The sequence below is a fragment of the Ochrobactrum sp. C6C9 genome (assembly GCF_022627935.1).
GTDB lineage: Bacteria > Pseudomonadota > Alphaproteobacteria > Rhizobiales > Rhizobiaceae > Brucella > Brucella teleogrylli.
In genome coordinates this window covers 1-57,000 of the sequence record NZ_JABXGB010000001.1, presented here as the reverse complement: position 1 = coordinate 57,000, position 57,000 = coordinate 1, and the positions used below count along the sequence as shown (strand labels likewise).

Here is a 57,000-nt window from a genome sequence, read left to right as displayed (position 1 = left end):
GAAGAGAGATTCCGCGATGTCATTCAGGCTTATCAATTGCTCAAGCAGGCAGGTTTTTGCTAGAGCATGAAGGATTGGCCAGTCTTGAACTGGCCGGTTTTTGATTGATCAAGTCGAGCTGTGGCTCAAGCCGCATTTATGCGATGCCAGATGTTTTCATCTGGCTGCAAAATGCTTTGACGGACATTCTCCTGCCGTGCTGGAAGGCGCGGATTCAAGCATGGATGCCCGCAACGAACGACGGAAGGGGCATACCACCGGCTTGCCGGTCATCATGCCCCGGATGATACTTGGATGTCGCGGCCGGACAGTCCTGCCGCCCTGGAGGCATGATGAACAAGGTTGAGCGGGATATAGCCAATTTGCCGGATACGACGGTTTCGGTGCGCGATGTGTTCGGTATAGATTCCGACATGAAAGTACCGGCCTATGCGGCGGGCGACTCCTATGTGCCGGAGCGTGATCCGGATTATCTTTTCGACCGTCAGACGACGCTCGCGATCCTGGCCGGTTTTGCCTATAACCGCCGCGTGATGGTCTCCGGCTATCACGGCACGGGTAAATCGACCCATATCGAGCAGGTTGCGGCGCGCCTGAACTGGCCTTGTGTCCGCGTCAATCTCGACAGCCATGTCAGCCGTATCGATCTCGTCGGCAAGGACGCCATCGTCGTCAAGGACGGCGTGCAGGTCACCGAATTCAAGGATGGCATCCTGCCCTGGGCCTACCAGCACAATGTCGCGCTGGTCTTTGACGAATATGATGCCGGTCGCCCGGACGTGATGTTCGTAATCCAGCGCGTGCTGGAAACCTCCGGTCGCCTGACCTTGCTCGACCAGAGCCGCGTTATTCATCCGCACCCTGCTTTCCGCCTGTTCGCGACCGCCAACACGGTCGGTCTTGGCGACACGACCGGCCTTTATCATGGCACGCAGCAGATCAATCAGGCGCAGATGGACCGCTGGTCCATCGTGACGACGCTGAACTATCTGCCGCATGACAATGAAGTGGCAATCGTTCTGGCCAAGGCCAAGCATTTCCAGAATGCGGAAGGCCGCGAGATCGTCAACAAGATGGTTCGCGTCGCCGACATGACCCGTCAGGCTTTCATCAATGGTGATCTTTCAACCGTGATGAGCCCGCGTACCGTCATTACCTGGGCAGAAAACGCGGCGATCTTCGGCAATGATATCGGCTTTGCCTTCCGCCTGACCTTCCTCAACAAGTGCGATGAACTGGAACGCGCGACGGTGGCTGAGTTCTATCAGCGCGCCTTCGGTGCGGAACTGCCGGAATCGGCGGCCAATATCGTTCTGGCCTGATGCTGTCTCCCGAAGCGGAAACCGTTTCGGGGCAGACAAGCGTGAGCAAAATTGACGATGCCTGTCGCCGCCATGGCGGCAGGGCCTTGATTTGATGGGAAGCAGGATAGGCATATGTCAGGCCAGATGTCAGGAATGGGCGACAATTCGCGCGAGCGCAAGCCGGGGCCAGTGGACTCCGAGCCGTTCAAGCGCGCGATCACCGCTTGCATGCGCGCTATTTCCGGCGAGAACGAGCTGGAAGTGGCGTTCAGCAATGATCGCCCCGCTCTGACGGCCAACCGCGCCCGACTGCCCGATCTTCCGAAGCGCCCGACCGCGCACGACATTGCCGTGACCCGTGGCCTTGGCGACTCGATGGCGCTGCGTCAGGCGCGCCACAATCCCCGCATTCATGCGCAGCTCGCGCCGGAAGGCAAACAGGCCCGCGCCATTTATGATGCTGTCGAGCAGGCCCGTGTCGAGGCCATCGGCGCGCGTGCCATGGCAGGCGTTGCCGATAATCTGGCGACCATGCTGGCCGACAAATATGCCAAGGCGAATTTCTCCGCGGTTACGGACAAGGAAGACGCCCCGCTTGAAGAAGCGGTGTCGCTCTTATTGCGCGAAAAGCTGACCGGACGGGCCGCACCTGCGGAAGCGGGCGAAGTACTGGAGCTGTGGCGGGACTGGATCGAGCAGAAGGCTGGCGGCGATCTGGCGCGTCTTGGTGAAAATCTCGACGATCAGCAGGCTTTTGCGCGCACGGTGCGCGATATGCTCGCTTCCATGGACATGGCTGAAGAGCTGTCGCAGGAAGAGCCGAGCGACGATCAGGAACAGAACGAAGAACAGACGCCGGATTCTGACGAGAACGAAGAAGGCGGCGATGAAAGCCAGGAAGGTTCCGATTCCGCTGAAAGCGAAGAGTCGGATAGTTCCAGCGAAGAAGGCGAGCAGGGCGAGATGGATGCCGCCGATGCATCCGCCGACGATATGGACGACAGCGAGGATATCGACGCGGAAACGCCGGGCGATACGCGCCGTCCCAATCAGCCTTTCGCCAATTTCGCCGAGCAGATCGACTACAAGGTTTTCACGCGCGAATTCGACGAAGAGGTCGAGGCGACCGATCTGTGCGATGAGGCCGAGCTGGACCGTCTGCGCGGGTTTCTCGACAAGCAGCTGGCCAATCTGCAGGGCGTGGTGGGCCGTCTCGCCAATCGCCTCCAGCGCCGCCTGATGGCGCAGCAGAGCCGCTCCTGGGATTTCGATCTGGAAGAGGGCTATCTCGACTCGGCGCGCCTCGTGCGTATCGTGGTCGATCCGACCCAGCCGCTTTCCTACAAGATGGAGCGGGATACGGATTTCCGCGACACGGTGGTGACGCTGGTGCTGGACAATTCCGGCTCCATGCGCGGTCGCCCGATCACGGTTGCGGCCACCTGCGCCGATATTCTGGCCCGCACGCTGGAACGTTGCGGCGTCAAGGTTGAGATTCTTGGTTTCACCACCAAGGCTTGGAAGGGCGGTCAGTCGCGCGAGGCCTGGCTGTCGCGTGGCAAGCCTGCCAATCCGGGTCGCCTCAACGATCTGCGCCACATCGTCTATAAGAGCGCTGACGCGCCATGGCGTCGCGCACGGCGCAATCTGGGCCTGATGATGCGCGAAGGGCTCCTCAAGGAAAATATCGACGGTGAAGCGCTGATATGGGCGCATCAGCGCCTGTTGGGTCGCCCCGAGCAGCGCAAGATCCTGATGATGATCTCGGATGGTGCGCCGGTGGATGATTCCACGCTGTCGGTCAATCCAGGCAATTATCTGGAACGGCATCTGCGCGCGGTGATCGAAGAGATCGAAACGCGTTCGCCGGTCGAGCTGATCGCCATCGGTATCGGCCACGACGTGACACGCTATTATCGTCGCGCTGTAACGATTGTCGATGCGGAAGAGCTGGCAGGCGCAATGACCGAGCAGCTTGCATCCCTGTTCGAAGAGCAGGGCGCGGCATCCGCCGGAAAAGGCAAACGCCGGGCTGGCGGAAGAAGATAAAAAAGGGGCTTTAAAGCCCCTTTTTTTCTCGCCTTATTCTGCGGTCGCGCGACCGGCTGCATACAGAGCCGGGGCGAATATGGCGAGGATTGCGCCATAGGGAATCAGCATCAGCGTTCCCATGATGACCTTCACGAAGAAATCACCGAAGGCGAGCGACGCCCAGAGCGGGACGCCCAGGCCGAGGAACGAGGCTGGTTCCGTCAGTGACGAATCAGGCATGCCGGTCAGCCTGTCGATCCATGCAAAGCCCGCCGCAAAAGCGATCGAGAAGAACAGGATCGTGTCCAGCACCGAGCCGAACATGGCGGCTGCGAAGGGTGCTTTCCACCAGGTCTTGCGGCGCAGGCGGTCGAAAACGGTAATGTCCATCAGCTGGGCCAGCAGAAAGGCGGTCCCTGATGCGATGGCGATGCGGGGCGTGGCCAGCCAGATCGACATGACGACGCCGAGCACAAAACCGGCATAGACCACTTTGCGCGCCGCGGCGGGGCCGAAGCGGCGATTCGTCAGATCATTGACCAGAAATGCGACCGGATAGGTAAAGGCGCCATAGGTTAGCACTTCGCCGAGGCCGAAATGCTGGAAAGGATACTGGACCAGAATATTCGACGCGGCAACCGCCACGCACATAGCCAGTACAGCCGGCAAAAGCCGGGATAATGCAGGATTCTCAATAGGCATTTTTTTATCCTGGGTGATGGAACCAGCAAAAAAGGCCGACAAACTGTCAGCCTTTTTTGTCAAATCTTCAAGACTGCGTCTTCTGTCCGAAGCATAATCCTTTTTAGAAAAGCCCACAAACCATGCGGGTTTTCAGGATTATTGCTTAGGCAGCAACAGCTTCAGCCTGCTTCTTAGCGATCTGGCGCTTCAGAAGACGAGCGCGCTGCGACAGTTCCTTGTCGTCAGACTTGACGAGGAAAGCGTCGAGGCCGCCGCGATGTTCAACCGAACGCAGGGCGTTGGCAGAAACGCGCAGACGATAGCTCTGGCCGAGTGCTTCAGAGATCAGCGTAACATTGCAGAGGTTCGGCAGAAAGCGGCGACGCGTCTTGTTGTTCGCGTGGCTGACATTGTTGCCGTACTGGACCGACTTGCCGGTCAATTCACAAGCGCGGGACATTTTGGTCTCACCTTCAATTTTGTTTCCGGCCCTTTTCGTTTTCTTCGAAAAGCGAAAAGGTCCCTCGTTCCGTTTCCTCGCAATCCTTGAGCAAACTGCTTCGCATTTTTGCTGGAATTGCTCAGGCCCCGACCAGAATGTCCGAATTCAAGCATTCAAAGCAATTTAATGCTGCTGGCGCGCGGTTTCGGACAGGCGGCCTATTGGGAAAGTCGCGTTTCTATAGTGACAGGAGCGCTTGCAGTCAAGTGAGATTCCGCCGCGATGCCGTCACAGCGCGGTTTTACGGCATTCGCATCGCCTTCACGAAACGCTGCGATCATAACTTCGCCGGTTTTGCTTGGCTTACACAGATACTGTATCGAAGAATCTCTCGCAACTTTTTGACAGCTCAATGTGGTTGAAAACCATAGGTCCTCTTTCCGGGCCGGGACGCAGAAAGGAACGCCGAATATGATCGAGCCGCCATTCTTATCGAAACCCGTAGCGAACCGGCTGAAAGAGCTTGTTCTCTTGTCATGTGCAGGTTTCGCGCTGACCACGGGAGTAGCACAGGCGAACGATCTCTACAGAACCGAATATGCGATTTCGATTTTCGGCCTTTCCATTGCACGCGCCGCAACCGAAACGACGGTCAGTGGCTCCAGATATGATCTGAACGGCAATTTCAAAACGTCCGGCCTTGCGCGCGTTTTCGATGATACCAAAGGTACGGTGACCGTGACTGGCAATGCGGTCAACGGGCGGGTTGTTCCGAGCGGTTTCGATCTCAATTACAAGCACGGGCGGAAGAACAAGCGCACGACGATACGTTTTGCCAATGGCAATGTGGTGGCTTCGGAAAACCAGCCGCCGGTGAAGAAGCGCGATCCATGGGTGGAGACTACGCCGCAGGATCTGCTCAATGTCAGTGATCCGCTGAGCGCCCTGATGATCCCCGCCACCGATCCGCGTTCAGTCTGCAATCGCACACTGAGCGTGTTTGACGGGCAGACGCGCGCCGACATCAAGCTTTCCTTCAACGGCACCGAATCGTTCACCGCCGATGGCTTTACCGGCGAGTCGGTGATCTGCTCGGCCAAGTTCATTCCGATTTCCGGCTATCAGAAAGGCAAGAAGTCGATCGACTATCTGAGCAATAAAAGCCGGATCAGCGTGTCCTTCGCTTCGCTGGGCGATTCGGGCATTTATGCGCCGGTCGTCGCGCGGATAGGCACCCAGATCGGCACGCTGAAAATTACCGCCACGCGCTTCGAGAAGGTGAATTAAAACAACACCGCGCAATCAGTGCGCGGGGTGCAGGCATTCGTCGTGATTGCCCAGAATTTCGATCACCCGGCATTGGTCGATACGGCCATGGGCGGTGCATTCCAGCATGCGTTGCAGTTCCGTCTTCAGAGAGAGAAGCTTGGTGATGCGGTGTTCGATCTCAACAAGCCGGGCGCGGGCGATGGCATCGGCCATGGCGCATGACTGATCGGGATTATCCTGCAATTCGAGCAATGTGCGGATGGAATCCACCTCGAAACCCAGATCGCGCGCGTGGCGGATGAACAAAAGCCGCTGAACATCGCTCTTGTCATACAGGCGGCGATTTCCCTCCGTGCGCGGCGGCACCGGCAGCAAACCAATCTGCTCATAATAGCGGATGGTCGGCACTTTGACGCCGCTGGCTTTGGAGGCCTCACCAATGGGAAGATTGTTTGTCATTTTTCTCTTGCTCCTCTAGTCACTAGAGGATGTAGACCCTGTTCAGGACAATTCAAGAGTGCTCTGAAAGGGCAGGTCATGAATAAGGCAATAAACCAGATTCGCTTTCGTGTGGACGGCATGGATTGCGCGTCCTGCGCGACCAAGATTGATACCGCTGTCCGCCGCGTGTCGGGCGTGGAGGATGTCTCCGTTTCGGTCACCGCAGGCACGATGACCGTGCTACATGACGGCAGCAGCAAACCCGAAAATATAGAAAAGAAAGTGCGCAGCCTCGGCTATCGCACAGAACGGCTGGCCGCCGAAAAGCGCGCCGATGCGCCCAAGCCTAACGCGCATGCGCACGACCATGATCACGGAAGTTGCGCTGGTCACGACCATGATCATGACCACGGCGATGACCATTCGGGGCACACTCACGATCACGACCATGATCATTCTGGGCATGACCACGATCATGAGGATGAACCGGCAGCCATACCGGCATCGGCCAACAGCTTCCGTTTCCAGGTGTCGGGCATGGATTGTGCATCCTGCGCCGCGAAGATCAACACGGCGGTGCGCCGCGTTGCAGGCGTCAGCGATGTGTCGGTTTCCGTGACCAACGGAACTATGACTGTCAATCATGATGGCTCTGCAAACAGTGACGAGATTGCCGGAAAGGTGACGGGGCTTGGTTATAAAACCGCCCTCGCCACACCGCCATCCGCAGCGACGCCCGAGGCCAGCGCACCGTCTAAGCCCCTGTCATGGTGGCGGACGGACAAAGGCCGCACGATGCTCATCAGCGGTGGCGGACTGGTGGTGGCCTATGTGATCGGTCATCTTTATCCGCCGATCTCGCTCTGGGCCTTTACAGCGGCGATGCTGATCGGTCTCGTGCCGATTGCGAGACGCGCTTATATGGCTGCGATCAATGGCACGCCGTTCTCCATCGAAATGCTGATGACGATTGCCGCGATTGGCGCGGTGTTCATCGGCGCGACAGAGGAAGCGGCGGCAGTCGTGTTCCTGTTCCTCGTCGGCGAATTGCTGGAAGGTGTTGCGGCGGGCAAGGCCCGCGCCAGCATCCAGTCACTGACCGCCCTTGTGCCGAAGACGGCCTTTCTGGAGCGCAATGGCGCGACCACGGAAGTTGCTGCCGACAGTCTTGCCGTGGGCGATGTCATTTCCGTGCGCCCGGGCGACCGTATGCCAGCAGATGGTGAAATCCTGTCCGGTGAAAGCGCTATCGATGAAGCGCCAGTCACCGGCGAAAGCACGCCGGTCGGCAAGACCGCAGGCGACACTGTCTTTGCCGGAACGATCAATGGCGATGGTCTGCTGCGTGTGAAGGTGACGGCTGCCGCACAGGACAACACCATCGCGCGCGTCGTGCGGCTGGTGGAGGAAGCGCAGGAGGCCAAGGCTCCGACCGAGCGTTTCATCAATCGCTTCTCGACCTGGTACACGCCCGGCGTGGTGGTCGTTGCCGCACTCGTGGCCATTCTCCCGCCGCTGGTCGCGGGGGGCGCATGGGACGAGTGGATCTATAAGGGCCTTGCGATCCTGCTGATCGGCTGCCCTTGCGCGCTGGTCATTTCCACACCGGCTGCAATCGCTGCGGCCCTGTCGTCGGGCGCCCGGCGCGGCCTTCTCATGAAGGGCGGCGCCGTGCTTGAAACCATCGGCAAGATCACGACCGCCTGTTTCGACAAGACCGGCACGCTGACCGAAGGCAAACCGAAGGTTACGGACGTGCTTGCCGGTGCTCTGCCGGAGGATGAGGTGCTGCGCCTTGCTGCATCGCTCGATGCAGGTTCAAGCCATCCGCTGGCGCTGGCCATCGTGTCGGCGGCGGAAGAGCGCGGGCTGAAGCTTTCTGCGGTCGCGAAAGGCAAAGCTCATGGTGGCAAGGGCGTGTCCGGTACTGCGGACGGCACCGAACTGTTCCTCGGGTCTCGCAAGGCGGCAAACGATGTGTCGGCTATCCCCGAGGCACTGGCTACCCGGATCGCTGCCTGCAACGATGCAGGCAAGACGGTTTCGGTGCTGGTCGCCGGTGGCAGGATTGCCGGTGCAATCGCCATGCGTGACGAACCGCGCGCAGACGCTGTTGCCGGGCTCAAGGCACTGAAAGATGCCGGTATCCGCACGGTGATGCTGACGGGCGATAACCGCCGCACGGCAGAAGCTATTGGGCGCGACCTCGGTATTGAAGTGCGCGCCGAACTGCTGCCCGAGGACAAGCAGCGCATTGTCGGCGAATTGCGGGGTGAGGGGCAGATCGTCGCCAAGGTTGGCGACGGTATCAACGATGCGCCAGCCCTTGCTGCCGCGGATGTCGGCATCGCCATGGGTGGCGGCACGGACGTGGCGCTTGAAACCGCTGATGCAGCGGTGCTGCATGGCCGGGTCGGTGATGTTGTGGCGATGGTCGATCTGTCGAAGCGAACCATGCGCAATATTCATCAGAATATCGCCATTTCGCTTGGGCTGAAGGCTGTCTTCCTCGTGACGACCGTGCTGGGCATTACCGGGCTGTGGCCCGCCATTCTGGCCGATACCGGCGCGACCGTGCTGGTGACGATGAATGCGCTGCGGCTGTTGAGGCAAAAAGCCTGACGGCCTCTCCGGCCCCCTCATCCTGAGGAGGTGCGCAGCACCGTCTCGAAGGGCGAGGGGGAATAGCTCGGTGCCTGATCCTTCGAGACGCCGTCTTCGACGGCTCCTCAGGATGAGGGGCGGAGGTGCTGGGTGAGAATGATGAGACGCTGGGGGAGGGACGAGACTATTCCCCGATCAGTTCGCGGATGCGGTCGCCATATTGCTTGCCGAAGGCGACGTGTTCGGGATTGATCCCCTTCACCTCGTCGACGAGCTGGTCTTCTTCTTCCGCATCGACGGCGGCAAGGGCGCTCATCATGGCGAAATAGGCGAGCAGATAATCGCGCGGCGCGATGTTCTGCGCCTTCATCAGTTCCACGACCTGCGGGCGCGATTCGATGCTTTTCACCATGGAATCCATCGAAGGCCGGGCGTCCTGACCTTCTTCCGCGGTTGGGGAAAGCTGCATTCTCTCAAGCTCGGCATGGACCTTTTCCATGCGCGTCAGAAGATCTTCGCTCAGCTTGAAATTGTTGATTTCGGCTGGCGTTTCCGGCGGCGTGGCGATCGACAGGATGTCTTCCGCATAAGCCATTCCGGCAGAAGCAGGCAGGACAACAAGCGACAGGCCAATAAGAGCGGCGCGGTTCAGGCTTTTGAAGCGGGAAAGGGTCATCGTCGTCTTATCCTAAAAGCATAATCCCGAAAAGTTGCAGACTTTTCGGACAAGATTATGCGTGAAACAATTATATAGAGCAGTCGCCATAGGCGACGGCTCTAAAACAGGTCTTTACGCTTGCGGATCTCTGCAAACACGGCTTCGTCGGGCGCATCCTGCATGTCAAGGCGGGCACGAATGCGGCTGTCATGCCAGCGCAGGAACGGATTGGTGGCCATTTCGAGGCTGATGCTCGACGGCAAGGTCATCTTGTCGGCAGTGCGCAGCCGACCGATCTCCAGCGCCCGTTCTTTCAGCGCGGAATTATCCGGGTCGATGCTCAGCGCAAAGCGCGCATTGCTTTCGGTATATTCGTGGCCGCAATAGATGGCGGTATCGCCGGGCAAAGCAACGAGCTTTTGCAGTGAGCGGAACATTGTCGCTGGCGTTCCCTCGAAAAGCCGCCCGCAGCCAAGCGCAAACAGTGTATCTCCGGTGAAGACCACTTTGGCGTCGGGGATGTAATAGGAAATCTCGCCAGCCGTATGGCCGGGCGTGGATATGACCCTGACCTTGAAAAGCCCGAAGGTGAATTCTTCGCCGTCGTGGACCGTGCGGTCGATGCCGGGGATTTTGCTCTCTTCATCCTTGGGGCCGATGATGCTGAGGCCAAACTTCTTTTTCAGTGCGGCATTGCCTTCGACATGGTCGAGGTGATGATGCGTCGTGAAAATGAAATCAAGCGTCCAGCCGCGCCGTTCAAGCGCTGCTTCGATGGCATAGGCGTCGGGCGCATCGATGGCCGCCGTCAGCGCGCTGACAGGATCGTGGATCAACACGCCATAATTGTCGCTGCGGCAGATGAACTGTTCGATCTCAAGCTTGTGTGCGATTTCGACCATGCCGCGATTCCCTCAATTCCCGCTGTTCATATGACTATGATGCGGGCTTATTGTCCTCTGTCAATGAATGCTTCTGGATAAGCGGCATTTGTAAAAGTGTGAAGATGATGGTGATGGGCATGATGCCCCAGACCTTGAACGAAACCCACGCATCGGTGGAAAAATTGCGCCACACGACTTCATTGGCTACCGCCAGAAAGATGAAGAACAGGCCCCAGCGGAAGGTGAGCTTTTTCCAGCCCTCGGCATCGAGCCGGAAGGCCGAATCGAACACATAGCCCAGAAGCGACTTGCCGAAGAACAACCCGCCCAGAAGGATCGCGCCGAACAGCGTGTTCACGATAGTTGGCTTCATCTTGATGAAGGTGTCGTTGTGCAGCCAGAGCGTCAGCGCGCCAAACACCAGAACCACAATGCCGGAAATGAGCGGCATGATAGGCAGGGTGCGCGTCATGGCCCATGAAATGGTGAGCGCGATCACTGTCGCGACCATGAACAGGGCGGTGGCCAGAAAGATCGGCTCGCCGATGGAAGCGAGCACGGGAAAACGTTCGATCAGCGTTTCGCCGCGCGCATTGGCGAAGAAGAATACCAGAAGCGGCCCCAGCTCCAGCACCAGCTTGAGCAGTGGTGGCACTTCCTTGCGCTCGGCTTCGCTCTTCTGCGACGGATCGCGTTCGAAGACGGGGTGCTCCATCAGGCAACTCCTGCAATGGCGCGGGCAAATTCATTGGCCGCAAATGGTTCGAGGTCATCGACGCCTTCGCCGACACCGATGAAATAGACCGGCAGCTTGTGCTTGGCCGAAATGGCGACAAGAATGCCGCCCCGCGCCGTGCCGTCAAGCTTGGTCATGACCAGCCCGTTCACACCGGCGATATTTTTGAAGATTTCCACCTGATTGAGCGCGTTCTGGCCTGTCGTGGCGTCGAGCGTCTGCAACACCGTATGCGGCGCTTCCGGGTCGTGCTTGCCGAGCACGCGCACGATCTTGGCCAGTTCGTCCATCAGTTCGGCCTTGTTCTGCAAGCGCCCGGCTGTATCGATGATCAGCACGTCGCTGCCCGCGTCCCGGGCTTTTTCCCAGGCGTCATAGGCGAGGCCCGCCGCATCAGCGCCCAACTTGGACGAGACGACCGGTGCGCCGGTGCGCTCGCCCCAGATATGCAGCTGTTCGATGGCTGCGGCGCGGAACGTATCACCGGCCGCCAGCATGACTTTCAGGCCACCTGCCGTCAGCTTTGCCGCGAGCTTGCCGATGGTCGTGGTCTTGCCGGTGCCGTTGACGCCGACCACCAGAATGACATGCGGCTTATGCGAAAGGTCGAGTTCCAGCGGCCTGGCGACGGGACCCAGCACTTTCTCGATTTCCGTGCTCATGATCGAGCGCACTTCATCGCTCGAAACATCCTTGCCGTAGCGCCCGGAGGCCAGCGCATCGGTGACGCGCATCGCGGTCTCAAGGCCGAGATCGGCCTGGATCAGCACGTCTTCCAAATCCTGAAGCGTGTCCTCATCCAGCTTGCGCTTGGTGAAAATGCCGCCGATGGATTCGCTGAGCGATGAGGACGAACGCGACAGGCCGCGCCGCAAGCGCTCGAACCACGACAGTTTCGGCTCGGCGATAGGGGCGGCAGGCGCTTCTTCCGCCTGTTCCTCGACGGCCTTGGAAACCTTGACCTTCTTCGGCTTGGCGGGCGTGGGCGCTGGTTCAGGCGCAGGTGCAATTTCCGCCACCGGCTCCGCTTCGACGGGAGCAGGTGTTTCGACAGGCTTCGGCTCTTCGGGCTTTTCCGGTTCAGGAGCCGGTTCTGGCTCGGCTTCGGGTTCCGGTTCAATAAATGGCGGTTCGATCACCGTCGGTTCCATGACCGGCGGCTGCTCGATTGGGATTTCGATTTCCGCGACCGGATGTTCCTGTTCGCGCTGTTCTTCGACCGCAGCAGGCTCTAGCGGCTTTTCGGGCTGCGCTTCGACAGGTTCGGCAACCGGCGCTTCCGGCTCGGCAAGGACCGCCGGTTCTTCGGCTATCGGTGCTTCCGGCGCTTCAGGTTCTGGCGCGGGTGTGACTTCGGTTACGGTCTCGGGCGCAGGTTGATCGACCGGCCTTTCCTCGACCTCCTTCTTGCCGAAGGAGAACATTCTCTTGATGAAACCGATAGCCATGGATTCCGATGCCTTAGTTTATGCAGCTGATGGTCAGGCGGCGCGGGTGAGAAGTTTCTCACCGTCGTGGCCCGTCACCACACGTTCGATGATTTCACCCGGTGCGCCATTATCAATGGATGCGAGCGTAAAGCCTTCCGTGCGGGCGATGCCTTCCTTCTCGATCAGCAGACGCTGGGTCGTGCCGGTGAGCGAGGCAAGATGTTTCTCATAAGCCCTGTCGCCCTCGGCACGCAGCCGGGCGGCGCGCTCCTTTACGATTTCGCGCCGCACCTGCGGCATGCGCGCGGCAGGCGTGCCTTCGCGTGCGCTATAGGGGAAGACGTGCAGATGGGTCAGCCCGCATTCCTCGACGATCTTCATCGAGTTCTGGAACATGTCCTCGGTTTCGGTCGGAAAGCCGGTGATGATGTCGGCACCGAACACGATATCTGGCCGTAACGAACGCACCGCTTCACAGAAGCGGATGGAATCGTCGCGCAGATGGCGGCGTTTCATCCGCTTCAGGATCATGTCGTCACCCGCCTGCAAGGACAGATGCAGATGTGGCATTAGCCGCTTTTCATTGGCAATGGCGTCCATCAGATCGTCATCTGCCTCGATGGAATCGATCGATGAGAGGCGAAGGCGCTGAAGGTCCGGCACCTGATTGAGAACAGTCTTGACCAGTTTGCCAAGACGCAGGCTTCCCGGCAAGTCGGGCCCGTAGGAGGTCATGTCCACGCCGGTCAGCACCACTTCGGCATAACCATTGCCGACAAGGCGCTTCACCTGTTCCACGACCGCACCCATCGGCACCGAGCGGGAATTGCCGCGGCCATAGGGGATGATGCAGAAGGTGCAGCGATGGTCGCAGCCATTCTGGACCTGCACGAAAGCGCGCGCCCGGCCTTCGATGGCATCGACCATGTGGCTTGCGGTTTCGCGCACTTCCATAATGTCGTTGACGCGCACCTTCTCGAACTGGTTCACGCCGAAATCGGGCAGCATCCGATAAGAGTTGGATTTCAGCTTTTCCTCATTGCCAAGCACGAGGTCCACTTCATCCATGGAGGCGAAATTGTCGGCTTCGGTCTGCGCCGCGCAGCCGGTCACGATAATGCGGGCTTCCGGATTTTCGCGCCGCGCCTTGCGGATGGCCTGACGGGCTTGACGCACAGCTTCCGATGTCACGGCGCAGGTGTTGAAGATGATTGCGCCATCCTTCAACTGTCCAAGACCGGCAGCGTCGGCTTCGCGCTTCATCACCTCGGATTCATAGGTGTTGAGACGGCATCCGAATGTTACGACTTCCACACTCATCAGTCAGCACCCTTATCCCCAGTCTTGTCGGTTGCCGGGCCGCCTTCAAGATCGCGGCTCCAGTCGCCGCTTGCCGGGTCGAATGTGCCGGAAAATTCCCATTCCGCCGGACCGGTCATCATGACGTGATCATCATCGCGCCATTCGATCTTGAGCGGGCCGCCCGGAACATTGACCGTGACGTTGCGGCCAGTGCGGCGCGTGCGTGCGCCGGAAACGGCGGCGGCGCAGGCGGCGGAACCGCAGGCGCGGGTCAGCCCCGCGCCACGTTCCCAGGTGCGCAGATCCATTGTTTCCGGCGACGTGACGCGGGCAATCGAGATATTGGCGCGTTCCGGGAAAATCGGATGGTTTTCCAGAAGCGGGCCGAACTTTTCCAATTCATAGGACCATACATCTCGGTCCACCCAGAAGATCGCATGCGGATTGCCCATGGAGGCAACCGAAGGCGAATGCAGCACGGGCGCATCGATGGGCCCGACCTGAAGCTCGATCATGCGCGTGTCGTGGAATGCTTCGGCAAGCGGGATTTGCTGCCATTCGAAATGCGGCTTGCCCATATCGACGGTGATCAGCCCGTCATCATGTTCCGTTGCGGTCAGAATTCCGGCGCGGGTTTCAAAGGTGAAGGCGCGCTTGCCGGTCTCGGCGGCCAGCGCCTGCACCACGCAGCGCGTGCCGTTGCCGCAAGCTTGCGCTTCCGTGCCGTCGCAATTGATAATGGAGATATAATTGTCGGTGCCCGGCGTGCGTGGATCATGAATGGCCATGATCTGGTCGAAGGCCGTTTCACGCGCACTGGCAAGATGAATGGCGGCGTCGGGCGTGATGCGGTCTGCGCGACCGCGCATATCGGCAACGATGATCTGATTGCCGAGCCCGTTCATCTTGGCGAAGGCTGCCCTGGTGGCCATGGTTTTTGTAGTTCCGTTCTGCCTGCGGTTGCATTGAAGCAGCCGACACGGTTCATTGAATGAGTTATCTGGCGTCTATATGGCGGAAAACCCGGCAAATTGCCAGTGCCAGCAATGAAGCTAACCTTGCTGGGGGCTTATAGGGCTGATTGTGCCGTTCCGTTTCGATCTGCGCAGATACTAAACTGTGGCCTTCCTGTCCCAGTCACCAAATATATGAGCAATTTCAAACCCGGAATGGTCTCTCCTGCTCAAATTGCCGGGCGGCAGTGTTGATTTTTTAACCATATAGCCATTTTATCGCGGCAATATTGTCGTGATGTTTGGTTTCGCAGACGCGTGGTTCGCGCCTCTTTCCCCGAGACCTCGACCGAAATGGAGAACCTGATGGGAATTTCGAAAGCAAGTTTGCTGAGCCTGGCGGCGGCTGGCATCGTACTGGCCGGCTGCCAGAGCTCCCGGATGAACAATGATCTCGGCCCGGTTTCGCCGCCCCCTCCGCCAGCGCCCTTGCAGGCCGCGCCGCAGGGAGCCGTTCAGAAGGGCAATCTCAATTCACCGGATGCTTCGCAATTCCCGACCGCGCCCACGTCCAATCCCGGCATGCAGCCGGGCAACACGCAGGTTGCAAGCCTGCCGCCCGCATCCGCGCCTGATCTGACGCCGGGCACGGTCGCAGGCGTCTGGAACGCTTCGCTTGGCGGCCAGAGCTGTAAGGTTGCTACGCCTCAGACCAAATATGGTCAGGGTTTCCGCGCAGGCCCGCTGCGCTGCCCGGGCGAACTGGCAAACCTCGCTTCCTGGGCCGTCAACGGCAAGCAGCTTGTGCTTTACGATGGATCGGGCGGCACGGTCGCTTCGCTCTATTCGTCGGGTCCGGGCCGTTTCGACGGCCAGACCACCGGCGGTCAGGCTCTGTCGCTTTCTCGCTGATATAAAGCCGAAACAATCGATCACGGCGGGGCGTCTCCGGACTGCTCCGCCGATGTTTAATTAGAGGTTCACGGAACCTGTCATGTCCTTTGATGGTAATCTGAAAGCGTTTCCCTCCGTCCGCGAGCATTATGATGCGATGGTAGCATCCGGCGATGTGGAGGCCGATCCCGCCCAGTTGCAACTCACCGACCGCTACGACCGGCTGATCGAGGAAATCTGCACCAAGCGGCTTTCCCGCAAATCCAGCGCGCTGGGCTGGCTGTTCGGCAAGCGCAAGCAGGCGCAGGAGATCGTCAAGGGGCTTTATGTCCATGGCGAGGTCGGGCGCGGCAAGACCATGCTGATGGATATGTTCTTCCAGCTTCTGCCCGTCGAACGCAAACGCCGTGCGCATTTCAACGATTTCATGGCCGATGTGCATGACCGTATCAATGCGCATCGTCAGGCTTTGAAGCGCGGAGAAACCAAGCAGGACGATCCGATCCCGCCGGTCGCCGATGCGCTGAGCGCACAGGCCTGGGTGCTGTGCTTCGACGAATTCACCGTCACAGACATTGCCGATGCGATGATCCTGTCGCGCCTCTTCAGCGCGCTTTTCGCGCGCGGGGTCGTGCTGATCGCTACGTCGAATGTCGCGCCGGACAATCTCTATCGCGACGGCCTCAACCGTCAGCTGTTCCTGCCTTTCGTCGATATTCTCAAGAAGCATGTCGATGTGATCAATCTCGATTCGCGCACCGACTACCGGCTGGAAAAGCTCGATTTGCAGCCGGTTTATCTCGCTCCGCTCGGCGGCGAGACGGCAAAGCGGATGGATGCCGCCTGGGCCGCGCAGAAGGACGGCATGGAAGAAAGGCCGGACGCGATCCGCATTAAGGGGCGTGACGTCGAGGTGCCGCGTGCCGTTCCGGGTGCTGCGCGTTTCAGTTTCGAGGAACTGTGCAGCCGTCCGCTCGGCGCTACGGACTATCTGGCCATTGTCGGTCGCTATTCGACCTTGTTCATCGACAATGTGCCGATGCTCGACCTGTCGCGACGCAATGAAGCCAAGCGTTTCATACTGCTGGTGGACGTTCTTTACGATCACCACGCCCGCGTGTTCATCACGGCGGAAGCGCAGCCGGAGAAGCTCTACGTCGCAAAAAGCGGCACCGAAGCGTTCGAATTCGACCGCACCGCGTCGCGTCTTTTTGAAATGCAGAGCGCCGAATATCTGTCGCAGATACCGGAGAATGCCGGGTGAGACCTGTGCGTTTCGCGCATCGGTTTGGTGGAAAGTACGGCTCGCCGATTCTGCGGGCTCTCTCTGGCGAGCAATCTCCTGATCCTATCATCTGATTGCCACAGACTGGACTTATATCCTCAATCGGCTATCGTGCCCGCGCAAATTCAGCGCATTTGCCCCGGAACGCGCAGGCGATTTTGGAGGTGAGGGCGTGCAGGTTCAGATAGTTGGAGCAACCTTGGTGCACCCGGAAGGATGTATCTGCTCCAGCATTGTTGCACCGTGCATATGGATGCGGGCTGCGGCAATGACCGATCGGATTGGCGGCTTGCCTATCGCACCATCGGCATGGTGGTGGCGGGCGAGAAGGAGGGCAATTGCCATTATTTCGCCCAATTATCTTACGTTTACGTAAGAACATATAATTCTAACCGATTGAAAACATTGGTCGCAAAATAATGAGTTGTGTTTTTTTGCAAAGAGTCATATCGAACCCTCGCAGCGCTTAAGCGTTTCCGGGAGGACACCGGATGGCTTCATGCGTTTCTGGATCAAACTTGAGGAAAGAAACAATCATGGCACGCAACAAGATTGCCCTCATCGGCTCCGGTATGATTGGCGGCACGCTCGCTCATCTCGCCGGTCTGAAGGAACTGGGCGACGTCGTCCTTTTCGACATTGCGGAAGGTACTCCGCAGGGCAAGGGACTGGATATCGCCGAATCTTCTCCGGTTGACGGTTTTGATGCGAAGTTTACCGGCGCCAACGATTACGCAGCCATCGAAGGCGCGGACGTTGTCATCGTTACCGCCGGTGTGCCGCGCAAGCCTGGCATGAGCCGCGACGATCTTCTGGGCATCAACCTGAAGGTGATGGAACAGGTCGGCGCAGGCATCAAGAAATATGCGCCTGAAGCCTTCGTCATCTGCATCACCAACCCGCTCGACGCGATGGTCTGGGCTCTGCAGAAGTTCTCGGGCCTTCCGGCTCACAAGGTCGTCGGCATGGCTGGCGTTCTCGACAGCGCCCGCTTCCGTTATTTCCTCTCGGAAGAATTCAACGTTTCGGTTGAAGATGTCACCGCATTCGTACTCGGCGGCCACGGCGACAGCATGGTTCCGCTGGCGCGCTACTCGACCGTTGCAGGCATCCCGTTGCCGGATCTGGTCAAGATGGGCTGGACCAGCCAGGAAAAGCTCGACAAGATCATCCAGCGCACCCGTGATGGCGGTGCGGAAATCGTCGGCCTGCTCAAGACCGGTTCGGCTTTCTACGCTCCGGCTTCTTCGGCCATTCAGATGGCTGAATCCTATCTCAAGGACAAGAAGCGCGTTCTGCCTGTCGCTGCCCAGCTGAGCGGTCAGTATGGCGTGAAGGACATGTATGTCGGCGTGCCGACCGTGATCGGCGCCAATGGCGTTGAACGCATCATCGAAATCGATCTCGACGGTCAGGAAAAGGCCGAGTTCGAAAAGTCGGTGGCTTCGGTTGCCGGTCTTTGCGAGGCTTGCATCGCTATCGCTCCGTCGCTCAAGTAATATCCAGACAAGGCCGGATGCCCTGTTTTTGATGGGGCTCCGGCCTTTTCCGGCTGTCAATATTGGTCGAAGATTTGGGCCGTACCGGTTCGCCAGACGAACCGGGAATCCGTAGAGGACAACCAGATGAATATTCACGAATATCAGGCCAAGCGCCTGCTTCACACCTACGGCGCGCCGATCGCCAATGGTGTGGCTGTCTATTCCGTCGAACAGGCGGAAGAATGGGCAAAGACGCTTCCTGGCCCGCTTTACGTCGTCAAGAGCCAGATCCACGCTGGCGGTCGCGGCAAGGGCAAGTTCAAGGAACTCGGCCCGGACGCCAAGGGCGGCGTGCGCCTCGCCAAGTCGGTTGAGGAAGTGGTTGCCAATGCGAAGGAAATGCTGGGCAACACGCTCGTCACCAAGCAGACCGGCCCTGCTGGCAAGCAGGTCAACCGCCTTTACATCGAAGACGGCGCCGACATTGATCGCGAGCTTTATCTCTCGATCCTGATCGACCGCACCGTCGGCCGTCCGGCTTTCGTCGTTTCGACCGAAGGCGGCATGGACATCGAAGCCGTTGCCGAAGAAACCCCTGAAAAGATCGTGACTGTCGCCATCGATCCGGCCAAGGGCGTAACGGATGAAGACGCCAACAAGCTCGCCGACGCGTTGAAGCTTGAAGGTCAGGCTCGCGAAGACGGCCTCAAGCTGTTCCCGATCCTCTACAAAGCCTTCACCGAAAAGGACATGAGCCTTCTCGAAATCAACCCGCTGATCGTCATGACCGATGGCCGCGTGCGCGTTCTCGACGCCAAGGTATCGTTCGACGGCAATGCGCTGTTCCGTCATCCTGACATTCAGGAACTGCGCGATTTATCGGAAGAAGACGAAAAAGAAATCGAAGCTTCCAAATACGATCTCGCTTACGTCGCTCTCGATGGCAATATCGGCTGCATGGTCAACGGTGCAGGCCTTGCCATGGCAACGATGGACATCATCAAGCTCTACGGTGCAGAACCTGCCAACTTCCTCGACGTTGGTGGCGGCGCTTCCAAGGAGAAGGTGACGGCTGCGTTCAAGATCATCACCGCTGATCCGGCTGTCCAGGGCATTCTGGTCAACATCTTCGGTGGCATCATGAAGTGCGACGTGATCGCCGAAGGCGTGATCGCTGCGGTCAAGGAAGTCGGCCTGAAGGTTCCGCTGGTTGTCCGTCTTGAAGGCACCAATGTGGAACTCGGCAAGAAGATCATCAACGAGAGCGGCCTGAACGTTATTTCGGCTGACGATCTCGACGATGCGGCGCAGAAGATCGTCGCTGCTGTGAAGGGGAATTAAGGCATGTCCATTCTCGTCAACAAGGACACCAAGGTTCTCGTACAGGGCCTGACCGGCAAGACCGGTACTTTCCACACCGAACAGGCGCTTGCCTATTACGGCACGCAGATGGTCGGCGGTATCCATCCGAAGAAGGGTGGCGAAACCTGGGAAGGCTCGAAGGGCGAAAAGCTCCCGATCTTCGCAACCGTTGCCGAAGCCAAGGAACGCACGGGCGCCGACGCTTCCGTGATCTATGTTCCGCCAGCAGGTGCTGCCGATGCGATCATCGAAGCCATCGAAGCTGAGATTCCGTTCATCGTCTGCATCACCGAAGGCATTCCGGTCATGGACATGGTTCGCGTCAAGGAGCGTCTGGAACGCTCGAAGTCGCGCCTGCTCGGACCGAACTGCCCGGGCATCCTGACCCCTGAAGAATGCAAGATCGGCATCATGCCGGGTAATATCTTCAAGAAGGGTTCGGTGGGTGTTGTATCGCGCTCCGGCACGCTTACCTATGAAGCTGTGTTCCAGACCTCGAACGAGGGCCTCGGCCAGACCACCGCTGTCGGTATCGGCGGCGATCCGGTCAAGGGCACCGAGTTCATCGACGTCTTGGAAATGTTCCTGGCCGACGACGAAACCAAGTCGATCGTCATGATCGGTGAAATCGGCGGTTCGGCTGAAGAAGACGCGGCTCAGTTCCTCAAGGACGAAGCCAAGCGCGGTCGCAAGAAGCCGATGGTCGGCTTCATCGCTGGCCGCACCGCGCCTGCAGGACGCACCATGGGCCATGCCGGCGCCGTGATCTCCGGCGGCAAGGGCGGAGCGGAAGACAAGATTGCAGCCATGGAATCGGCTGGCATCCGCGTCTCCCCGTCGCCTGCGCAGCTCGGCAAGACGCTGGTTGAAGTCCTCAAGGGCTGAGACCGACTGAGTTTGAATATCCCGGCGGCGGCGAAAGCCGCTGCCGGGTTTGGCATAACAAAAACATACTGAAGCCGGATACCGGGCTTTAAGGGAATGGCAGGCATTCGCGGTCATTCTTCGGTGTCGAACAAATAGACCGGGTGGTTTTGACAATTGCGTCGGAACAGATCGCTCGGGTCGCGTAGAAACGAGTTTTGCCGGGGTCTGTTGTGGTTCCTCCCCGGCGGCGTGAGGGATGAAGGTTTCGGTATCTTCCGGCCCGCGCAGATGAGCTACTGACAAGGAGACGGAGCAAAGCTCCGGATTAGGTTATGGCAAGGCAAGAACAGGCCAACGACGTTTTCGCCCTTACCTCGTTCCTCTATGGCGGCAACGCCGACTATATCGAGGAGCTGTACGCCAAGTATGAGGATGATCCGAATTCGGTTGATCCGCAGTGGCGCGATTTCTTCGCGAAGCTGGGCGATAGTGCCGAAGATGTGAAGAAGAATGCGCAAGGCGCAAGCTGGACCAGAAAAAACTGGCCGATTGCCGCCAATGGCGAACTCGTCTCCGCTCTCGACGGTAATTGGGCCGAAGTCGAAAAGCACGTCACCGACAAGCTGAAGGGCAAGGCTGCCAAAGGCGACAGCAAGGCCGCCGCAGCGCTTTCCGCTGAAGAGATTGCACAGGCTGCACGCGACAGCGTTCGCGCCATCATGATGATCCGCGCCTATCGCATGCGCGGCCATCTGCATGCCAATCTCGATCCGCTCGGTCTCGCTGAAAAGCCGAACGACTATAACGAGCTGGAGCCGGAAGCTTACGGCTTCACGCCTGCAGACTACAATCGCAAGATTTTCATCGATAATGTGCTCGGCCTCGAATATGCGACCGTGCCGGAAATGCTCGACATTCTGAAGCGCACCTATTGCGGCACGATCGGCGTCGAGTTCATGCATATTTCCGATCCGGCTGAAAAGGCATGGATTCAGGAACGCATCGAAGGTCCGGATAAAAAGGTCGCTTTCACGCCGGAAGGCAAGAAGGCTATCCTGTCGAAGCTCATCGAAGCGGAAGGTTTCGAGCAGTTCATCGACGTCAAGTACAAGGGCACCAAGCGTTTCGGCCTCGATGGCGGTGAATCGCTGATCCCGGCGCTGGAACAGATCGTCAAGCGCGGCGGCCAGATGGGCCTTAAGGAAGTCGTGCTCGGCATGGCGCACCGTGGCCGCCTGAACGTGCTGTCCCAGGTCATGGGCAAGCCGCACCGCGCCATCTTCCACGAGTTCAAGGGCGGCTCCTACGCGCCGGACGATGTGGAAGGTTCGGGCGACGTGAAGTACCATCTTGGCGCTTCGTCGGACCGCGAGTTTGACGGCAACAAGGTTCACCTGTCGCTGACCGCCAACCCGTCGCATCTTGAAATCGTCAACCCGGTTGTCATGGGCAAGGCCCGCGCCAAGCAGGATCTGCTTGTCGGCCGCACCCGCGACGACATGGTGCCGTTGACCGAACGCGCCAAGGTTCTGCCGCTGCTGCTGCACGGCGATGCCGCTTTCGCAGGTCAGGGTGTGGTTGCCGAGTGCCTCGGCCTGTCGGGCCTCAAGGGTCACCGCGTCGGCGGCACGCTGCATTTCATCATCAACAACCAGATCGGTTTCACCACCAATCCGGCCTTCTCGCGTTCTTCGCCTTATCCGTCGGATGTGGCGAAGATGGTCGAAGCGCCGGTCTTCCACGTCAATGGCGACGATCCGGAAGCTGTGGTGTTCGCGGCCAAGGTTGCGATGGAATTCCGCATGACCTTCCACAAGCCGGTGGTCGTGGACATGTTCTGCTACCGTCGCTTCGGCCACAATGAAGGCGACGAACCGTCCTTCACCCAGCCGTTGATGTACAAGGAAATCCGCGCGCACAAGACGACGGTTCAGCTCTATAGCGATAAGCTGATTGCCGAAGGTCTGCTGACCCAGGCCGACGTCGACAAGATGCGCGCCGACTGGCGCGAAAAGCTCGAAATCGAGTTCGAAGCCGGACAGAGCTACAAGCCGAACAAGGCCGACTGGCTGGACGGCGCCTGGGCTGGTCTGCGCACGGCGGACAATGCCGATGAGCAGCGCCGCGGTAAGACCGGCGTTCCGATCAAGACACTCAAGGAAATCGGCAAGAAGCTGGTTGAAGTGCCGCAGGACTTCCATGTCCACCGCACCATCCAGCGCTTCCTCGATAACCGCGCCAAGATGATGGAAACCGGCGAAGGCATCGATTGGGCAACCGCTGAATCGCTGGCATTCGGCACGCTGGTTGCGGAAGGCCATCCGATCCGCCTGTCCGGTCAGGACGTGGAACGCGGCACCTTCTCGCAGCGTCACACGGTTCTCTACGATCAGGAAAACCAGAACCGCTATATCCCGCTGAACAATATCCAGAAGGGGCAGGCGATCTACGAAGCCATCAACTCGATGCTTTCGGAAGAAGCGGTACTCGGCTACGAATACGGTTATTCGCTGTCCGATCCGCGTGCGCTGGTTCTCTGGGAAGCCCAGTTCGGCGATTTCGCCAATGGTGCGCAGGTCGTGTTCGACCAGTTCATCTCGTCGGGCGAGCGCAAGTGGCTGCGTATGTCCGGTCTCGTCTGCCTTCTGCCACATGGCTATGAAGGTCAGGGTCCGGAACATTCGTCGGCCCGTCTGGAACGCTATCTCCAGCTTTGCGCTGAAGACAATATGCAGGTTGCCAACGTTACGACGCCGGCTAACTACTACCATATTCTGCGCCGCCAGATGAAGCGCGACTTCCGCAAGCCGCTCATCATGATGACGCCGAAGTCGCTGCTGCGCCACAAGCGCGCCGTGTCCAGCCTTAGCGAACTGTCGGGCGATTCCTCGTTCCACCGTCTGCTGTGGGACGACGCGCAGTACAACAAGGGCGAAGAAGGCATCAAGCTTCAGAAAGACGCCAAGATCCGCCGTGTCGTGCTCTGCTCGGGCAAGGTCTATTACGATCTCTACGAAGAGCGTGAAAAGCGCGGCATCGACGATGTCTACCTGCTGCGCGTGGAACAGCTTTACCCGTTCCCGGCCAAGGCGCTCATCAACGAGCTGTCGCGTTTCCGTCATGCGGAAATCGTCTGGTGTCAGGAAGAGCCGAAGAACATGGGTGCGTGGTCGTTCATCGATCCGTATCTGGAATGGGTGCTGGCGCATATCGATGCCAAGCATCAGCGCGTCCGCTACACGGGCCGCCCGGCTGCCGCTTCTCCGGCAACCGGCCTGATGTCGAAGCATCTTGCGCAGCTTGAAGCTTTCCTTGAGGATGCGCTCGGTAACTGATCCGGGTTATAGTTCTGGAGCGGTTTTTCGAAACTGCTCCAGCCTGAATTGAACATAAAATCCAAAGTTTGAAGATCAACGGAAGAAGAAACCATGGCCACCGAAATTCGCGTTCCCACGCTTGGGGAGTCCGTTACTGAGGCAACCATCGGAAAATGGTTCAAGAAGGTTGGCGATGCCGTCGCCATCGACGAACCGCTGGTGGAACTGGAAACCGACAAGGTGACAGTGGAAGTTCCGGCTGCTGCTGCTGGCGTGCTGGCTGAAATCGTGGCCAAGGAAGGCGACACGGTTGAAGTGAACGCTCTGCTCGGCCAGATTTCGGGTGAGGGCGCTGCTGCCGCTCCGGCTCCGAAGAAGGAAGAAGCCAAGCCTGCCGCCGCCGCTGCTCCGGCTGCCGCTGCACCGGTTGCTTCCGCATCGTCCGGTCCGGCCATGCAGCCAGCTCCTGCCGCTTCGAAGCTTCTGGCTGAAAGCGGTCTTTCCGCCGATCAGGTCGATGGTTCGGGCAAGCGCGGTCAGGTCCTCAAGGGCGACGTTCTCGACGCTATTGCAAAGGGCGTGTCGGCTGCTCCGGCTGCTGCCCCAGTTGCTGCACGTCCGGCTTCGTCGGCTGACGACGCATCGCGTGAAGAACGCGTGAAGATGACCCGTCTGCGTCAGACCATCGCCAAGCGTCTGAAGGATGCGCAGAACACTGCCGCTATGCTGACGACCTATAACGAAGTCGACATGTCCGCAGTCATGGAACTGCGCACCAAGTACAAAGACGTCTTCGAAAAGAAGCACGGCGTGAAGCTTGGCTTCATGGGCTTCTTCACGAAGGCCGTCACCCATGCGCTGAAGGAAATCCCGGCTGTAAACGCCGAGATCGACGGCACCGACATCATCTACAAGAACTTTGCGCATGTCGGCATGGCTGTCGGCACCGACAAGGGTCTTGTGGTTCCGGTCATCCGCGACGCCGATCAGCTTTCGATCGCGGGCGTGGAAAAGGAACTGGGCCGTCTGGCCAAGGCCGCGCGCGATGGCACGCTTTCGATGGCTGACATGCAGGGCGGCACCTTCACCATCACCAATGGTGGCGTTTATGGCTCGCTGATGTCTTCGCCGATCCTCAATTCGCCGCAGTCGGGCATTCTCGGCATGCACAAGATCCAGGATCGTCCGGTTGTCGTCGGCGGTCAGATCGTCATCCGTCCGATGATGTATCTGGCTCTCAGCTACGATCATCGCATCGTGGACGGCAAGGAAGCCGTGACCTTCCTCGTTCGCGTCAAGGAAAGCCTGGAAGATCCGGAACGTCTGGTTCTCGATCTCTAAGCTGGAATTCAAAAAAAGCCGCCCGAACATGATCGGGCGGCTTTTCGGTCGGGTTTGCGAGAAACGGGATTTGCACGATGGAGTCGGGTCTTTTCTCCTCTTCGCCTTATCTGCCGCCCTACCTGCCACTTGTCGGCTGGAGCGTGGTTTTGCTGGTGGCGCATGTGCTGCTTCAGGCCATGACGGCGACGCGAGAACTCGGCACAGACTGGAATGCCGGTCCCCGCGATGAAGGACTGAAGCCTTCCGGCGCGATTGCCGGTCGTGCGGAACGGGCATCCGCCAATTTCCGCGAAACCTATCCGGCTTTTATCGCGCTGGCGCTGGCTTTGACGCTGAAAAGCGATGCAGCGCAATGGGGCGTTTACGGGGCCTGGCTCTGGTTTGCCTGCCGTATTGTCTATATTCCGCTCTATCTGGCGGGCATTCCCTATATCCGGTCGCTGATCTGGGTCGGCTCGATGGTCGGACTGGGTGTCATGTTTCTGGCTTTGATTTTTTGATGGTTGCCTGCGCGGGTCTTCGCGCATAGTGCAGCAAAGGAAAAGCGATGCATCCCTATCTCTTCGAACTGGCCTCTCTGATGGCGATCTTCTTCTTTGCGATTGTTTCGCCGGGGGCTGATCTTGCCATGGTCATGCGTCAGTCACTGATGCATGGCCGCCGTGAGGCGATCATCACCAGTTTCGGCATCGGTAGCGCGCTGATGATGCATGTGACCTATACGGTTCTGGGTCTCGGCCTCATCATTTCTCAGTCGATCTATCTGTTCAACATCGTCAAATGGTGCGGTGTGGCCTATCTCGTCTATATCGGTATCAAGGCGCTGCGCGCTGGCGCGACGAAGATCGATGTCGAAAACGATGCGAAGGAGCCACGCAAGCAGCAGAGCTTTGCCAAGGCCTTCGGTCTCGGCTTTGCCGCCAACGCGCTCAATCCGAAAGCCGTGTTCTTCTTCCTGTCGATCTTCTCAACGGTCGTGCACGCGCATACGCCGACCGAAGTGAAGCTCGGTTACGGTGTTGTGATGGCAACCGCGCTGATCAGCTGGTTTATTGGCGTCAGCATTTTCATGACCACGCCGAAGATGCGCGCGGCCTTCTCGCGCGCTTCGAAATGGATTGATCGTACCAGCGGTGTTGTCTTCATCGCGCTGGGGCTTAAACTTGCGACCGAAAAGGCTATGTAAGAAGCAATTGATTTGCTGCCGGAAAAACTCAAGGAGAACCGACAGATGCATGTTGCAGTTAAGCTTCTCAGAATAACGGCCGCTTCGGTCGTTGCCGCATCGGTGTTCTCGACTGCGGTGCAGGCGGCCTGCACACAGAATCGCGGCATCTATCAGGATCGTGACGGCGCCTATACGCTGACGTTCCAGCCCTTGCAGTCGAACGATCTCAAGATGACGCCAGCGCCGACAAATGAATTCACCATCACGGCCAATGACAAGCCGGAATTCAAGCTGAGCGGCATGGTGATCTGGCCGGAAGAAGGTGTGGCGCGGCCTTATGCGCTCATCACCTATAATTGCAAGGGCGACGGCTCCAATGCGGAAGACCTCGATGATTGCAGCATCTGGCAGAGCGTCATCTATGCGCTGAAGGAAAGCGCGGAAGCTGATGTTCTGCCGAAGGCGGACGAACCAGCTGCGCAGGCCGTGCTGTTCCCCGATCTGGTGACGGCGCTCGACGGCTATGATTTTGGAGCGGCCAAACCGGAAAAGCCGCTTCAGTGGGAAGTGTTCCGCTTTCAGGGATGCACCCCGGATGAAAACTGACCGGCTGTTCTCACGAATGCCGGTCTCAAACTAAAAACGTTCAGGAAAGACTGAAAAGGGTAATTCAATGTCTTATGATGTGGTTGTCATCGGTACGGGCCCCGGCGGTTATGTCGCCGCAATCAAGGCCGCGCAGCTCGGTCTCTCGGTTGCCGTGGTGGAAAAGCGCAAGACCTTCGGCGGCACCTGCCTCAATGTCGGCTGCATTCCGTCCAAGGCGCTTTTGCATGCGTCGGAAGTGTTTGCCGAAGCTGGCCATTCCTTCGACACGCTGGGCGTGGAAGTCGGCAAGCCGAAGCTCAATCTGGAAAAGATGTTGGCCCACAAGGACGCGACCGTGAAGTCGAACACGTCGGGCGTGGAATTCCTGTTCAAGAAGAACAAGATCACCCCTTACATCGGCACCGGCAAGATCGTCGCCAAGGGCAAGGTTTCCGTGACCGCCGAAGACGGCAAGGTTGAGGAAATCGAAGCCAAGAACATCATCATCGCCACGGGTTCCGACGTCGCCGGTATTCCGGGCGTCAAGGTCGATATCGACGAGAAGACCATCGTGTCCTCGACCGGCGCTCTGTCCTTCGACAAGGTTCCGGGTCATCTGGTCGTTGTCGGCGGCGGTGTGATCGGTCTGGAGCTGGGTTCGGTCTGGGCGCGTCTCGGTGCGAAGGTGACGGTTGTCGAATATCTCGACAAGGTGCTGGGTGCGATGGACGGCGAAGTTTCCAAGCAGTTCCAGCGTCTGCTCGAAAAGCAGGGCATTGCCTTCAAGCTCAGCGCGAAAGTCACGGGCGTCGAAAAGTCCGGTAAAGGTGCAAAGGTCACTTTCGAGCCGGTCAAGGGTGGCGATGCGGAAGTGCTCGAAGCCGATGCCGTTCTGATCTCTACGGGCCGCCGTCCTTACACGGATGGTCTCGGCCTTCAGGAAGCAGGCGTCACTGTCGATGAACGCGGTCGCGTTGCGATTGACGACCATTGGCGCACCAATGTCGAAGGCATCTATGCTATCGGCGACGTGGTACAGGGCCCGATGCTGGCGCACAAGGCCGAGGATGAAGGCATTGCCGTTGCCGAAATCATCGCCGGTCAGGCCGGTCATGTGAATTTCGACGTCATTCCAAGCGTCGTCTACACCCAGCCGGAAGTGGCTTCCGTGGGCAAGACCGAAGAAGAACTGAAAGCTGCCGGCGTTGAATACAAGGTCGGCAAGTTCCCGTTCACCGCCAATGGTCGTGCACGCGCCATGCTGCACACCGATGGTTTCGTGAAAATCCTCGCCGACAAGGCAACCGATCGCGTTCTGGGCGCACATATCCTCGGTTACAATGCCGGTGAAATGATCCACGAACTGGCCGTACTGATGGAATTCGGCGGTTCTTCGGAAGATCTGGCCCGCACCTGCCATGCGCATCCGACCATGTCGGAAGCCGTGCGCGAATCCGCTCTGGCGACCTTCGCCAAGCCGATCCATATGTAATCTCTTCGAGAGAGCATGCAGAAAGGCCCGCGTAAGCGGGCCTTTTTTTGGAAATCAGTTCTGGGCTGGCGGATTGGCAGGGGTTGCCGGGGCCGGTGTGGCCGGTTCGCTCTGCGTCGCGGGCGGTGGTGCCGCCATGTCGGTTCTCGTGCCGTTATTGTAGAAGAAATAGCCGAGAATGATGATTGCAACGAGCAGAACAGCACCCAGAAGATAGCCGCTGCCGCCCCGTTGTGGCGGTGGCATGCCGGAAGGGTCCGACAGTCTCGGATCAGTATTCACCGGGTTTGTTCTGGGGTCGTTTCGCGGATCGAGGGGATCAACCATTGCGCGCTCCTCCAGTTTTCGCATGGGGCTTGCGCGGTATCCAGCCGTCACAAACCTTGTGTGGAGAGTGAACGCAGTCAAAAGCCGATTGTTCCGCAGCCACGCCGGAGCTAGAGCGCCGTCAGGCGATAGCCCTTGGCCCGCAGCAGTTCCACCACGCCTTCCTGACCCGGCAGATGCAGCGCGCCGATTGCAATGAAGACATTGCCTTTTTCCAGAAGCGGAACGGCGCGATCCGCCATGGTGTGGTTGCGGTCGGTGATCAGATATTTCTGGAACAGGTCGTAATCCTGATCGGACAATGCATCCGGCACGATCTGTCGCAGCGCGGGCATGATCATGCCCAGTTCACCGTTCAGATAAAGCGCGGTCGTCGTCTCCATCGCGTCTTCGGACTTGTCGCCGTAATCGACCGTGGCGATCAGATTGCGAATGTGAAAATCGAGCGGAAGCTTTTCAGTCGCTTCGAACTGTTCGGCAGCCGTTTCCAGCCCCGCTATTTCGCGCCCTTCCGCCTTTGCATTGACGGCCAAAAATTCGTCAAGCGACTTTTCACCTTCGCTTTTGCGTTCGCGCTCGCATTCGGGCAGGGATAACAGCGTGGTCAGAACCCACGGCTTCATCTTGGCGACCGCATCGAGAATAATGCCGCGCTCGGCCAGTTTCTTTTCAATATCGTCGCGCCTGTCGGCAGGCAGATGCGATTTAAGCGTGCTGCCATCGGTGAAAAGCAGCAGTTCCGGGCGCTCCAGCTTCAGGCGCAGAAAGTTCTTCTGATCGAGAACATCGGTGGTTTCGATCACGACGGTGCCGGTCGAACGATAGGCGTCTTCGACAGGCTTCGGCAGGTCCAGCACGCGCGGATCGCTGAGATGAATCGTGCCGAACAGATAGGACGGCGCTACGCCGTCCTTTTCGATCTTCCAGAGGCGGCCCTGATGGTTGGGCGTTGCTTCGGCTTCCGCCTGCAATTTTTTCCAGAGGGCGGGATCGCTTTTCTCCACGCCATCGACGAGATTTTCGCCGCGAACGGAGCAGGCGGTGGCCTTTTCGTCAGCGCGGGCGGTGACGGACCCGGCGAAGACGGCGCATAGAAGAACAAGAAGCAGCTTTTTCATAAAGTGAATATAGGCGATCTTCCGCGATGTGAAAGGTGCCCGGGTCAGGCTCTCGGATGCGCCTTGTCATAGACTTCCAGCAAACGCTCCGTATCCACGCCGGTATAAATCTGCGTGGTGGACAGGCTGGCATGGCCCAGCAATTCCTGAATGGTACGCAAGTCGCCGCCGCGACCCAGCAGATGCGTCGCGAAGGAATGGCGCAGTGCATGTGGCGTGGCGCTGTCGGGAAGGCCCAGCCCAGCGCGCAGCTTCTGCATTTCGCGCTGGATGATCGCGGCATGAAGCTCGCCGCCCTTCGCGCCGCGAAATAGCGGCTTGTCGGCAGAGAGATCATAGGGGCAAAGCGCGCGATATTGCGCGACGGCGCGGTGTATGATCGGCAGCAGAGGAACAAGGCGGGACTTATTGCCCTTGCCGGTTATGGTGATCGAAAGCGCGGAACTGTCGGCTAGCGCGTCGCCTTTCAGGCCAAGCGCTTCGGAAATGCGCAAGCCGCAGCCATAGAGAAGGGTCAGCACGGCGGCGTTACGGGCGGCGATCCACGGCTCCTCGGCCATCTGGCCATCGGCTGCGACCACACGGCGGGCGTCGTCTGCGGTCAGCGGTTTTGGCAGCGATTTCGGCTGGCGGGGCGCGCGTATGGCACCGGCGCCAGCGGCATTGGCCAGTCCGCGTTTTTCCAGATGCCGCAGCAGCGAGCGCACACCAGCCAGACCGCGCCCAAGGGTTCGTGCGCCTGCGCCGTCATTGCGGCGGCTGGCGAGGAACGAGCGCAGATCGGCAACGCGCAAGGCGCTCACATCCTTCAGCGAGGGCGCTTCGCCCAGATGGCCGGTGAGAAAATTCAGAAACTGCCGCGAGTCGCGCTCATAGGCTTCGATGGTATTCTCGGAAAGACGGCGCGTATCTTTCAATGTCTTCAGCCATTCCTCACGCGCAGCCGCGAGGTCTGCACGGGCGGGAATCAGGAATTCGCCATTCATTGCCATCTTGAAATCTACCGGTTGAAGTTTCGGCAGACAGTTTGTCAGGCAGAGGTTACCGGCTGGTTGCCTTTGATGCTTCCATCGGCGACTTTGCTGAAACCGTGCATTTTTCTTGGCGTTTCGGTCTGAATTCGCTAAGCGATAGGCTAATCAGCAGCGCATATCGGTCCGACTGTCGGGACGATGCGCCCGAATCCAGATCAGGGGCAACCATGCCACGTCCAGAAAATCCGATCCAGCTTGCCATCGTCGGTGCCGCCCATGGCATTCGCGGCGAAGTCCGGATCAAGACATTCACCGAAGACCCGCTGTCCATCGGCGATTATGGCCTGCTCTATGATGAGCAGGGCAAGGGCTACGAAATTCTTGAAGCGCGGGCCGCCAAGACGGTGGTGATCGTGCGCCTCAAGGGCGTCAATGACCGCAATGCCGCCGAGGCGCTCAACGGCACGGCGCTCTACATCGACCGTTCGCAATTGCCGGACGACGATCTGGACGATGACGAGTTCTTCCAGACCGACCTGATCGGCCTCGCGGCCATCGATGCCGACGGCAAAAGCTATGGCATTGTCAGCGCGGTGTTCGATTTCGGCGGCGGCGACATCATTGAGTTGAGCGAGAAGGGCAAGCGCCCGATGCTCATTCCGTTTACCGAAGCGGCTGTGCCGGAGATTGATTTCGAAAAAGGCACCATTCTGGTGGAGCCTTTCGCGGCGGGCCTGATCGCCGATGAAGACGACAATCCGCTGAAGGGCGGCAATCAGCCCAAGAAGCGACCGAAGAAGTCATGACGGGCGAACTTTTCCATGCTTCGGTCCTGACGCTTTATCCGGAAATGTTTCCGGGGCCGCTTGGCGTTTCCCTGGCGGGCAAGGCGCTGGCCGAGGCGAAATGGCAGCTTGATACGGTGCAGATTCGCGACTTTGCCGAAGGCAGGCATCGCATGGTCGATGACACGCCGTCCGGTGGCGGCGCGGGCATGGTGATGAAGCCTGATGTGATTGCGCGGGCGCTCGATTCCGTTGCCGATGATCGCCCAATGCTGCTGATGACGCCGCGCGGTGCGCCGCTGACGCAAAAGCGCGTGCGCGAGCTTGCAGCCGGTCCGGGCGCGATCATTTTGTGCGGTCGCTTTGAGGGCGTGGATGAACGTGTGATCGAAGCGCGCCATCTCGAGGAAGTGTCGATCGGCGACTATATACTTTCGGGCGGCGAGACGGCGGCCATCGTGTTGCTGGATGCTGTGGTGCGCCTGTTGCCCGGCGTGATGGGCAATCAGCAATCGGGCGAAACGGAGAGTTTCGAGACCGGGTTGCTCGAACATCCGCATTATACGCGCCCACAGGTTTGGGAGGAGCGTTCCATTCCCGATGTGCTGACATCCGGCAATCATGGCGCCATCGACAAATGGCGGCATGCTGAGGCCGAGCGGATTACCCGGGAGCGTCGTCCCGATCTCTGGGATGTCTATCAGGAGACGAAGCGCAAAAGCTGATCGAGCGCTTGAAAAGTATCGTCCCGCAGAAAAATGCCCGGTTTTCACCGGGCATTTCTGTTTCAGGCATGTTGCTTTGCGGATGCGCGAAGGGCAGCTTCCGGCTTGCGAAGCAGGTAATAGACCCCGCCGCCAATGCCGACCCCGAAGAACCAGCCATAGGTTCCCCACCAGTTCGGCAGAAGATTGGTGGCTATCGGCAGGACCGACGAGAACAGCGCGCCAATGGCAAAGGCGATGAAAGCCTTGACGTGCCAGCCGTTCTGGAAGCGGAACTCGCCATTTTCCTGATAGAGATCGGCGACATTCAGCTGTCCGCGACGCAGCAGATAATAATCGACCATCATGATCCCAAAGATCGGCCCCATGGTGGAGCCGAGGAAATTGACGAAATGCGCAGCGCCGGTTTCCCATGGTGCGAACGGATAGAGGATCAGCGCGATCAGCGCCGCGATAAAACCGCCGCGCTTGAAGGAAACCTTCTGCGGAAATGTGTTCGAGAAATCAAAGGCGGCGGAAACGAAGTTTGCCACCACATTAATGCCGAGCGTTGCGACGGTGAATGTCAGCGCGGCCAGCAATGCCAGGAACCAACTGTCGAACTTGGCTGAAATCTGGTCGGGATGCAGCAGCACTTCGCCATAGACCGTGAAGGCGGCTGTGGTCGTGACACCGGCCACGAGGCAGAAGGCCAGAAGATTGACCGGCAGGCCCCAGAGATTGCCGCGCCGCAGTGCCGCCTCATCCTTGGCATAGCGCGAGAAGTCGCAGAAATTGAGATAAAGCGCTGCGAAATAGGTGATCCAGGTGGCGGCAACCGCCGCCAGCGCCGGGATGGAACCCGGTTCGCCGGATACGCCTGCATCTCTTGTCTTCTCCAGCAGAACATCGCGCGGGATTTCGCTGCCGAAGGAGAATGTGCCTGCCTTGATGACCAGATAGATGGCGAGAATGAGCATCATGATCCAGACTGCCGGGCCGGCCCAATCCTGAAAACGGCGCACCGTTTCCATCCCGCGCTGGATGATCAAGAGCTGCGCCGCCCAGACGAGCACGTAGCAGATGACTTCAAGGGTCGAATGACCGAGCAAATGGCTGTTCTGGTGAAAAGCCAGCATGCTGTCATTGCGGATCAGCAGCGCAACAAGGGCGCCGGAAGCTGCCGCCGTCTGCGCGCCATACCAGAAGCAGGCGACGACGCCGCGCACGAGGGCTGGGAAATTCGCGCCGAATGTGCCGAAGGAGGCGCGGGCCAGCACCGGAAAAGGCACGCCGGTCCGTACGCCCGCATTGCCGACGAGGCTCATCAGGAAGAAGATGACCAGAGAGCCGAGACCGATGGCAATGATAAAGTTCAGAAAACTGCCGCAAAGCAGGAAAAGACTTGCGGCAAGATAGTAGCCCCACAGACTATGGACGTCCGATGTCCAGACGTTGAAAATACTGAAGGCGCCCCATTTGCGCTCAACAGCCGGCGCCAGATCCTCATTATACAATGAGGGTGACGGTTGTTTGCTTGTCATATTGTCCCCATTTTAGCTTTATGCTTTATTCGATTGCTTGCATGCGCAGCCGTCATTTTTTGCAATATTTCTGACATAGACCATTGCGGCTGGCTATTAAAAATTCTGACAGGGCGTGACAAAACCCTCGCGATGCTGTATTGGCGCGTCTGTTCGGAAAAATCCGACATTGCGATGGCTCGTTCGGGCATAGCCCGGGACGTCCGTAAACCAATAAATGGTGTACCGCTCCTGCCTGATATCGAGGGCATAGCCGCAAGGCCAAGGATTGCTTGGCGGCAAGTGCAGAGCGCTCTGACTGTTTGAGAAGAACATAGAAGGAGTCAGACGATGACCGATATTATTCGTCAGCTTGAAGCCGAACAGGCAGCAAAGATCGAAGAAAAGCGCAAGCTTCCAGATTTCCAGCCGGGCGACACGGTTCGCGTTCAGGTTCGCGTGACCGAAGGTACGCGTACCCGCGTACAGGCCTATGAAGGCGTCTGCATCGCTCGTTCGGGCGCAGGCCTCAACGAAAACTTCACCGTCCGCAAGATTTCGTATGGCGAAGGCGTAGAGCGCGTATTCCCGGTTTACTCGCCGATCGTTGAAGGCGTTGAGCTGGTTCGCCGCGGTAAGGTCCGTCGCGCCAAGCTTTACTACCTGCGTGGCCTCACCGGTAAGGCTGCCCGTATTTCTGAAAAGAAAGACAACCGCACCAAGGCCGAGCGCGAAGCCGACAAGGCTGCCGCCGCTGCCGAAGCTGCCAAGACCGCTGCTGAATAAGTTTCAGCCAGAGATCTTTGAAAAAGGCGGCCTGTGGCCGCCTTTTTTATTTGCCAAACGCATTACGACGCATAATATCAGGCATAATTCTGCCCGCTTTGCGCAAGATTGTTACTGCGACACCCTGTTGCTGTTTCAGTTTCTTGACGAAACGCAACAGCAGGTGCATATGACAGGCCCAATTAAGAACCGTTCAAAGGAACTCTCGCAATGAGCGCGCCGCGTACACTTTATGACAAGATCTGGGACGACCATGTAGTGGATCAGCAGGAAGACGGGACCTGCCTCCTTTATATTGATCGCCATCTTGTGCACGAAGTGACGAGCCCGCAGGCTTTCGAAGGCCTGCGCATGGCTGGCCGTCAGGTGCGCCATCCCGAGAAGACGCTGGCTGTGGTCGATCACAACGTGCCGACCTCGAAAGATCGCGTCAACGGCATCAAGAACGAAGAAAGCCGCATTCAGGTTGAAGCTCTCGCCAAGAATGCCGCGGATTTCAACGTCGAATATTATTCCGAGCGTGATCGTCGCCAGGGCGTCGTGCACATCGTCGGACCGGAGCAGGGCTTTACCCTGCCGGGCATGACGATTGTTTGCGGCGACAGCCACACCTCGACCCACGGTGCTTTCGGTTCGCTGGCGCATGGTATCGGTACGTCGGAAGTCGAGCATGTGCTCGCGACCCAGACGCTGATCCAGAAGAAAGCCAAGAACATGCTGGTGCGTGTTGAGGGCGAACTGGCTCCGGGCGTGACCGCCAAGGACATTACGCTCGCCATCATCGGCGAAATCGGCACCGCAGGCGGCACCGGTTACGTGATCGAATATGCAGGCAGCGCCATTCGCTCGCTGTCGATGGAAGGTCGCATGACCGTCTGCAACATGTCGATTGAAGGCGGCGCACGCGCTGGTCTCATCGCACCGGACGAAACGACCTTCGCCTATGTGCGGGACAAGCCGCGCGCGCCGAAGGGCGAAGCGCTGGAACAGGCTATCGGCTACTGGAAGACGCTGCATTCGGATGAAGGCGCGCATTTCGACAAGATCGTCGAGCTGGATGCGGCCAAGATTTCGCCGGTCGTTTCCTGGGGCTCTTCGCCGGAAGACGTTGTTTTCGTCACCGACATCGTGCCGAATCCGGATGATATCAAGGATGAAACCAAGCGTGCATCCAAGTGGCGTGCACTGGACTATATGGGTCTGAAGCCGGGCACCAAGATGACCGACATCAAGATCGACCGCGTCTTCATCGGTTCCTGCACCAATGGCCGTATCGAGGATCTGCGCGACGCAGCCCGCATGGCCGCTGGCAAGAAGGTTGCCGATGGCGTCAATGCCATGATCGTGCCTGGCTCGGGTCTCGTGAAGGAACAGGCGGAAGCCGAAGGCCTCGACAAGATCTTCATCGAAGCCGGGTTCGACTGGCGCGAGCCGGGATGCTCGATGTGCCTCGCCATGAATGACGACCGTCTGAAGCCGGGTGAACGTTGCGCTTCGACCTCGAACCGCAACTTCGAAGGCCGTCAGGGCTTCAAGGGCCGCACCCATCTCGTGTCGCCTGCCATGGCCGCCGCAGCTGCCATTGCCGGTCACTTCGTGGACATTCGCGACTGGAACTAACGTGTCCAGACAACACTGAATAGAACAAGCCGCCGGAGCGATCCGGCGGCTTTTCTTTTATGCGCCGCCATGGGTAAGAAAAAAGCTTTGCTCTTATCCGCTTCTTCACGGTTTCCTCGCATATTCCATGTATAAGTAAGTGCTGCTAGATTAGCGCCTACTTTAGAGAAGCCGCTACGAACCAAAGCAGGCGGAATAGGCATTCATGGGCGGGGCCGATTTCATTCTCATCATCAACATGACCGTATCCGGTCTGTTTGCCTTCGCGTTTTTCGGCATTGCCGTTTATGCGAAAGGCAATGCCGCGGCGCGCGTCTTCGCGACGGGCTTCGTCTTTGCGATGCTCTATTTCCTCAGTGAGCTGGCGATGCCGTCCATGCCGAGCCCGCGCATCGGCTATATGCTCGCATTTGCAACCTATCTGATGACACTGGCTTGTCTCGTCATTGGTCTGGCGCGGATGTATTCTTCGCCCGTGCCGTGGAAGACGCTTGGCGCGCTGGCGTTTGTTTCGCTGGTGATGATCCATGCCATATACGGCATCGCGCGCAGCACCTTGCCCGGTATGTTCCTCTACCAGACGCCTTATTTTCTGACATTGGCGCTCGCCGTCTGGATCATCCTGCGCTCCAGCAGACGCGGGGCTGTCGATATGCTGATGGCCGTGCTTTTTGCCTTCAGTGCTGTGCATTTTCTCATGAAGCCGGTGCTTGCCAATGTGTCGGGCGGCGCGGGGGCTGAGCCGAACGATTATGTGAATACGGCCTATGCGCTTTTTGCCCAGTCGATCGGGGCCGGCCTGTCGGTCGCGGCGGGACTTCTATTGCTATTGAGCCTGATGCGGGAACTGCTTTCGGACATGACCATTCGTTCCGAAACGGACGAGCTTTCGGCGCTGCTCAATCGCCGCGGCTTTGCGTTGCGGGCAGAGGCGGCCATCGAAAAATCGAAGCGGTCTCGACAGGCCCTGTCGCTGGTGGTTTGCGATATCGACTATTTCAAATTGATAAATGACAATTACGGTCACGCGCTGGGCGACCGTGTCATTGCAGCCTTTGCTGCCGAATTGCGCAAGACTGCCGTTGCCCGAGGCGGATTTGCGGCGCGTATGGGCGGCGAGGAATTTGCGGTCCTGCTGCCCGGCAACACCATTCAGTCGGCGTCTCGCTGTGCCGACGGTATGCGTCTGGCCTGCGGCACGATCCAGATACCGAGCAATCATGGCGATATCGATTTCACAGCCAGCTTCGGCGTTGCCGAAATGGAATTCGACGACATGTTTTCCGACCTCTACAAGCGAGCTGACGGTGCTCTTTATGAGGCGAAGAAGGGCGGTCGCAATTGCGTCCGCGCAGCCTCGCCCATTATCTCTGATGAGAATGTCGTGGAGTTTCGTCCGTCAGGCTCAGCCCGCACACGCGGATAATCGGCCTCAACAGCCCGGATGATCCAGAACCGGGGTTTCGCCGCTGTCCAGCCCATACATGAAAGAGCGTCCGCGCAGGACGATGGCGCTTTCGCAACTGCTGTTCGGAGGGCTGACGATATAGGACACAGCCTTGTCCTGCGACGCGGTTATTGTTGTCGTGCCGTGCACCTTGCGCGGCATCTGCAATGTCGGGTCTTTATGCGCTGCACCGACCCGGATGATCTTAGCGCCGCCGTCAGCCTTCTGCATGACGAGGTTTCCAGACGCGTCGGCATAGCGCAAGGTGGTCTCGGCAGAGGCTGTCGCGACCAAGCCACCAAAAGCCAGTGTACATGACGCCAGCAACGCGATCCTGTTTCTGTTTGCCATGGTGCCGTTTCGCCTTCGCCGTCTGACGCAAAAAGAGTTTCCGCACCATCTTAACTCTTTCTTTACCTTTGTCATCCGTGCTGGCTACAATCGGATAAGTCTTTGGTCGCAACTGCTTCGCGGCGTTGTGAGCAAGGACGACTTGAACCGCCCCGAAGGCCAAGGAATGTTCAATGACCAAAGATCATGCCGTCGATATCGCGCTGCTCCATCTTCGTGATGCTCACGAATTCGCGCCGCTGCTTGCCAGCTATGCGCAGGCGCTGAAGCGTGGCGCACCGCGCCGCCCCGACGATTATTATGCCGAGCATCTTCTGCAGGACCGTGCCACTGAAATTCTAGGCGCGCGCGTGGACGGCAATCTTGTCGGCTTCGTGATTTTCTACGATCTGCCGGAGCCGGTATCGGGTCTGCGCGCAGGGCAGGTGGATCATATCTATGTGCATCACGATCATCGCGGCAAAGGCATCGCCAAGGCGCTCATCGACCTGCTGGCCGACAAGGCGGAAGAGCGCAGTTGGTCCAAGCTGGTGCTCAACGCGCCGCGTGTGCCGGAAGACGGACGCAAGCTCTATGAGCAGGTCGCGACGGCAGCCGACTGGTCGAGCTATGTGATTCGATTCGGCGCCTGATGTGCTTTTGCTAAAGTTGATGAAATTACACATGTTTTTTAAATTGCGGCCTTCAAACGATTGAAGGCCGCATTCACGTGAAAGTGTCGCAAAGGTGCGACCAATTGTTAGTCTTTTCGTGAAAAAGCTTCTTTGACGTGGTGGTAAAAGAGCAGTAGAAAGCGGCACATAAGGCCGTATTCCACGGTCTCGCCATATTTTCAGGTCGCACCGGCGCGGGATCGAAAGTTCCGGTTCATTGCGTAGAGCGCGACTTCAAAACTGGGTTTTTAGAAAAACCCGCCATCCGGTGCGCCAGATCGATCATTATCGGTGGGCATTCCGGGGGAGAAACGTCAGGGAAGCCCCACGAGAGGCCAACGAGAACCATGACACAACCGACCGTAACGCGTCAGCGTCCTTTGTCGCCGCACCTGTCCGTCTATAAGCCGGTCATCACGATGACGATGTCCATCGTGCATCGTATCACGGGCGGCGCTCTCTATTTCGGCACCCTGCTGCTTGCAGCCTGGCTTATTTCCGCAGCCGTCGGCGAAGAGTGCTTCAATGCCGTCAACGCCGTGTTCGGCTCCTGGATCGGCCAGCTTGTGCTGTTCGGCTATACCTGGGCGCTGCTGCACCATCTGGCGGGCGGCGTTCGTCACTTCATCTGGGATACCGGCGCAGGTCTTGAAAAGCATACCGCTTCCAAGATCGCCTGGGCTACGGTCGTCTTCTCGGTCATCGCCACGATCCTCGTCTGGGTCGTCGCTTACTCGGTGCGCTAGGAGGCTGATCCCATGAGCGGTTCGAATAATGATATGCGCACGCCTCTCGGCAAGGTTCGCGGTCTTGGTTCTGCCAAGGAAGGCACCAGCCATTTCTGGTATCAGCGCGTGACGGCAGTGGCCCTGGTGCCGCTGGTTCTCTTTTTCCTCGGTCTGGTGATTTCGCTCAATGGCGCAAGCTTTGCGGAAGTCCGGGCTGCTCTCTCGCATCCCATTACCGCCATTGTCATGGCGCTGTTCGTTCTGACCGGCGTTTATCACATGCGTCTGGGCATGCAGGTTATTATCGAAGATTATGTGCATGGCGAAGGCATGAAGGTCGTGCTGGTGATGCTGAACACCTTCTTTGCGGCGGTGGTCGGTTTTGCCTGCGTTTTCGCGATCCTCAAGCTCAGCTTCGGAGGTTGATAGCCCGATGGCTAGTGCAGAAAAGAATGCAGCTCCGGCTGCGGGCGAAAAGTCCTACAAGTTTGTCGATCACAAATTCGACGTTGTCGTGGTCGGCGCTGGCGGCGCTGGTCTGCGCGCCACGCTCGGCATGGCCGAGCAGGGGCTCAAGACCGCCTGTATCACGAAGGTTTTCCCGACCCGTTCGCATACGGTCGCGGCACAGGGCGGCATTGCCGCCTCGTTGAAGAACATGGGCCCGGACAGCTGGCAGTGGCACATGTACGATACCGTCAAGGGATCGGACTGGCTCGGCGACACCGACGCGATGGAATATCTGGCGCGTGAAGCGCCTGCCGCCGTCTACGAGCTCGAGCACTACGGTGTGCCGTTCTCGCGCACGGAAGAAGGCAAGATCTACCAGCGTCCGTTCGGCGGTCACATGCAGAATTTCGGTGACGGTCCTCCGGTTCAGCGCACCTGCGCTGCTGCCGACCGTACCGGCCACGCCATCCTGCACACGCTTTACGGCCAGAGCCTGAAGAACAACGCGCAGTTCTTCATCGAATATTTCGCGCTCGACCTGATCATGACCGACGGTGTCTGCACCGGCGTGGTGGCGTGGAACCTCGATGACGGCACCATCCATCGCTTCTCCGCCAAGATGGTGGTTCTGGCGACCGGTGGTTACGGTCGCGCCTATTTCTCGGCTACCTCGGCCCATACCTGCACCGGCGACGGCGGCGGCATGGCTGCGCGCGCTGGTCTGCCGCTTCAGGACATGGAATTCGTTCAGTTCCATCCGACCGGCATTTACGGCGCAGGCTGCCTCATCACCGAAGGCGCACGCGGTGAAGGCGGCTATCTGGTCAATTCCGAAGGCGAGCGCTTCATGGAGCGTTATGCGCCATCGGCCAAGGATCTTGCCTCGCGCGACGTGGTGTCGCGCTGCATGACCATGGAAATCCGCGCCGGTCGTGGCGTAGGTAAGGCCAAGGACCACATCTTCCTGCATCTCGACCATCTCGATCCCGCCGTTCTGCATGAACGCCTGCCGGGCATCTCCGAGTCGGCCAAGATTTTCGCGGGCGTGGACGTGACCAAGGAACCGATCCCGGTTCTGCCGACCGTTCACTACAATATGGGCGGCATTCCGACCAATTACTGGGGCGAAGTGCTGAACCCGACGCCGGAACACCCGGATCGCGTACAGCCGGGCCTGATGGCTGTCGGCGAAGCGGGCTGCGCTTCGGTGCACGGTGCAAACCGTCTCGGCTCCAACTCGCTGATCGACCTTGTGGTGTTCGGTCGTGCGGCTGCGATCCGCGCTGGCGAAGTCATCGACCGCGCCGCGAAGATCCCGGATATCAACGAAGCCGCTGTCGAAAAGATCATGGATCGTTTCCATCGCCTGCGTTACGCCAATGGCTCCACGCCGACGGCAGAGCTGCGCGAGAAGATGCAGCGCACCATGCAGGAAGACGCCGCCGTGTTCCGCACGTCGGAATCGCTCAAGCAGGGTTGCGAACGCATGGAAAAGATCTGGCAGGAACTGCCGGATATCAAGGTTTCCGACCGCTCAATGATCTGGAACTCCGATCTCGTCGAGACGCTGGAGCTGGAAAACCTGATGGCCAATGCGTTGACGACCGTTGTTTCGGCGGAAGCGCGTCATGAAAGCCGCGGCGCGCATGCGCATGAGGATTTCCCGGACCGTAACGATGCCGAATGGCGCAAGCACACCCTGTCCTGGCTGTCGCCGGACGGCAAGGTGACGCTCGGTTATCGCGCCGTTCATCTCGATCCGCTCACGACGGAAGAAGAAGGTGGCATCAGCCTCGCCAAGATTGCGCCGAAGAAGCGCGTTTACTGATTAAGGGAAAGAGCAATGGTTGAACTCGCACTTCCCAAGAATTCCCGCATGCAGGAGGGCAAGACCTGGCCCCGTCCTGATGGCGCCAAGCGCGTCACGGAATTCCGTATTTATCGCTGGTCGCCGGACGACGACGCCAATCCGAGCATCGACACCTATTATGTCGATCGCGATGATTGCGGCCCGATGGTTCTGGACGGTCTGCTCTATATCAAGAACAAGATCGATCCGACGCTGACGCTGCGCCGCTCGTGCCGTGAAGGCATTTGCGGTTCCTGCGCGATGAACATCGACGGCGCCAATACGCTGGCCTGCACCAAGGGCATGGACGATATCAAGGGCGCCATCAAGGTTTACCCGCTGCCGCATATGCCGGTGGTGAAGGATCTCGTGCCCGACCTCAACAACTTCTACGCCCAGCACCGTTCGATCGAGCCCTGGCTCAAGACGGTTTCGCCGGAGCCACAGAAGGAATGGTTGCAGAGCCATGACGACCGCCAGAAGCTCGACGGTCTTTATGAGTGCATTCTGTGCGCCTGCTGCTCGACCTCGTGCCCAAGCTACTGGTGGAACGGCGACCGTTATCTCGGACCGGCTGTGCTGCTGCAGGCCTATCGCTGGTTGATCGACAGCCGCGACGAAGCCAAGGGCGAACGTCTCGACAATCTCGAAGATCCGTTCCGCCTATATCGCTGCCACACGATCATGAACTGCGCGCAGACCTGCCCGAAGGGATTGAACCCGGCCAAGGCGATTGCCGAGATTAAAAAGATGATGGTCGAGCGCCGCGTGTAATCGCGTGACCGATCAGGAAACTGAGAAGGGGAAGGCTGTTGCCTTCCCCTTTGTTCTTTGCACGATCCGGCAGCAGATCATGCACTCATTGATTGTATGGTCTTGACCTTTACGTTGCCGCCGATATGTCTTGAGATAACAAGGCAGCACGGAGAATGGGCAATCATGCTCGACCATATTGGCTTCAACATTTCCAGCATGCCCAAGTCGCGCAAATTCTATGATGAGGCGCTTGCCCCTCTGGGCATTACCCGCGCCATGGAATTCGGCGACTGGGTCGGATATGGGCGCAACGGTAAGCCGGAATTCTGGATTGGCAAGCAGAAGGGCGCCAAACTGGAAGGGGTTCTGCATGTCGCCTTTTCGGCGGGCACGCGCTCGGAAGTGGATCGTTTCTATGAAGCGGCCATCGCGGCTGGCGGCAGCGACAATGGAAAGCCGGGCATCCGCGAAGGTTACCATCCCGATTATTACGCTGCTTTCGTGATCGACCCGGACGGGCACAATATAGAGGCCGTCTGCCACCTGCCGGAATAAAAGGCGGGATCTGTAACCCCGCCTTTCGTGGTCTCAGACCAGTTTTGCGTCCAGCGTCACTTCGATTGCGCCAAGCGCCTTCGAAAGCGGGCAGGATTCCTTAGCCTTCTTGGCAAGATCGGCAAAGGCCTCAGCCGAAATGCCGGGAATCTTGGCATTGAGGGTCAGCGCGCTGCGGGTGATTTCAAAACCGCCGCCCGAAGCTTGGCCGATGTTGACGGCTGCCGTTGCTTCCAGTTTTTCCGGCGGGGTGCCGTTCTGCGTCAAAAGGGCGGAAAGCTGCATGGCGAAGCAGCCCGCATGCGCCGCACCGAGAAGCTCTTCCGGATTGGTGCCAGCGCGCCCGCTTTCATCCTCGAAGCGAGCTTTAAAATCATAGGGAAGGTCTTTCAGTGCGCCGCTCTGGGTGTTGAGCGTGCCTTTGCCTTCCTTCAGCGTGCCTTGCCAGACTGCTATTGCTTTTCTTTCCATGGGGAAGCTCCTCTCGGTGATTGTCCGTCACGGATATAGGGCGCTTCGCGATGGCTTCCAGCGATGAATAGGCAGCAATTAGGGGGGCGGCGGTCAGATCGGCTGCCCTTTCAGAAGGCGGGGCGTATCGCCGGACAATCCGGCTGCCTGCTTGATGAAGAAGGATTTCAGGCTCGGGACGCGATCCACGAGACCAAGGCCGATATCGCGAATGGAGCGGATGGCCGGATTGTCGTTGGAAAACAGCTTGGTGAGAACATCGGTAGTCACGCCCATCTGCACCGTGTCAAAGCGACGCCAGGACTGGTAACGTTCAAGGGCGGCGAACGATCCGATATCGAGGCCGAGGCGATCCGTTTCGACGATAACCTCGGCAATGGCAGCAGCATCGCGGAAACCGAGATTGAGGCCCTGTCCCGCGATCGGGTGGATGCGATGCGCCGCATCGCCGACAAGGGCAAAGCGCGGTTTCACGAATTCGCGCGCCAGCGTCAGGCCAAGCGGGAAGGCGCGGCGCGGGCCTTCGACATGCAGCGCGCCGAGACGATGCCCGAAGCGCTGTTCCAGTTCGGCTTCGAAAACGAAATCATCTTCGCGGATCAGCCGGTCGGCGTCAGCGGTGCGTTCGGTCCACACCAGCGAGCTGCGATTGCCCTTGAGCGGCAGAATGGCAAAGGGTCCGGCAGGCAGGAAATGCTCGTCGGCGCGTCCGCCATGCGGCTTTTCGTGGGATACGTTGCAGACGATGCCCGACTGGCCATAGTCCCAGTTGACGGTCTTGATGCCCGCCTGATCGCGCAGACGGGAGCGCGCACCGTCGGCGGCAATCAGAAGGCGGGTCTCGATGGCGTCGCCATTGGAAAGCGAAACGGTAACGGTTTCCGGCTTGGTTTCGAAGCCATTCACGCTGGTTGCTTCGAGGAAGTTAATGCCCAGCGCATCGGCCTTGTTGTGCAGGGCAGTATTGAGAATGCGGTTTTCAACCATATGGGCGAAAGGCTCGCCGGGGTCCACATCGCCGGCAAAGGTCAGGAAAACAGGTCGCACCGGGTCGGACACACGCGAATCGGTGATGACCATTTCGGTGATTGGCTGCGCATCAGGCACGATTTGCTGCCAGCAGCCGAGCTTATCGAGCATGCGTGATGCGGCAGCCGCGATGGACGAGGCGCGTGGGTCGGTTTTCCACGAACCGGCGGGCGCGCCATCGACAACGGTGACGGAAAGATGTGGCGCCGCCGACTTGACCGCAACCGCCGTGACGAGGCCAACATAACCGCCACCGGCGATCAGCAGGTCGGTGTTGCGGGTGCTTGTCTGTCTGGAAGTCGCAGCCATCGGTTCGTCCTTTTCGGAAAGCCTATACCATGCTTGTGCGCTTCTGGCACAAATACGGCAAGAGTGAAGCCGATATTTTGCCGCGGCACTGTGAGGCACACCGACCGAATCCGAAAAGCCTCCGGGCCACTTGACAGATTTCGACCGGCAGGAACAAACATGAGCCTCAAGTTTATTAGCTTCATATATGGTCGCAGGAGCCAGGCTGTCCATGTCCGATCGCGAAAAGTCCGAATATCAGCAGTCCGATCTTACATCTGTCTCAGATGAGAGCGCAGGCCAGACGGCTTCCATGCGGCAGCTGCTGTCGATACTCGATCTGGAAACGCTGGAGATGGACCTGTTTCGCGGCAACAGCCCGCAAGTGGGTTGGCAGCGCGTGTTCGGCGGTCAGGTGATCGGCCAGGCGCTGATCGCGGCGCAGCGCACCGTGGAGCCTGCGCGGCATGTGCATTCGCTGCATGGATATTTTGTGCGTCCCGGCGATCCGGCGATTCCGATCATCTATGAGGTGGATCGCATTCGCGACGGTTCCAGCTTCAACACCCGCCGCGTGCTGGCCAAGCAGCACGGCAAGGCCATCTTCACGCTGTCGGCGTCGTTTCAGGTGGATGAGGGCGGTCTGGACCACCAGATCGCCATGCCGGAAGGCTTGCCGATGCCGGAGCAATTGCTGGGCGACCGCGACATCAAGGAGCAATATCTGCATCTCGCTCCGGCCAATGTTCGCAGATATTGGGAACAGGAGCGTCCCATCGAGATCAAGCCGGTGCAGCTGACGCATTATTTCTCGCGGGAGAAGCTGGAGCCTGCGCAGCATGTCTGGGTGCGCGCAAATGGTATTGTTCCTGATAATCGCGCGCTTCAGGCGGCAATCCTCGCTTATCTCTCCGACATGACGCTTCTCGACACATCGCTGCATCCGCATGGGCGTTCGATTTTCGACCGCGATCTTCAGGCGGCAAGCCTCGATCATGCGATGTGGTTCCATCGTCCGTTCAAGCTGAATGACTGGCTGCTTTATACGCAGGACACACCGAGCGCTTCGGGCGCGCGCGGGTTCAATCGCGGTTCGCTTTATACGCGCGACGGCATTCTGGTGGCTTCCGTTGCACAGGAAGGACTAATTCGTGTGCATGAAAACAAAGAATGATTAAATATTAACCACACCAATGCCTTCTGTATAAATATTATGCAATTCGACGGTTTTCAGCCAAGTTCAGCGCTCGGGCATGGCGCTGAAAAGATGAATCGCTAGAATCACTTAGCCTGAATTTGCCTAAACCTCCGGCACAAAAAGCCCGGCTTTGCGGGGCTGCCGGAAGCCGCAACGACCCGCTTCACAAAAAAATCACATTTTGCGCCGCGCCTTTCTGCAACTGGCACGATTTTTGTTTCTCTTGGTTCGAACCGGTCTTTCCAGCGCATACGCGTTTGAAACCGCCATTCGACGGAGATATTCGATGCTCATAACAGGAAGAATCAAGCCAGCAGCTCTTTTGGCCTCTTTGCCTGCGCTGGTCGCCATGGCTGGAATGGCGATGGCACAGGACGCAGCGCCTGCTGCGGCTCCCACGCCCACTCTCGATACGGGCGATACGGCCTGGATGCTGACGTCAACCGCGCTCGTGTTGATGATGACCATCCCGGGCCTTGCGCTGTTCTATGGCGGCATGGTGCGCAAGAAGAACGTGCTGTCCACCGTGATGCAGAGCTTTGCCATCACCTGCCTCATGTCGGTTTTGTGGATGGTCGCCGGCTATTCGCTCGCTTTCACCGACGGTGGTTCGTCGAACGCTTATATCGGTGGTCTTTCCAAGGCTTTCTTCTCCGGCGTCACGATGGAATCGCTGACCGGCACCATTCCGGAATATGTCTTCATCACTTTCCAGATGACCTTTGCGATCATCACGCCCGCGCTGATCGCCGGCGCGTTTGCTGAACGCATGAAGTTTTCGTCCATGCTGGTCTTCCTGACCCTGTGGCTGTTCATCGTCTATATCCCGGTCGCGCACTGGGTCTGGGGCGGCGGTTTCCTCGCGTCGGACGGCGTGCTTGATTTCGCCGGCGGTACGGTCGTTCACATCAATGCTGGTGTTGCCGGTCTGGTGGCTGCACTCATCCTTGGCAAGCGCGACGGCTATGGTCACACCAACATGGCGCCGCACAATCTCGTTCTCTCGGTCATCGGCGCTGCCCTTCTGTGGGTGGGCTGGTTCGGCTTCAATGCCGGTTCGGCTGTCGGTGCGAATGCTCTCGCCGGTGTCGCCATGCTCAACACGCAGGTTGCGACCGCCGGTGCGGCTCTGGCCTGGATGTTCGTGGAATGGGCAATTGCGGGTAAGCCAAGCGTGCTTGGCATTATTTCGGGTGCTGTGGCCGGTCTGGTCGCCGTCACGCCTGCTGCCGGTTTCGTCAATCCGATGGGCGCGCTCATCATCGGCATCGTGGCCGGTGCGATCTGCTACGTCGCAGCCGTCAAGATCAAGCATGCGCTCGGCTACGACGACTCGCTCGATGCGTTCGGCGTCCATGGCGTCGGTGGTTTCGTGGGTGCGATTTTGACCGGTTTCTTCGCAGACACCACCATCAATTCGCTCGGCGAAGGTGCTTCCATGGGCAAGCAGTTCTTCGGTGCGGCAATCACCATCGTCTATACCGCAGTCGCGACGGCCATCATCCTTTATGTGATCAAGGCCGTGATGGGACTGCGTCCAAGCAAGCAGGCTGAAATCGAAGGCCTGGATATCTCTTTGCACGGCGAATCTGTTCAGTAAGAACAATTCTCCCAAGAAGGAGAAAGGCGCGGGAAACCGCGCCTTTTTTCATTTATAAGAAGAAAACCCATGGTTAATGGGGAATTAACCATCGCCGGATTAGGATCGGACCGATTCATTCTGCCCATAGCTATTCCGTTATGGGCGACAGCAGAAATTTCGGTTCGGGACTGGCTATATGCGGCAAGGATATTCGCCCTCATACCCGCTGCGTGACGAGCGGATTACGGAAGACAGGCTCCGCCTGACCAATATCTTCCGCAGGCAGTTCTATATATTGTTCGGTCTGGCGCTTCTGTCGCTGACGGCAATGGCAGTTGGTGCACTGGCCACTTGGAATGTGGCTGATCCAAGCTTCAGCCATGCAACCGACAATCCGGTGACCAATGCGCTTGGCTATCCGGGCGCTGTCTTCTCTGATCTCGCCATGCAGTTTTTTGGTCTGGCGAGCGTTCCTGCATTGTTGCCGCTGGTCGTGTGGTCGCTTCTGATGATGACGCGCGGCGGTATTGGCCGCGTTGCCAAGCGCAGCTTTGCCTGGATCGGCGCTGCCCTTCTGTTTGCCGGCATTGCAAGCTGCTTTGCCGTGCCGGAAAGCTGGCCGATGCCGATCGGTCTTGGCGGTGTGTTTGGCGATATGGTGCTGCGCCTGCCCGGCCTGTTCCTTGGCCAGTTCCCGCAGGGCGCAATCGCTTCGGCCATTGCATTGGTTCTCGCCGTTCCCGCTTTGTGGCTCTGCCTTTTTGCAAGCGGCATTATTGGCCGTGGCATCATCAATCCGGTTCAGCCCGTGCAGCGCGGACGGGCGGAGGAAGATTTCATCGATGAGGATGACGAGGAAACCGCAGGCGGCGGCTTCCAGTTCATTGGTGCGCTGACCCATCTCGTGCTGACAACGACAGCCAACTTCAAGCGTCTGACCGGGCTTGGTCGCCGCCAGTCCCGCGACGAGGATTTCGGCGACATGCGCGCCGTGCGCCGCAGTGCCGAAACGCGTAACGGTGCGGAAGCGGGCAGACGTCGTGAGCCGGGCTTCGGTGGGCCGTCGGCGGACGAAGCGCCGTTCCACATGGATGATCCGATGGATGACGGCATGGACGACGTGCCGCTGGCCGGTCAGGAATGGCACGATGCGCCGCCAGCACGCAGCCGCAAGGCGCGTGTCGAACAGGCCGCGCCGTCGCCCAAGCCGGGCGCTCGCGCACAGCGTGAGGCGCAGCCGTCGTTCCTCAAGGACAAGGGCGTGTTTGAAATGCCATCGCTGCATTTCCTCGCCGAACCAAAGCTTGTTCAACGTGATCCCGCTCTGTCGAAGGATGCGCTGGAGCAGAATGCCCGTCTGCTTGAAGGCGTGCTGGAAGATTTCGGCGTGCGCGGCGAAATCATCAATGTGAAACCCGGACCGGTGGTCACGCTTTATGAACTGGAGCCAGCGCCGGGCATCAAGTCTTCCCGCGTGATCGGCCTTGCCGACGATATCGCCCGTTCGATGAGCGCGATTGCGGCGCGTGTTGCCGTTATTCCGGGCCGCAACGCCATCGGCATCGAATTGCCGAACCCGAAGCGCGAAATGGTTTATCTGCGCGAAATGCTGGCCAGCCGCGACTTCGAACATTCCAAGGCGAAGCTGGCATTGGCGCTCGGCAAGACCATCAATGGCGAGCCGGTGATTGCCGATATCGCGAAGATGCCGCACGTCCTCGTTGCCGGTACGACCGGCTCCGGCAAGTCGGTGGCGATCAACACGATGATACTGTCGCTGCTCTATCGCATGACGCCGCAGGAATGCCGCCTGATCATGATCGACCCGAAGATGCTGGAACTTTCCGTCTATGACGGCATTCCGCATCTGTTGACGCCCGTTGTGACCGATCCGAAGAAGGCGGTTGTCGCGCTCAAATGGACCGTGCGCGAAATGGAAGACCGCTATCGCAAAATGTCGAAGGTCGGTGTTCGCAATATTGACGGTTTCAACCAGCGGGTGGGTCTGGCGCAAAAGAAGGGCGAACCGATTGCGCGCACCGTGCAGACCGGCTTCGACCGCAATACCGGCGAAGCGATCTACGAGACCGAAGAGCTGGATTTGGCACCAATGCCCTATATCGTCGTGATCATCGACGAAATGGCCGACCTGATGATGGTCGCAGGTAAGGATATCGAAGGTGCGGTGCAGCGTCTGGCGCAGATGGCGCGTGCCGCCGGTATCCATGTCATCATGGCGACGCAGCGTCCGTCGGTGGATGTCATCACCGGCACGATCAAGGCCAACTTCCCGACCCGTATTTCCTTCCAGGTGACGTCGAAGATCGACAGCCGCACTATATTGGGCGAGCAGGGCGCTGAACAGCTGCTCGGTCAGGGCGACATGCTCTTCATGGCGGGCGGCGGTCGCATCCAGCGCGTGCACGGGCCTTTCGTCGGCGACGACGAAGTGGAGCGCATCGTGCAGCATCTGAAGCTTCAGGGCGTGCCGGAATATCTGGATGCCATCACTGAGGATGAAGAGGATGACGAGGGCGGCAGCGGACCGGCTGGAACCTCCAATCTGGAAGACTCCGACGATCCTTATGATCAGGCCGTTGCCGTAGTGCTTCGCGACAAGAAGGCTTCCACGTCCTATATCCAGCGTCGTCTCGGCATTGGTTATAACCGCGCTGCCTCGATTATCGAGCGTATGGAAGACGAAGGGATTGTCGGTCCCGCCAACCATGCCGGCAAGCGCGAAATTCTGGTGCCGACCGGTGACGATGACTTCTAAGCCGAGTGCAGCAGCGCGCCATACTCGCGCCAAACTGGCGGCGTAGTTAAACAGAATGATGAAAAGAGAAAGTATATTGATGATGTTCTCCCGTTTTTCAGCCTTGGTAAAAGCTGGCCGTCTTGCCGCCGTGCTGGGAATGGGAGCGCTTGGTCTTGGCGTATCATCGCTTGTTCTGGCACCTGTTGCTGCGATGGCGCAGGGCGCAGGCAGCGGTGCGGCGGCGCAGCAGATTGCCGACCATTTTTCATCGGTACGCACCATGACGGGTGAGTTCGTGCAGTTCGGGCCGAAAGGCGACCAGACCGGCGGCACTTTCTATATCGAGCGTCCGGGCAAGATCCGCTTCAACTACAACAACTCGCCAATCCGTGTAATTGCCGACGGCGAGTCCGTCGTTATCAACAATCGCAAGCTGGATACGTGGGATCTCTATCCGCTTTCCAAGACGCCGCTCAAGCTGTTGCTGGCGGATCGCATCGATCTCGGCGGCGGTCGTTTGCAGAACGTGAAGCAGGAACCGGACATGACCACGCTGGTGCTCGGCGACAAGTCGATCTTCGGCGATTCGAAAATCACCATGATGTTCGATCCGAAGTCCTATGAGCTGAAGCAGTGGACCATCACCGACGCCCAGAAGCTCGATACCACGGTGATGATCTTCAACGTGCGCAGCGGTGTGCGCTTCACCGACGACATGTTCAAGATCGACTATCAGCGCATCGCCATGAAGCGCAAGCGTCCGTAATCGCCAGTTTATGGTCTGCAAGCCGTTTGCATTTGCGCGATAAATGGTTAGGTTCGCGGCATCTTTTTCGTTGCTGCGAGTCCTTCCCCCATGGCTTTTTCCGTTGCTACCTGGAACATCAACTCCGTGCGCCTGCGCATGCCGCTGGTCGAGCAGTTTCTGCGCGACTATCAGCCCGATGTTTTGTGTCTTCAGGAAACCAAGTGCCCGGACGATCAGTTCCCCTCCAAGGGGTTTCGCGCGCTCGGCTATGAGCATATCGCGATCAGCGGCCAGAAGGGCTATCACGGCGTTGCGACCATCTCGCGCCGTCCGTTGTCCGGCGTCGAGAAGATCGGCTTTTGCGATATGGGCGATTGCCGCCATTTGAGTGCTGTCGTCGAAGCTGGAAACAAGAAGCTCCGCATCCATAATTTCTACGTGCCAGCCGGCGGCGATGAGCCGGACCCGGCAATCAATCCGAAATTTGCCCATAAGCTCGGCTTTCTGGAAGAAATGCGGGCCATTGTGGCGGACAGGCAGGACGGATTGTCGTCGATCCTGGTGGGCGATCTCAACATCGCGCCGCTGGAAAACGATGTCTGGTCGCATAAGCAGCTTTTGAAGATCGTCAGCCATACGCCGATCGAGACCGAGACGCTGGAAGACCTGCGCGTCAAGGGCGGCTGGAGCGACCTCATGCGCCAGATCATTCCAGCGGATCAGAAAATCTATACCTGGTGGAGTTATCGCGCCAAGGATTGGGATGAATCGGATCGTGGTCGCCGCCTCGACCATATCTGGGGTTCCGCTGATCTGGAGGTCCATATGAAGGGCTTGCAAATCTTGCGCGATGCGCGCGGCTGGGAGCGGCCGTCAGATCACGTCCCTGTTATCGCGACATTTGATCTGGATTGATTTCGTAACAGTCCCTATATTGGGAGCAGTCTAAACAAGGAGAGAAGAACGATGGATCAGGCAGCACTGTATCAACCAACCAGTGTTTTCAATGTTTCCATGGTTCGCAATGACTGCTCCTCTCACACTTCAGGACGTTTCCTGCATCACGGCTGATGGCCGCACGCTTTTCGAATCCGTCAATTTCAGCGTGACCGAAGGCCGTATTGGGCTTGTCGGGCGCAATGGTGCGGGTAAATCCACGCTTCTCAATATCATGAGCGGCGCCATGGCGCCGACTTCCGGCGCGGTCACGCGCAACGGCAGGCTCGGTGTTCTGCAACAGAATATTGTGACTGACGGCGGGCGAGCGCTGGCCGATCTGTTCGACCTTTCCGCAGCGTTCACCATGCTTTCGCGCATTGAAGCCGGGCTGGGGTCGGATAACGACTTTGAACAAGCGGACTGGCTGTTGCCGCAGCACTTTGCCGATGCCTTGCAGCGCTTCGGGCTGACGCTTGAACCGCAGACACCCCTTGCAACGCTCAGCGGTGGGCAGCGGACGCGCGCCGCTCTCGCCGCCCTTCTTTTCCATCAGCCTGATATCATTCTTCTGGATGAGCCGACTAACAACCTCGATCATGATGGCCGTCTGGCCGTGATGACTATGCTGGCAGAGTGGCGCGGGGCAGCAATTGTCGTTAGCCATGATCGCGCCTTGTTGCGAAACATGGATGGCATTGCCGAACTTTCACAAGGTGGCCTGCATCTTTATGGCGGCAACTGGGATTTTTATCACGACAAGAAGCAGGAAGAACGGGACAACGCAGCTCGCAATCTTCAGCTTGCCCAGCGCGATGTGAAACAGGTTCAACGCAAGGCGCAGGACGCAGCCGAACGTCAGGCACGCAGTGATTCACGTGGACGTAATTCACGTGCCGATAGCGGCATAAGCAAAATGACACTCGATGCGCGTGAGGATCGGGCGCAGAAGACCGGCGGCAAAGGTCAGGCGCTTGCGGATCGCAATATGGAGAAGGCTGCGGCGCAACTGAGAGAAGCTGAAACGCTGGTCGAAACAGTCAAGCCGATGCGCTTCAGCGTCGAGCGCGAGGCGCTTCCTTCCGGGCGCGTCCTTCTGCAAATGGAGAGCGTGTCGGGCGGGCCGCGACCGGACACGCCCGTCATACGCGATTTTTCGATGAAGATTGTCGGACCGGAGCGCATTGCCATACGCGGTGCGAATGGCGCGGGCAAGACATCACTGCTGCGGCTTGTCACGGGGGAATTGCTGCCGGTTGCGGGGCGCGTGCAGTGTTTCGTGCCGATCGCTATGTTCGACCAGCAGATGAGCTTGATGGACCGCAAAGCCACGCTTTATGAGAACTTCCGGCATCTCAATCCGGATGCGAATGACAATGATGCCCGCGCAGCGCTGGCGCGTTTTTCATTTCGCGGCGAAGCTTCGTCCCGGCTTGCCGGAGAACTGAGCGGCGGTGAATTACTGCGCGCAGCACTGGCCTGTGTGTTGGGTGGAACGCAGAAGCCGGAACTACTGATCCTGGATGAGCCGACCAATCATCTCGATCTGGATTCCATCGAGGCGCTGGAGGTAGCGCTGAACGACTATGAAGGCGGACTGCTTGTCGTCAGCCACGATCAGGCGTTTCTGGATGCTATCGGGATCGAAAGGATGATTGATCTGTAGGTTCAGCGAATTGCCAGGGGGGCGCGCGGAGGATTTGCAGGCGGCAAAACCTGCTCTATTCGTCTACAGATATTCTTTCAAAATTTGGGGGGAAATTTTGGATTTGTCCTTCGGGCCAAGCCGCCGAAAGACTGAGGGGATAGAATAAGATTAGAGAAGGCCGAAGGTGCGGGCTTTCGCGACCGCCTGAACTTTATTCACCGCAACAAGTTTGGTCAGCACGTTGCTGATATGGAAATTCACGGTACGGGTTGAGATATTGAGAATTGCGCCGATGATTTCCGATGTTTTGCCCTCGCTGGCCCAGTGCAGGATTTCCCTTTCACGCGCCGTCAGGTTCACTTCGGAAACGCAGTTCATGGTTGGAACATCAAGATGTTCATACATGGACAGATGAAGCAAATTGGCCGAAATCTGCATCTGACGACGCAACGTGGCGATTTCGCCGGAAGCTAACGGCGGATCGCTTCTGATGAAAGACAGCATGCCGAATACGCCCTGCGCGGCCCAGCAAGGCTGCGAAATACCAACCTTGAAGCCGAAACTCTGCGCATCCGTCCAGATTTGAGGCGCCTCGGCGTATAGTTTCGCCGACCAGACCAGCGGCTCGATGCTGTTTAATGCTTTACGAATAAGCGGATCTTCCTCCGCATATTTTTTTGAAGCGTAATGATCTACCCACTCTTGCGGCAGAGAGCCGAAGCTGAGCCATTTCACCACGCCATTGAGCAGTGGAACGCGCATGATATAGGACACATGTGCGAACCCGCGCTGTTTGGCATAGTTGTCTATGTGCTCCAGAAGCTGCCCAGCATCATCAGCGGATTGCATAGATTCATAAATTTGTTCCCATTTCATTGCAGACACCCAATAAGAATGTTTTGTTTATGCTCGTGTGAAATTTAGTAGTGTATTGTATTCAGTTTTACTGAAACAATTTCATCATATTACTCTCTTTTTTTCAAGATTTTAATACCGATGGGAACAATTTTAATTCAATTGGCTGTATATTTAAATGAAATTCAGCTAAATTAGCGCGCGTCCACTTTACTCGGGGTTATATCCGCAGGATTTGAAGTAGTTTGCGGATTCTTGTGGTTCGAACAGCGTGACGATCTGGCCGACAGTATTCCATAAGCCCTGGACGGTCCGCTCGGCTTTGGCGCGCAAGACGGCCTTGAGCTTGGCGAAGGCCTTCTCGATGGGGTTGAAGTCTGGACTGTATGGAGGAAGGTAGAGCAAGCGGCACCCAGCACCTTCGATTGCAAGACGCACGCCCTGCGCCTTATGTGACGGCAGGTTGTCCATGATGACGATGTCGCCGGTCACCAAGGTTGGAATGAGAACCTGTTCGACATAGGCCTGGAATGGGACGCCGTTCATCGCGCCGTCGAGGGCCATGTCATGCCGGATAGTCTGAGTGCACCGGTAAATGTCGTTGTCTTCCAATGGCCGTTTGGGACCGGTGAACGGCATCGATCTCCGCAAGGGGGGCGCCCGCGAAGCCGGGACATCTTCGTGCTCAGGCTGGTTTCATCAATGAAGACGAGGCGCGCTGGATCGAGATCGAGCTGGCCGTCGAACCAGTCCTGGCGATGCTTCAGCAGGTCAGGACGGTCCTGCTCCAATGCATGTGCGGTCCTTTTTTGAAAGTCCAGTCGCGCTTTCGCAGCCAGACGTCAAGCGCACTGCGGCCGATCGATACGGCTCTCTCCTCATGCAATCGCCGGACCATCTCGTTGAGCGTGATGTCCTTCGCCTCTTCGATCATGCCGAAGATGAAGCCCTCGTGAGGATCCAGGCGTGAGCCGCCGCGTCTGCCCTGCTTCGCCGGGGCCAACAGACCTGCCCGCGCACTCGCAATCCAGGCGATGGCTGTTGAAATCCCAATCCCAAATCGGGCTGCCGCTGAACGCGCCGACATGCCATCCCGTGACGCAGCCAGAACGCGGCTACGCAGATCATCACTGAAAGCCCGGGTCATATTGCCTCCAACCAAATCACCCGTCGGAGCGATGGAATCAGAATTCGGCGACCAAGGGAATCCCCAACGCGATTCCGCGTTCAATGGACGCGCTCTAGCTTTAATTCAATTAATTTTCATTGACATGAAGCTGATGATAAGTGGCCGAGGCCAAAAAAGTGCGCGGCTGCGTTGATCTGACATTTGTATAGGTGCTTTAGTCGATGAGCCCTAACTAAAGCTCGGCGGACAGCTGTTCTGTTTTCTAAGCCGACACCTCAAGCACTCCATAATCGCTTCAGCGATTTCAGCCAGTGTCCACGTTTTAAAATGTTGTGGAGGCGGGCATATACATCGCCGCGAAATCGTCTTCTTTCTTATCGGTGCCGCCGTGCTAACAACGACACCGATATTGAACTCGCTACTATTAGGGTTCGACGGTATCAATCTCGATGGGGCCAAAGGCTTTCGACCAAGTATCATCTATATTATAGTCGGACTCCAGCGTTCCTTTATCGTATCCTTTAACGTCATCGAAAGCAAAATTAAATACTAATTGCTTGTTATTGATGTCGCTTCCGGCTATTTTCCTTCTTTGTTGTAATCTATTTCCATATCCACCACCCTTTTTGTTTAGGTAAAGGATCAGGGTGATTGTTTTTCCAATTAATGTTTTATCAGAGTCGATATCCACAAAGATATCCAATCCGTCAACGATATCAGGGAAATTAATTATGCTAGCATGCTGTCGCAGATATGGAGCCGCCAGTGTTCGAGTCACGCCCGGAGCGGGATGATTCGGGGCCGAGCTAATTACCTCCGGTAATACGGGCCTTGTCTGGAAGCCAGCGCCGGTAGTGTTCACGAGCATATAGGAAAAGATGTTCGAAGGCTGCCCATCAATGTCTGGCGTAAGATATTTGAACGGAACAACAACCGAACCGTCGACGGCTTCCTCGTAGCTCGTGATTACTATATTCTCCTGAGAGTTATCCGCAGTACGACTATTGATCCAGAAAACAACCTTTTTGTATTCTTCTCCAACGCTTCCCGGCGGCACTTGTAGGGTGAAGCCATCGTGATCATATGCATATTTGCCAGTTAAATCAATTGGTTGAGGTTAGAGCTGGCTCGGGAAATCTGCACAGCTAGGATAAGTGGAATTTCCGCCTGACTTCAGCTTAAATGCTGGGAACAGG

52 protein-coding genes and 1 pseudogene (1 of these 53 only partly in view) are annotated in these 57,000 nt (G+C 58.2%); 33 read left to right on the top strand and 20 right to left on the bottom strand.

What is annotated here, in order from left to right; genetic code table 11:
- The 3 genes from HWD97_RS00265 to cobT form a co-directional block, all read left to right on the top strand.
- A protein-coding gene (locus tag HWD97_RS00265; protein WP_109369986.1) for a J domain-containing protein crosses the window boundary here: on the top strand, positions 1-63 show its 3' portion. The gene continues 567 nt to the left of window position 1, outside the view; 63 of the gene's 630 nt are visible here — the last part of the coding sequence; its start codon lies off the left edge, out of view; the stop codon is at positions 61-63.
- 269 nt (positions 64-332) lie between these two features.
- Positions 333-1,322 (top strand): cobaltochelatase subunit CobS, encoded by a 990-nt coding sequence (gene cobS, locus HWD97_RS00260; protein ID WP_109369985.1) that lies wholly within the window; start codon positions 333-335, stop codon positions 1,320-1,322.
- 114 nt (positions 1,323-1,436) lie between these two features.
- A complete protein-coding gene (gene cobT / locus HWD97_RS00255; protein ID WP_109369984.1) occupies positions 1,437-3,353 on the top strand; it encodes a cobaltochelatase subunit CobT in 1,917 nt (638 codons plus the stop codon).
- A gap of 33 nt (positions 3,354-3,386) precedes the next feature.
- Here cobT and HWD97_RS00250 read toward each other — a convergent pair whose 3' ends face one another.
- On the bottom strand, positions 3,387-4,037 hold the full coding sequence (locus HWD97_RS00250; RefSeq protein ID WP_109370332.1) for a queuosine precursor transporter: 651 nt from the start codon (positions 4,035-4,037) through the stop codon (positions 3,387-3,389).
- Between the two features lie 145 nt (positions 4,038-4,182).
- Positions 4,183-4,479 (bottom strand): 50S ribosomal protein L28, encoded by a 297-nt coding sequence (gene rpmB / locus HWD97_RS00245; protein ID WP_078337585.1) that lies wholly within the window; start codon positions 4,477-4,479, stop codon positions 4,183-4,185.
- A 453-nt stretch (positions 4,480-4,932) separates the two neighbouring features.
- Between rpmB and HWD97_RS00240 the strand changes: the two genes are divergently transcribed.
- Positions 4,933-5,748 (top strand): DUF3108 domain-containing protein, encoded by an 816-nt coding sequence (locus tag HWD97_RS00240; protein ID WP_109369983.1) that lies wholly within the window; start codon positions 4,933-4,935, stop codon positions 5,746-5,748.
- Between the two features lie 15 nt (positions 5,749-5,763).
- On the opposite strand, the gene HWD97_RS00235 is transcribed toward HWD97_RS00240, so the two are convergent.
- Positions 5,764-6,189 (bottom strand): helix-turn-helix domain-containing protein, encoded by a 426-nt coding sequence (locus HWD97_RS00235; RefSeq protein WP_109369982.1) that lies wholly within the window; start codon positions 6,187-6,189, stop codon positions 5,764-5,766.
- A 78-nt stretch (positions 6,190-6,267) separates the two neighbouring features.
- Here HWD97_RS00235 and HWD97_RS00230 point away from each other — a divergent pair, with 78 nt between their 5' ends.
- Entirely contained in the window at positions 6,268-8,793 is a 2,526-nt protein-coding gene (locus HWD97_RS00230) for a heavy metal translocating P-type ATPase (protein WP_371834569.1), read from the top strand.
- A gap of 166 nt (positions 8,794-8,959) precedes the next feature.
- Here the strand turns inward: HWD97_RS00230 and HWD97_RS00225 are convergent, their stop codons facing one another.
- The 6 genes from HWD97_RS00225 to dapF all read right to left on the bottom strand — a co-directional run bounded on the left by HWD97_RS00225 (position 8,960) and on the right by dapF (position 14,717).
- On the bottom strand, positions 8,960-9,451 hold the full coding sequence (locus HWD97_RS00225) for a hypothetical protein (protein ID WP_109369980.1): 492 nt from the start codon (positions 9,449-9,451) through the stop codon (positions 8,960-8,962).
- A 101-nt stretch (positions 9,452-9,552) separates the two neighbouring features.
- Complete coding sequence (gene gloB, locus HWD97_RS00220; RefSeq protein ID WP_109369979.1) at positions 9,553-10,335, bottom strand: hydroxyacylglutathione hydrolase; 783 nt, start codon at positions 10,333-10,335, stop codon at positions 9,553-9,555.
- 34 nt (positions 10,336-10,369) lie between these two features.
- Positions 10,370-11,032 (bottom strand): septation protein A, encoded by a 663-nt coding sequence (locus tag HWD97_RS00215; protein ID WP_109369978.1) that lies wholly within the window; start codon positions 11,030-11,032, stop codon positions 10,370-10,372.
- Entirely contained in the window at positions 11,032-12,501 is a 1,470-nt protein-coding gene (ftsY, locus tag HWD97_RS00210; RefSeq protein ID WP_371834568.1) for a signal recognition particle-docking protein FtsY, read from the bottom strand. The genes HWD97_RS00215 and ftsY overlap by 1 nt, the downstream gene beginning before the upstream one ends.
- Positions 12,502-12,534: 33 nt before the next feature.
- Positions 12,535-13,803, bottom strand: a complete 1,269-nt coding sequence (gene mtaB / locus HWD97_RS00205) for a tRNA (N(6)-L-threonylcarbamoyladenosine(37)-C(2))-methylthiotransferase MtaB (RefSeq protein WP_339440412.1) — start codon at positions 13,801-13,803, stop codon at positions 12,535-12,537.
- A complete protein-coding gene (dapF, locus tag HWD97_RS00200; protein ID WP_371834567.1) occupies positions 13,803-14,717 on the bottom strand; it encodes a diaminopimelate epimerase in 915 nt (304 codons plus the stop codon). Before dapF ends, mtaB begins: the two co-directional genes overlap by 1 nt.
- Before the next feature lie 387 nt (positions 14,718-15,104).
- Between dapF and HWD97_RS00195 the strand changes: the two genes are divergently transcribed.
- On the top strand, positions 15,105-15,650 hold the full coding sequence (locus HWD97_RS00195) for a protease inhibitor Inh/omp19 family protein (protein ID WP_109369974.1): 546 nt from the start codon (positions 15,105-15,107) through the stop codon (positions 15,648-15,650).
- A gap of 82 nt (positions 15,651-15,732) precedes the next feature.
- Positions 15,733-16,896 carry a cell division protein ZapE gene (gene zapE, locus HWD97_RS00190; RefSeq protein ID WP_109369973.1) on the top strand — a complete coding sequence of 388 codons (1,164 nt, stop codon included), beginning with the start codon at positions 15,733-15,735 and terminating at the stop codon, positions 16,894-16,896.
- A gap of 201 nt (positions 16,897-17,097) precedes the next feature.
- Here zapE and HWD97_RS00185 read toward each other — a convergent pair whose 3' ends face one another.
- A complete protein-coding gene (locus tag HWD97_RS00185; protein WP_167836047.1) occupies positions 17,098-17,262 on the bottom strand; it encodes a hypothetical protein in 165 nt (54 codons plus the stop codon).
- Positions 17,263-17,453: 191 nt separating this feature from the next.
- On the opposite strand from HWD97_RS00185, the gene mdh reads away from it, so the two are divergent.
- The 9 genes from mdh to lpdA all read left to right on the top strand — a co-directional run bounded on the left by mdh (position 17,454) and on the right by lpdA (position 28,536).
- The gene (gene mdh / locus HWD97_RS00180; RefSeq protein ID WP_109369971.1) at positions 17,454-18,416 is read left to right on the top strand and encodes a malate dehydrogenase; all 963 of its coding nucleotides are present in this window, start codon (positions 17,454-17,456) and stop codon (positions 18,414-18,416) included.
- A gap of 126 nt (positions 18,417-18,542) precedes the next feature.
- Positions 18,543-19,739 (top strand): ADP-forming succinate--CoA ligase subunit beta, encoded by a 1,197-nt coding sequence (gene sucC / locus HWD97_RS00175; RefSeq protein ID WP_109369970.1) that lies wholly within the window; start codon positions 18,543-18,545, stop codon positions 19,737-19,739.
- 3 nt (positions 19,740-19,742) lie between these two features.
- The gene (sucD, locus tag HWD97_RS00170; RefSeq protein WP_104755057.1) at positions 19,743-20,645 is read left to right on the top strand and encodes a succinate--CoA ligase subunit alpha; all 903 of its coding nucleotides are present in this window, start codon (positions 19,743-19,745) and stop codon (positions 20,643-20,645) included.
- Positions 20,646-20,959: 314 nt separating this feature from the next.
- Positions 20,960-23,962 (top strand): 2-oxoglutarate dehydrogenase E1 component, encoded by a 3,003-nt coding sequence (locus tag HWD97_RS00165; RefSeq protein WP_109369969.1) that lies wholly within the window; start codon positions 20,960-20,962, stop codon positions 23,960-23,962.
- Between the two features lie 93 nt (positions 23,963-24,055).
- Positions 24,056-25,285 carry a 2-oxoglutarate dehydrogenase complex dihydrolipoyllysine-residue succinyltransferase gene (gene odhB, locus HWD97_RS00160; RefSeq protein ID WP_109369968.1) on the top strand — a complete coding sequence of 410 codons (1,230 nt, stop codon included), beginning with the start codon at positions 24,056-24,058 and terminating at the stop codon, positions 25,283-25,285.
- A 77-nt stretch (positions 25,286-25,362) separates the two neighbouring features.
- Positions 25,363-25,788 (top strand): MAPEG family protein, encoded by a 426-nt coding sequence (locus tag HWD97_RS00155; RefSeq protein ID WP_109369967.1) that lies wholly within the window; start codon positions 25,363-25,365, stop codon positions 25,786-25,788.
- Positions 25,789-25,835: 47 nt separating this feature from the next.
- Positions 25,836-26,474 (top strand): LysE family translocator, encoded by a 639-nt coding sequence (locus HWD97_RS00150; RefSeq protein WP_109369966.1) that lies wholly within the window; start codon positions 25,836-25,838, stop codon positions 26,472-26,474.
- Between the two features lie 45 nt (positions 26,475-26,519).
- Positions 26,520-27,062: a hypothetical protein gene (locus tag HWD97_RS00145; RefSeq protein ID WP_109369965.1), complete on the top strand. Its 543-nt coding sequence runs from the start codon at positions 26,520-26,522 to the stop codon at positions 27,060-27,062.
- Between the two features lie 67 nt (positions 27,063-27,129).
- Positions 27,130-28,536: a dihydrolipoyl dehydrogenase gene (gene lpdA / locus HWD97_RS00140; RefSeq protein WP_109369964.1), complete on the top strand. Its 1,407-nt coding sequence runs from the start codon at positions 27,130-27,132 to the stop codon at positions 28,534-28,536.
- Between the two features lie 54 nt (positions 28,537-28,590).
- Here the strand turns inward: lpdA and HWD97_RS00135 are convergent, their stop codons facing one another.
- From HWD97_RS00135 to HWD97_RS00125, 3 genes are all read right to left on the bottom strand, one after another.
- Positions 28,591-28,863, bottom strand: a complete 273-nt coding sequence (locus HWD97_RS00135; protein WP_109369963.1) for a hypothetical protein — start codon at positions 28,861-28,863, stop codon at positions 28,591-28,593.
- 110 nt (positions 28,864-28,973) lie between these two features.
- On the bottom strand, positions 28,974-29,981 hold the full coding sequence (locus tag HWD97_RS00130) for a TraB/GumN family protein (protein WP_109369962.1): 1,008 nt from the start codon (positions 29,979-29,981) through the stop codon (positions 28,974-28,976).
- Positions 29,982-30,025: 44 nt separating this feature from the next.
- Positions 30,026-30,973 (bottom strand): tyrosine recombinase XerC, encoded by a 948-nt coding sequence (locus HWD97_RS00125; protein WP_109369961.1) that lies wholly within the window; start codon positions 30,971-30,973, stop codon positions 30,026-30,028.
- A 209-nt stretch (positions 30,974-31,182) separates the two neighbouring features.
- Between HWD97_RS00125 and rimM the strand changes: the two genes are divergently transcribed.
- Both rimM and trmD read left to right on the top strand, forming a co-directional pair.
- Positions 31,183-31,761: a ribosome maturation factor RimM gene (rimM, locus tag HWD97_RS00120; RefSeq protein ID WP_109370331.1), complete on the top strand. Its 579-nt coding sequence runs from the start codon at positions 31,183-31,185 to the stop codon at positions 31,759-31,761.
- On the top strand, positions 31,758-32,465 hold the full coding sequence (gene trmD / locus HWD97_RS00115) for a tRNA (guanosine(37)-N1)-methyltransferase TrmD (RefSeq protein WP_109369960.1): 708 nt from the start codon (positions 31,758-31,760) through the stop codon (positions 32,463-32,465). Before rimM ends, trmD begins: the two co-directional genes overlap by 4 nt.
- A 62-nt stretch (positions 32,466-32,527) precedes the next feature.
- On the opposite strand, the gene HWD97_RS00110 is transcribed toward trmD, so the two are convergent.
- A complete protein-coding gene (locus tag HWD97_RS00110; protein ID WP_109369959.1) occupies positions 32,528-33,988 on the bottom strand; it encodes an NCS1 family nucleobase:cation symporter-1 in 1,461 nt (486 codons plus the stop codon).
- A 330-nt stretch (positions 33,989-34,318) separates the two neighbouring features.
- Here HWD97_RS00110 and rplS point away from each other — a divergent pair, with 330 nt between their 5' ends.
- The 3 genes from rplS (at position 34,319) to HWD97_RS00095 (ending at position 37,799) form a co-directional block, all read left to right on the top strand.
- On the top strand, positions 34,319-34,753 hold the full coding sequence (rplS, locus tag HWD97_RS00105; RefSeq protein ID WP_109369958.1) for a 50S ribosomal protein L19: 435 nt from the start codon (positions 34,319-34,321) through the stop codon (positions 34,751-34,753).
- 210 nt (positions 34,754-34,963) lie between these two features.
- Positions 34,964-36,373: a 3-isopropylmalate dehydratase large subunit gene (gene leuC / locus HWD97_RS00100; RefSeq protein ID WP_109369957.1), complete on the top strand. Its 1,410-nt coding sequence runs from the start codon at positions 34,964-34,966 to the stop codon at positions 36,371-36,373.
- A 205-nt stretch (positions 36,374-36,578) separates the two neighbouring features.
- The gene (locus tag HWD97_RS00095) at positions 36,579-37,799 is read left to right on the top strand and encodes a diguanylate cyclase (RefSeq protein ID WP_109369956.1); all 1,221 of its coding nucleotides are present in this window, start codon (positions 36,579-36,581) and stop codon (positions 37,797-37,799) included.
- Between the two features lie 6 nt (positions 37,800-37,805).
- Here HWD97_RS00095 and HWD97_RS00090 read toward each other — a convergent pair whose 3' ends face one another.
- Positions 37,806-38,171, bottom strand: a complete 366-nt coding sequence (locus HWD97_RS00090) for a hypothetical protein (RefSeq protein ID WP_124915129.1) — start codon at positions 38,169-38,171, stop codon at positions 37,806-37,808.
- A 173-nt stretch (positions 38,172-38,344) separates the two neighbouring features.
- On the opposite strand from HWD97_RS00090, the gene HWD97_RS00085 reads away from it, so the two are divergent.
- The 6 genes from HWD97_RS00085 (at position 38,345) to HWD97_RS00060 (ending at position 43,162) form a co-directional block, all read left to right on the top strand.
- The gene (locus HWD97_RS00085) at positions 38,345-38,803 is read left to right on the top strand and encodes a GNAT family N-acetyltransferase (protein WP_109369953.1); all 459 of its coding nucleotides are present in this window, start codon (positions 38,345-38,347) and stop codon (positions 38,801-38,803) included.
- Between the two features lie 368 nt (positions 38,804-39,171).
- Positions 39,172-39,570, top strand: coding sequence for a succinate dehydrogenase, cytochrome b556 subunit (gene sdhC, locus HWD97_RS00080; protein WP_078337554.1), 399 nt, complete (start codon positions 39,172-39,174; stop codon positions 39,568-39,570).
- Between the two features lie 12 nt (positions 39,571-39,582).
- On the top strand, positions 39,583-39,978 hold the full coding sequence (gene sdhD / locus HWD97_RS00075) for a succinate dehydrogenase, hydrophobic membrane anchor protein (protein WP_109369952.1): 396 nt from the start codon (positions 39,583-39,585) through the stop codon (positions 39,976-39,978).
- A gap of 7 nt (positions 39,979-39,985) precedes the next feature.
- The gene (gene sdhA / locus HWD97_RS00070; RefSeq protein WP_371834566.1) at positions 39,986-41,830 is read left to right on the top strand and encodes a succinate dehydrogenase flavoprotein subunit; all 1,845 of its coding nucleotides are present in this window, start codon (positions 39,986-39,988) and stop codon (positions 41,828-41,830) included.
- A gap of 15 nt (positions 41,831-41,845) precedes the next feature.
- Positions 41,846-42,625, top strand: coding sequence for a succinate dehydrogenase iron-sulfur subunit (locus HWD97_RS00065; protein WP_109369950.1), 780 nt, complete (start codon positions 41,846-41,848; stop codon positions 42,623-42,625).
- Between the two features lie 165 nt (positions 42,626-42,790).
- Complete coding sequence (locus tag HWD97_RS00060; protein WP_109369949.1) at positions 42,791-43,162, top strand: VOC family protein; 372 nt, start codon at positions 42,791-42,793, stop codon at positions 43,160-43,162.
- 33 nt (positions 43,163-43,195) lie between these two features.
- On the opposite strand, the gene HWD97_RS00055 is transcribed toward HWD97_RS00060, so the two are convergent.
- Positions 43,196-43,633 carry an OsmC family protein gene (locus tag HWD97_RS00055; RefSeq protein ID WP_109369948.1) on the bottom strand — a complete coding sequence of 146 codons (438 nt, stop codon included), beginning with the start codon at positions 43,631-43,633 and terminating at the stop codon, positions 43,196-43,198.
- A 93-nt stretch (positions 43,634-43,726) separates the two neighbouring features.
- A complete protein-coding gene (locus tag HWD97_RS00050) occupies positions 43,727-44,971 on the bottom strand; it encodes a ubiquinone biosynthesis hydroxylase (RefSeq protein WP_371834565.1) in 1,245 nt (414 codons plus the stop codon).
- Between the two features lie 292 nt (positions 44,972-45,263).
- Here HWD97_RS00050 and tesB point away from each other — a divergent pair, with 292 nt between their 5' ends.
- From tesB to HWD97_RS00020, 6 genes are all read left to right on the top strand, one after another.
- Complete coding sequence (tesB, locus tag HWD97_RS00045) at positions 45,264-46,124, top strand: acyl-CoA thioesterase II (protein WP_235942808.1); 861 nt, start codon at positions 45,264-45,266, stop codon at positions 46,122-46,124.
- 310 nt (positions 46,125-46,434) lie between these two features.
- Positions 46,435-47,748, top strand: coding sequence for an ammonium transporter (locus HWD97_RS00040; protein WP_121536776.1), 1,314 nt, complete (start codon positions 46,435-46,437; stop codon positions 47,746-47,748).
- A 178-nt stretch (positions 47,749-47,926) separates the two neighbouring features.
- Positions 47,927-50,506, top strand: a complete 2,580-nt coding sequence (locus HWD97_RS00035; RefSeq protein WP_124915127.1) for a DNA translocase FtsK — start codon at positions 47,927-47,929, stop codon at positions 50,504-50,506.
- A 79-nt stretch (positions 50,507-50,585) separates the two neighbouring features.
- Complete coding sequence (locus tag HWD97_RS00030) at positions 50,586-51,254, top strand: outer membrane lipoprotein carrier protein LolA (protein ID WP_181376106.1); 669 nt, start codon at positions 50,586-50,588, stop codon at positions 51,252-51,254.
- Between the two features lie 90 nt (positions 51,255-51,344).
- Positions 51,345-52,151, top strand: coding sequence for an exodeoxyribonuclease III (gene xth, locus HWD97_RS00025; protein ID WP_109369942.1), 807 nt, complete (start codon positions 51,345-51,347; stop codon positions 52,149-52,151).
- A 109-nt stretch (positions 52,152-52,260) separates the two neighbouring features.
- The gene (locus HWD97_RS00020; RefSeq protein ID WP_124915126.1) at positions 52,261-53,838 is read left to right on the top strand and encodes an ABC-F family ATP-binding cassette domain-containing protein; all 1,578 of its coding nucleotides are present in this window, start codon (positions 52,261-52,263) and stop codon (positions 53,836-53,838) included.
- 150 nt (positions 53,839-53,988) lie between these two features.
- Here HWD97_RS00020 and HWD97_RS00015 read toward each other — a convergent pair whose 3' ends face one another.
- From HWD97_RS00015 to HWD97_RS00005, 3 genes and pseudogenes are all read right to left on the bottom strand, one after another.
- Positions 53,989-54,696, bottom strand: a complete 708-nt coding sequence (locus HWD97_RS00015; RefSeq protein WP_109369941.1) for a LuxR family transcriptional regulator — start codon at positions 54,694-54,696, stop codon at positions 53,989-53,991.
- Positions 54,697-54,885: 189 nt separating this feature from the next.
- Positions 54,886-55,822: pseudogene (locus HWD97_RS00010) on the bottom strand (IS630 family transposase).
- 406 nt (positions 55,823-56,228) lie between these two features.
- Complete coding sequence (locus HWD97_RS00005) at positions 56,229-56,861, bottom strand: hypothetical protein (RefSeq protein WP_371834564.1); 633 nt, start codon at positions 56,859-56,861, stop codon at positions 56,229-56,231.
- Between the last annotated feature and the right edge of the window lie 139 nt (positions 56,862-57,000).

Coding starts and splice junctions, on each gene's coding strand:
- cobS (WP_109369985.1), top strand. CDS start 333: ATGAACAAGGTTGAGCGGGATATAGCCAATTTGCCGGATACGACGGTT.
- cobT (WP_109369984.1), top strand. CDS start 1,437: ATGTCAGGCCAGATGTCAGGAATGGGCGACAATTCGCGCGAGCGCAAG.
- HWD97_RS00250 (WP_109370332.1), bottom strand. CDS start 4,037: ATGCCTATTGAGAATCCTGCATTATCCCGGCTTTTGCCGGCTGTACTG.
- rpmB (WP_078337585.1), bottom strand. CDS start 4,479: ATGTCCCGCGCTTGTGAATTGACCGGCAAGTCGGTCCAGTACGGCAAC.
- HWD97_RS00240 (WP_109369983.1), top strand. CDS start 4,933: ATGATCGAGCCGCCATTCTTATCGAAACCCGTAGCGAACCGGCTGAAA.
- HWD97_RS00235 (WP_109369982.1), bottom strand. CDS start 6,189: ATGACAAACAATCTTCCCATTGGTGAGGCCTCCAAAGCCAGCGGCGTC.
- HWD97_RS00230 (WP_371834569.1), top strand. CDS start 6,268: ATGAATAAGGCAATAAACCAGATTCGCTTTCGTGTGGACGGCATGGAT.
- HWD97_RS00225 (WP_109369980.1), bottom strand. CDS start 9,451: ATGACCCTTTCCCGCTTCAAAAGCCTGAACCGCGCCGCTCTTATTGGC.
- gloB (WP_109369979.1), bottom strand. CDS start 10,335: ATGGTCGAAATCGCACACAAGCTTGAGATCGAACAGTTCATCTGCCGC.
- HWD97_RS00215 (WP_109369978.1), bottom strand. CDS start 11,032: ATGGAGCACCCCGTCTTCGAACGCGATCCGTCGCAGAAGAGCGAAGCC.
- ftsY (WP_371834568.1), bottom strand. CDS start 12,501: ATGGCTATCGGTTTCATCAAGAGAATGTTCTCCTTCGGCAAGAAGGAG.
- mtaB (WP_339440412.1), bottom strand. CDS start 13,803: ATGAGTGTGGAAGTCGTAACATTCGGATGCCGTCTCAACACCTATGAA.
- dapF (WP_371834567.1), bottom strand. CDS start 14,717: ATGGCCACCAGGGCAGCCTTCGCCAAGATGAACGGGCTCGGCAATCAG.
- HWD97_RS00195 (WP_109369974.1), top strand. CDS start 15,105: ATGGGAATTTCGAAAGCAAGTTTGCTGAGCCTGGCGGCGGCTGGCATC.
- zapE (WP_109369973.1), top strand. CDS start 15,733: ATGTCCTTTGATGGTAATCTGAAAGCGTTTCCCTCCGTCCGCGAGCAT.
- HWD97_RS00185 (WP_167836047.1), bottom strand. CDS start 17,262: ATGGCAATTGCCCTCCTTCTCGCCCGCCACCACCATGCCGATGGTGCG.
- mdh (WP_109369971.1), top strand. CDS start 17,454: ATGGCACGCAACAAGATTGCCCTCATCGGCTCCGGTATGATTGGCGGC.
- sucC (WP_109369970.1), top strand. CDS start 18,543: ATGAATATTCACGAATATCAGGCCAAGCGCCTGCTTCACACCTACGGC.
- sucD (WP_104755057.1), top strand. CDS start 19,743: ATGTCCATTCTCGTCAACAAGGACACCAAGGTTCTCGTACAGGGCCTG.
- HWD97_RS00165 (WP_109369969.1), top strand. CDS start 20,960: ATGGCAAGGCAAGAACAGGCCAACGACGTTTTCGCCCTTACCTCGTTC.
- odhB (WP_109369968.1), top strand. CDS start 24,056: ATGGCCACCGAAATTCGCGTTCCCACGCTTGGGGAGTCCGTTACTGAG.
- HWD97_RS00155 (WP_109369967.1), top strand. CDS start 25,363: ATGGAGTCGGGTCTTTTCTCCTCTTCGCCTTATCTGCCGCCCTACCTG.
- HWD97_RS00150 (WP_109369966.1), top strand. CDS start 25,836: ATGCATCCCTATCTCTTCGAACTGGCCTCTCTGATGGCGATCTTCTTC.
- HWD97_RS00145 (WP_109369965.1), top strand. CDS start 26,520: ATGCATGTTGCAGTTAAGCTTCTCAGAATAACGGCCGCTTCGGTCGTT.
- lpdA (WP_109369964.1), top strand. CDS start 27,130: ATGTCTTATGATGTGGTTGTCATCGGTACGGGCCCCGGCGGTTATGTC.
- HWD97_RS00135 (WP_109369963.1), bottom strand. CDS start 28,863: ATGGTTGATCCCCTCGATCCGCGAAACGACCCCAGAACAAACCCGGTG.
- HWD97_RS00130 (WP_109369962.1), bottom strand. CDS start 29,981: ATGAAAAAGCTGCTTCTTGTTCTTCTATGCGCCGTCTTCGCCGGGTCC.
- HWD97_RS00125 (WP_109369961.1), bottom strand. CDS start 30,973: ATGGCAATGAATGGCGAATTCCTGATTCCCGCCCGTGCAGACCTCGCG.
- rimM (WP_109370331.1), top strand. CDS start 31,183: ATGCCACGTCCAGAAAATCCGATCCAGCTTGCCATCGTCGGTGCCGCC.
- trmD (WP_109369960.1), top strand. CDS start 31,758: ATGACGGGCGAACTTTTCCATGCTTCGGTCCTGACGCTTTATCCGGAA.
- HWD97_RS00110 (WP_109369959.1), bottom strand. CDS start 33,988: ATGACAAGCAAACAACCGTCACCCTCATTGTATAATGAGGATCTGGCG.
- rplS (WP_109369958.1), top strand. CDS start 34,319: ATGACCGATATTATTCGTCAGCTTGAAGCCGAACAGGCAGCAAAGATC.
- leuC (WP_109369957.1), top strand. CDS start 34,964: ATGAGCGCGCCGCGTACACTTTATGACAAGATCTGGGACGACCATGTA.
- HWD97_RS00095 (WP_109369956.1), top strand. CDS start 36,579: ATGGGCGGGGCCGATTTCATTCTCATCATCAACATGACCGTATCCGGT.
- HWD97_RS00090 (WP_124915129.1), bottom strand. CDS start 38,171: ATGGCAAACAGAAACAGGATCGCGTTGCTGGCGTCATGTACACTGGCT.
- HWD97_RS00085 (WP_109369953.1), top strand. CDS start 38,345: ATGACCAAAGATCATGCCGTCGATATCGCGCTGCTCCATCTTCGTGAT.
- sdhC (WP_078337554.1), top strand. CDS start 39,172: ATGACACAACCGACCGTAACGCGTCAGCGTCCTTTGTCGCCGCACCTG.
- sdhD (WP_109369952.1), top strand. CDS start 39,583: ATGAGCGGTTCGAATAATGATATGCGCACGCCTCTCGGCAAGGTTCGC.
- sdhA (WP_371834566.1), top strand. CDS start 39,986: ATGGCTAGTGCAGAAAAGAATGCAGCTCCGGCTGCGGGCGAAAAGTCC.
- HWD97_RS00065 (WP_109369950.1), top strand. CDS start 41,846: ATGGTTGAACTCGCACTTCCCAAGAATTCCCGCATGCAGGAGGGCAAG.
- HWD97_RS00060 (WP_109369949.1), top strand. CDS start 42,791: ATGCTCGACCATATTGGCTTCAACATTTCCAGCATGCCCAAGTCGCGC.
- HWD97_RS00055 (WP_109369948.1), bottom strand. CDS start 43,633: ATGGAAAGAAAAGCAATAGCAGTCTGGCAAGGCACGCTGAAGGAAGGC.
- HWD97_RS00050 (WP_371834565.1), bottom strand. CDS start 44,971: ATGGCTGCGACTTCCAGACAGACAAGCACCCGCAACACCGACCTGCTG.
- tesB (WP_235942808.1), top strand. CDS start 45,264: ATGCGGCAGCTGCTGTCGATACTCGATCTGGAAACGCTGGAGATGGAC.
- HWD97_RS00040 (WP_121536776.1), top strand. CDS start 46,435: ATGCTCATAACAGGAAGAATCAAGCCAGCAGCTCTTTTGGCCTCTTTG.
- HWD97_RS00035 (WP_124915127.1), top strand. CDS start 47,927: ATGCGGCAAGGATATTCGCCCTCATACCCGCTGCGTGACGAGCGGATT.
- HWD97_RS00030 (WP_181376106.1), top strand. CDS start 50,586: ATGATGTTCTCCCGTTTTTCAGCCTTGGTAAAAGCTGGCCGTCTTGCC.
- xth (WP_109369942.1), top strand. CDS start 51,345: ATGGCTTTTTCCGTTGCTACCTGGAACATCAACTCCGTGCGCCTGCGC.
- HWD97_RS00020 (WP_124915126.1), top strand. CDS start 52,261: ATGACTGCTCCTCTCACACTTCAGGACGTTTCCTGCATCACGGCTGAT.
- HWD97_RS00015 (WP_109369941.1), bottom strand. CDS start 54,696: ATGAAATGGGAACAAATTTATGAATCTATGCAATCCGCTGATGATGCT.